Source organism: Pelomonas caseinilytica, assembly GCF_021353235.1.
Lineage (GTDB): Bacteria > Pseudomonadota > Gammaproteobacteria > Burkholderiales > Burkholderiaceae_C > Pelomonas > Pelomonas caseinilytica.
This window is the reverse complement of the sequence record NZ_JAJTWT010000001.1, coordinates 723,229-778,901: the sequence shown is the minus strand read 5'-3', so window position 1 is coordinate 778,901 and position 55,673 is coordinate 723,229. Positions and strand designations below refer to the sequence as shown.

At 71.3% G+C, this 55,673-nt stretch carries 49 protein-coding genes (2 of these 49 only partly in view); 22 read left to right on the top strand and 27 right to left on the bottom strand.

Annotated features, from left to right (window positions below; genetic code table 11):
• From LXT12_RS03695 to LXT12_RS03680, 4 genes are all read right to left on the bottom strand, one after another.
• Positions 1-223, bottom strand: partial view of an ROK family transcriptional regulator gene (locus tag LXT12_RS03695; RefSeq protein WP_233389549.1) — the beginning only. Its footprint begins 914 nt before the window's first position; only the first 223 of its 1,137 coding nucleotides appear in the window; its start codon is at positions 221-223; its stop codon lies beyond the left edge, outside the window.
• 2 nt (positions 224-225) lie between these two features.
• Positions 226-936: a ribonuclease activity regulator RraA gene (locus LXT12_RS03690; protein WP_233389547.1), complete on the bottom strand. Its 711-nt coding sequence runs from the start codon at positions 934-936 to the stop codon at positions 226-228.
• A 126-nt stretch (positions 937-1,062) separates the two neighbouring features.
• Positions 1,063-2,808, bottom strand: coding sequence for an L-arabinonate dehydratase (gene araD, locus LXT12_RS03685; protein WP_233389545.1), 1,746 nt, complete (start codon positions 2,806-2,808; stop codon positions 1,063-1,065).
• A gap of 11 nt (positions 2,809-2,819) precedes the next feature.
• Positions 2,820-4,430 (bottom strand): glycoside hydrolase family 43 protein, encoded by a 1,611-nt coding sequence (locus LXT12_RS03680; protein WP_233389544.1) that lies wholly within the window; start codon positions 4,428-4,430, stop codon positions 2,820-2,822.
• A gap of 166 nt (positions 4,431-4,596) precedes the next feature.
• Here LXT12_RS03680 and LXT12_RS03675 point away from each other — a divergent pair, with 166 nt between their 5' ends.
• The 3 genes from LXT12_RS03675 (at position 4,597) to LXT12_RS03665 (ending at position 10,278) form a co-directional block, all read left to right on the top strand.
• Complete coding sequence (locus LXT12_RS03675) at positions 4,597-8,343, top strand: glycosyl hydrolase family 8 (RefSeq protein ID WP_233389543.1); 3,747 nt, start codon at positions 4,597-4,599, stop codon at positions 8,341-8,343.
• Between the two features lie 216 nt (positions 8,344-8,559).
• Positions 8,560-8,772: a hypothetical protein gene (locus tag LXT12_RS03670; protein ID WP_233389541.1), complete on the top strand. Its 213-nt coding sequence runs from the start codon at positions 8,560-8,562 to the stop codon at positions 8,770-8,772.
• Between the two features lie 96 nt (positions 8,773-8,868).
• On the top strand, positions 8,869-10,278 hold the full coding sequence (locus LXT12_RS03665; protein ID WP_233389539.1) for a TonB family protein: 1,410 nt from the start codon (positions 8,869-8,871) through the stop codon (positions 10,276-10,278).
• A gap of 25 nt (positions 10,279-10,303) precedes the next feature.
• Here LXT12_RS03665 and LXT12_RS03660 read toward each other — a convergent pair whose 3' ends face one another.
• From LXT12_RS03660 to LXT12_RS26685, 6 genes are all read right to left on the bottom strand, one after another.
• Positions 10,304-10,804: a DUF7482 domain-containing protein gene (locus tag LXT12_RS03660; RefSeq protein WP_233389537.1), complete on the bottom strand. Its 501-nt coding sequence runs from the start codon at positions 10,802-10,804 to the stop codon at positions 10,304-10,306.
• 83 nt (positions 10,805-10,887) lie between these two features.
• Positions 10,888-12,351 carry a xylulokinase gene (gene xylB, locus LXT12_RS03655; RefSeq protein ID WP_233389535.1) on the bottom strand — a complete coding sequence of 488 codons (1,464 nt, stop codon included), beginning with the start codon at positions 12,349-12,351 and terminating at the stop codon, positions 10,888-10,890.
• 165 nt (positions 12,352-12,516) lie between these two features.
• Positions 12,517-13,833, bottom strand: a complete 1,317-nt coding sequence (gene xylA / locus LXT12_RS03650; protein ID WP_233389533.1) for a xylose isomerase — start codon at positions 13,831-13,833, stop codon at positions 12,517-12,519.
• A gap of 46 nt (positions 13,834-13,879) precedes the next feature.
• Positions 13,880-15,430 carry an MFS transporter gene (locus LXT12_RS03645; protein WP_233389531.1) on the bottom strand — a complete coding sequence of 517 codons (1,551 nt, stop codon included), beginning with the start codon at positions 15,428-15,430 and terminating at the stop codon, positions 13,880-13,882.
• Positions 15,431-15,476: 46 nt separating this feature from the next.
• On the bottom strand, positions 15,477-17,141 hold the full coding sequence (locus LXT12_RS03640) for a glycoside hydrolase family 43 protein (RefSeq protein ID WP_233389703.1): 1,665 nt from the start codon (positions 17,139-17,141) through the stop codon (positions 15,477-15,479).
• Between the two features lie 12 nt (positions 17,142-17,153).
• The gene (locus LXT12_RS26685; protein WP_255763427.1) at positions 17,154-17,279 is read right to left on the bottom strand and encodes a hypothetical protein; all 126 of its coding nucleotides are present in this window, start codon (positions 17,277-17,279) and stop codon (positions 17,154-17,156) included.
• Positions 17,280-17,512: 233 nt separating this feature from the next.
• Between LXT12_RS26685 and LXT12_RS03635 the strand changes: the two genes are divergently transcribed.
• The 8 genes from LXT12_RS03635 (at position 17,513) to LXT12_RS03595 (ending at position 26,324) form a co-directional block, all read left to right on the top strand.
• The gene (locus tag LXT12_RS03635; RefSeq protein WP_233389530.1) at positions 17,513-19,657 is read left to right on the top strand and encodes an alpha-glucuronidase family glycosyl hydrolase; all 2,145 of its coding nucleotides are present in this window, start codon (positions 17,513-17,515) and stop codon (positions 19,655-19,657) included.
• 108 nt (positions 19,658-19,765) lie between these two features.
• Entirely contained in the window at positions 19,766-20,866 is a 1,101-nt protein-coding gene (locus tag LXT12_RS03630; protein WP_233389528.1) for a LacI family DNA-binding transcriptional regulator, read from the top strand.
• 68 nt (positions 20,867-20,934) lie between these two features.
• Positions 20,935-21,765 carry an NAD-dependent epimerase/dehydratase family protein gene (locus tag LXT12_RS03625; protein ID WP_233389526.1) on the top strand — a complete coding sequence of 277 codons (831 nt, stop codon included), beginning with the start codon at positions 20,935-20,937 and terminating at the stop codon, positions 21,763-21,765.
• A gap of 2 nt (positions 21,766-21,767) precedes the next feature.
• On the top strand, positions 21,768-22,751 hold the full coding sequence (locus tag LXT12_RS03620; protein ID WP_233389524.1) for an SMP-30/gluconolactonase/LRE family protein: 984 nt from the start codon (positions 21,768-21,770) through the stop codon (positions 22,749-22,751).
• On the top strand, positions 22,748-23,827 hold the full coding sequence (locus tag LXT12_RS03615; RefSeq protein ID WP_233389522.1) for an aldose epimerase family protein: 1,080 nt from the start codon (positions 22,748-22,750) through the stop codon (positions 23,825-23,827). The genes LXT12_RS03620 and LXT12_RS03615 overlap by 4 nt, the downstream gene beginning before the upstream one ends.
• A 165-nt stretch (positions 23,828-23,992) precedes the next feature.
• The gene (locus LXT12_RS03610; protein ID WP_233389520.1) at positions 23,993-24,223 is read left to right on the top strand and encodes an addiction module protein; all 231 of its coding nucleotides are present in this window, start codon (positions 23,993-23,995) and stop codon (positions 24,221-24,223) included.
• The gene (locus LXT12_RS03605; protein ID WP_233389518.1) at positions 24,223-24,516 is read left to right on the top strand and encodes a type II toxin-antitoxin system RelE/ParE family toxin; all 294 of its coding nucleotides are present in this window, start codon (positions 24,223-24,225) and stop codon (positions 24,514-24,516) included. Before LXT12_RS03610 ends, LXT12_RS03605 begins: the two co-directional genes overlap by 1 nt.
• 77 nt (positions 24,517-24,593) lie before the next feature.
• The gene (locus LXT12_RS03595; protein WP_304622748.1) at positions 24,594-26,324 is read left to right on the top strand and encodes an ATP-binding response regulator; all 1,731 of its coding nucleotides are present in this window, start codon (positions 24,594-24,596) and stop codon (positions 26,322-26,324) included.
• Here LXT12_RS03595 and LXT12_RS03590 read toward each other — a convergent pair.
• The 5 genes from LXT12_RS03590 to LXT12_RS03570 all read right to left on the bottom strand — a co-directional run bounded on the left by LXT12_RS03590 (position 26,310) and on the right by LXT12_RS03570 (position 31,461).
• Positions 26,310-26,948 carry a response regulator gene (locus LXT12_RS03590; protein ID WP_233389516.1) on the bottom strand — a complete coding sequence of 213 codons (639 nt, stop codon included), beginning with the start codon at positions 26,946-26,948 and terminating at the stop codon, positions 26,310-26,312. The two genes, LXT12_RS03595 and LXT12_RS03590, sit on opposite strands and share 15 nt — an antisense overlap.
• Positions 26,949-27,054: 106 nt before the next feature.
• On the bottom strand, positions 27,055-27,627 hold the full coding sequence (locus LXT12_RS03585) for a cohesin domain-containing protein (protein WP_233389515.1): 573 nt from the start codon (positions 27,625-27,627) through the stop codon (positions 27,055-27,057).
• Between the two features lie 34 nt (positions 27,628-27,661).
• On the bottom strand, positions 27,662-29,746 hold the full coding sequence (locus tag LXT12_RS03580) for a dockerin type I domain-containing protein (protein ID WP_233389513.1): 2,085 nt from the start codon (positions 29,744-29,746) through the stop codon (positions 27,662-27,664).
• A 407-nt stretch (positions 29,747-30,153) separates the two neighbouring features.
• Positions 30,154-30,639 (bottom strand): hypothetical protein, encoded by a 486-nt coding sequence (locus tag LXT12_RS03575; protein ID WP_233389511.1) that lies wholly within the window; start codon positions 30,637-30,639, stop codon positions 30,154-30,156.
• A gap of 144 nt (positions 30,640-30,783) precedes the next feature.
• Positions 30,784-31,461, bottom strand: a complete 678-nt coding sequence (locus LXT12_RS03570; RefSeq protein WP_233389509.1) for a GntR family transcriptional regulator — start codon at positions 31,459-31,461, stop codon at positions 30,784-30,786.
• Between the two features lie 580 nt (positions 31,462-32,041).
• On the opposite strand from LXT12_RS03570, the gene LXT12_RS03565 reads away from it, so the two are divergent.
• The gene (locus LXT12_RS03565) at positions 32,042-35,197 is read left to right on the top strand and encodes a TonB-dependent receptor (RefSeq protein ID WP_233389507.1); all 3,156 of its coding nucleotides are present in this window, start codon (positions 32,042-32,044) and stop codon (positions 35,195-35,197) included.
• 42 nt (positions 35,198-35,239) lie between these two features.
• Here the strand turns inward: LXT12_RS03565 and LXT12_RS03560 are convergent, their stop codons facing one another.
• From LXT12_RS03560 to LXT12_RS03550, 3 genes are all read right to left on the bottom strand, one after another.
• Positions 35,240-36,394, bottom strand: coding sequence for an SGNH/GDSL hydrolase family protein (locus LXT12_RS03560; RefSeq protein WP_233389505.1), 1,155 nt, complete (start codon positions 36,392-36,394; stop codon positions 35,240-35,242).
• Between the two features lie 399 nt (positions 36,395-36,793).
• Complete coding sequence (locus LXT12_RS03555; RefSeq protein WP_233389503.1) at positions 36,794-37,225, bottom strand: hypothetical protein; 432 nt, start codon at positions 37,223-37,225, stop codon at positions 36,794-36,796.
• 271 nt (positions 37,226-37,496) lie between these two features.
• Complete coding sequence (locus tag LXT12_RS03550; protein ID WP_233389501.1) at positions 37,497-38,918, bottom strand: phospholipase D-like domain-containing protein; 1,422 nt, start codon at positions 38,916-38,918, stop codon at positions 37,497-37,499.
• A gap of 143 nt (positions 38,919-39,061) precedes the next feature.
• On the opposite strand from LXT12_RS03550, the gene LXT12_RS03545 reads away from it, so the two are divergent.
• Entirely contained in the window at positions 39,062-39,292 is a 231-nt protein-coding gene (locus LXT12_RS03545; protein WP_233389499.1) for a hypothetical protein, read from the top strand.
• Positions 39,293-39,308: 16 nt separating this feature from the next.
• Here the strand turns inward: LXT12_RS03545 and LXT12_RS03540 are convergent, their stop codons facing one another.
• The gene (locus LXT12_RS03540; protein WP_233389497.1) at positions 39,309-39,500 is read right to left on the bottom strand and encodes a hypothetical protein; all 192 of its coding nucleotides are present in this window, start codon (positions 39,498-39,500) and stop codon (positions 39,309-39,311) included.
• On the bottom strand, positions 39,497-40,651 hold the full coding sequence (gene glf / locus LXT12_RS03535) for a UDP-galactopyranose mutase (protein ID WP_233389496.1): 1,155 nt from the start codon (positions 40,649-40,651) through the stop codon (positions 39,497-39,499). Before glf ends, LXT12_RS03540 begins: the two co-directional genes overlap by 4 nt.
• 535 nt (positions 40,652-41,186) lie before the next feature.
• Between glf and LXT12_RS03530 the strand changes: the two genes are divergently transcribed.
• Together LXT12_RS03530 and cqsA are read left to right on the top strand one after the other, a co-directional pair.
• Complete coding sequence (locus LXT12_RS03530; protein WP_233389494.1) at positions 41,187-42,683, top strand: sigma-54-dependent transcriptional regulator; 1,497 nt, start codon at positions 41,187-41,189, stop codon at positions 42,681-42,683.
• Positions 42,684-42,975: 292 nt separating this feature from the next.
• A complete protein-coding gene (gene cqsA, locus LXT12_RS03525; RefSeq protein WP_233389491.1) occupies positions 42,976-44,223 on the top strand; it encodes an alpha-hydroxyketone-type quorum-sensing autoinducer synthase in 1,248 nt (415 codons plus the stop codon).
• Here cqsA and LXT12_RS03520 read toward each other — a convergent pair.
• From LXT12_RS03520 to LXT12_RS03510, 3 genes are read right to left on the bottom strand one after another with little or no spacing between them, the layout of a single operon-like run.
• The gene (locus LXT12_RS03520) at positions 44,212-45,435 is read right to left on the bottom strand and encodes a sensor histidine kinase (RefSeq protein ID WP_233389489.1); all 1,224 of its coding nucleotides are present in this window, start codon (positions 45,433-45,435) and stop codon (positions 44,212-44,214) included. The two genes, cqsA and LXT12_RS03520, sit on opposite strands and share 12 nt — an antisense overlap.
• A complete protein-coding gene (locus LXT12_RS03515; protein WP_233389488.1) occupies positions 45,435-46,328 on the bottom strand; it encodes a response regulator in 894 nt (297 codons plus the stop codon). The genes LXT12_RS03520 and LXT12_RS03515 overlap by 1 nt, the downstream gene beginning before the upstream one ends.
• A gap of 23 nt (positions 46,329-46,351) precedes the next feature.
• Entirely contained in the window at positions 46,352-47,074 is a 723-nt protein-coding gene (locus LXT12_RS03510) for a helix-turn-helix transcriptional regulator (protein WP_233389486.1), read from the bottom strand.
• Between the two features lie 367 nt (positions 47,075-47,441).
• Between LXT12_RS03510 and LXT12_RS03505 the strand changes: the two genes are divergently transcribed.
• Entirely contained in the window at positions 47,442-47,786 is a 345-nt protein-coding gene (locus tag LXT12_RS03505; RefSeq protein ID WP_233389483.1) for a hypothetical protein, read from the top strand.
• 59 nt (positions 47,787-47,845) lie between these two features.
• Positions 47,846-48,100: a hypothetical protein gene (locus LXT12_RS03500; RefSeq protein WP_233389482.1), complete on the top strand. Its 255-nt coding sequence runs from the start codon at positions 47,846-47,848 to the stop codon at positions 48,098-48,100.
• Positions 48,101-48,213: 113 nt separating this feature from the next.
• Here LXT12_RS03500 and LXT12_RS03495 read toward each other — a convergent pair whose 3' ends face one another.
• Entirely contained in the window at positions 48,214-49,008 is a 795-nt protein-coding gene (locus LXT12_RS03495) for a DUF2334 domain-containing protein (protein WP_233389480.1), read from the bottom strand.
• Positions 49,005-50,255 carry a glycosyltransferase gene (locus LXT12_RS03490; RefSeq protein WP_233389478.1) on the bottom strand — a complete coding sequence of 417 codons (1,251 nt, stop codon included), beginning with the start codon at positions 50,253-50,255 and terminating at the stop codon, positions 49,005-49,007. The genes LXT12_RS03495 and LXT12_RS03490 overlap by 4 nt, the downstream gene beginning before the upstream one ends.
• 62 nt (positions 50,256-50,317) lie before the next feature.
• Between LXT12_RS03490 and LXT12_RS03485 the strand changes: the two genes are divergently transcribed.
• Positions 50,318-51,457 (top strand): DNA topoisomerase IB, encoded by a 1,140-nt coding sequence (locus LXT12_RS03485; RefSeq protein WP_233389476.1) that lies wholly within the window; start codon positions 50,318-50,320, stop codon positions 51,455-51,457.
• On the opposite strand, the gene LXT12_RS03480 is transcribed toward LXT12_RS03485, so the two are convergent.
• The gene (locus LXT12_RS03480) at positions 51,423-52,079 is read right to left on the bottom strand and encodes a D-glycero-alpha-D-manno-heptose-1,7-bisphosphate 7-phosphatase (protein ID WP_233389474.1); all 657 of its coding nucleotides are present in this window, start codon (positions 52,077-52,079) and stop codon (positions 51,423-51,425) included. The genes LXT12_RS03485 and LXT12_RS03480 overlap by 35 nt on opposite strands.
• Positions 52,080-52,245: 166 nt before the next feature.
• On the opposite strand from LXT12_RS03480, the gene LXT12_RS03475 reads away from it, so the two are divergent.
• Genes LXT12_RS03475 through LXT12_RS03465 form a run of 3 tightly spaced genes read left to right on the top strand, consistent with a single transcriptional unit; the run spans position 52,246 to position 55,077 of the window.
• Complete coding sequence (locus LXT12_RS03475) at positions 52,246-53,415, top strand: glycosyltransferase family 4 protein (protein WP_233389471.1); 1,170 nt, start codon at positions 52,246-52,248, stop codon at positions 53,413-53,415.
• Positions 53,399-53,932 carry a phosphatase PAP2 family protein gene (locus tag LXT12_RS03470; RefSeq protein ID WP_233389469.1) on the top strand — a complete coding sequence of 178 codons (534 nt, stop codon included), beginning with the start codon at positions 53,399-53,401 and terminating at the stop codon, positions 53,930-53,932. Before LXT12_RS03475 ends, LXT12_RS03470 begins: the two co-directional genes overlap by 17 nt.
• Positions 53,933-53,964: 32 nt before the next feature.
• Positions 53,965-55,077 carry a zinc-binding metallopeptidase family protein gene (locus LXT12_RS03465; protein WP_233389468.1) on the top strand — a complete coding sequence of 371 codons (1,113 nt, stop codon included), beginning with the start codon at positions 53,965-53,967 and terminating at the stop codon, positions 55,075-55,077.
• Between the two features lie 28 nt (positions 55,078-55,105).
• Here LXT12_RS03465 and LXT12_RS03460 read toward each other — a convergent pair whose 3' ends face one another.
• Complete coding sequence (locus tag LXT12_RS03460) at positions 55,106-55,561, bottom strand: response regulator (RefSeq protein WP_233389466.1); 456 nt, start codon at positions 55,559-55,561, stop codon at positions 55,106-55,108.
• 100 nt (positions 55,562-55,661) lie between these two features.
• Between LXT12_RS03460 and LXT12_RS03455 the strand changes: the two genes are divergently transcribed.
• A protein-coding gene (locus LXT12_RS03455) for a hypothetical protein (RefSeq protein ID WP_233389464.1) crosses the window boundary here: on the top strand, positions 55,662-55,673 show its start. The gene runs 492 nt beyond the window's last position; only the first 12 of its 504 coding nucleotides appear in the window; it begins with the start codon at positions 55,662-55,664; its stop codon lies off the right edge, out of view.

Genomic DNA, 55,673 nt, shown 5'->3' with positions numbered 1-55,673 from the left:
GGCGGCGGCCGAGGTCACCGGTGGCGATGACCTCGCGCTCGACCAGCCAGCCCTCGTCCAGGAGCTCGCGCGCCAGGGCGCTGACGGTGGACTTGGTCAACCCCAGCGCCTCGGCGAGGTCGACGCGCGACTGCCCTGGCTGCACGCGCAGCTGGCGCAGCAGCGCCATGCGGTTGCGGCGTTTGAGCTGCGCCTGGCTGCCGCCTCCCATGCTGGCCAGCATGCTCAGCGACCCTTGCCGGCGCGCCACGCGGCGAACAGCCCGGCGACGTCGGGATCGGTGGGCGGATACAGGCCCGGCACGCTGCGGCCGGCCAGCACCTGCTCCTGCACGAAGTCCTCGAAGACGGTCATCTCGACCGCCTCGCTGGCGATCTCGTCGGCCATGGCGGCGGGGAGGACGACCACGCCCTCGGCGTCGCCGACGACGACGTCGCCGGGGAAGACCGGCGCGTCACCGCAACCGATGGGTTCGCCGATGGCGATGGCCTGGTGCAGGGTCAGGTTGGTCGGGGCGCTGGGGCGCTGGTGGTAGGCGGGGATGGCCATGCGGGCGATGTCGGGGCTGTCGCGCAGGCCGCCGTCGGTCACCACGCCGGCGACGCCGCGCACCATCAGCCGCGAGACGAGGATGCCGCCGGCCGACGCCGCGCGCGCGTCCTTGCGGCTGTCGATGATGAGCACGGCGCCCGGCGGACATTCCTCCACCGCCCGGCGCTGGGGATGGGCCCGGTCCTTGAACACCGCGATGTCGTTCAGGTCCTCGCGTGCCGGGATGTAGCGCAGCGTGTAGGCCGGGCCCACCATGTTGGGCAGGCCCGGGTTGAGGGGGCGCACGTCCTGGATGAACTGGTGGCGCAGCCCGCGCTTGAAGAGGGCGGTGCACAGCGTGGCGGTGCTCACGCCCATGAGTTTGTTGCGGGTGTCCGGGTTCATGTCGTCTTCAATCGAAAGCGCCAATGAACAAAGCCACAGAGGCACAGAGACACGGAGGCGTCCGGTTCTCTCTGTGCCTCTGTGTCTCTGTGGCTTTGTTTCTTGGGCATGGGCGGTCGACAGTATTCAGTAGATCACGGGCTCGGGCACCGATGCGCCGAAGCCGGTCTCCAGGAAGTCGAAGTCGCAGCCCTCGTGGGCCTGCAGGATGTGGCGGCCGAAGATCCAGCCGTAGCCGCGCTCGTAGCGGGGCGGCGGCGGTGTCCACGCAGCGCGGCGTTCGGCCAGCTCGGCGTCGTCCACCTCCAGGTGGATGCGTCGGGCCGGCACGTCCACGGTGATGAGGTCGCCCGTCTTCACCAGGGCCAGCGGCCCGCCGATGAAGGCCTCGGGCGAGCAGTGCAGCAGGCAGCCGCCGTAGCTGGTGCCGCTCATGCGGGCGTCGGACAGGCGCAGCATGTCGGTCACGCCGGCCTTGAGCAGCTTGGTCGGGATGGGCAGCATGCCCCACTCCGGCATGCCGGCGCCCTTGGGGCCGGCGTTGCGCAGCACGAGGATGTCGTCGCCCGTCACGTCGAGGCCGGGGTCGTCCACCGCGGCCTTGAGGCAGGGATAGTCGTCGAACACCAGGGCCCGGCCGGTGTGGCGCAGCAGGTGCGGGGCGACGGCGCTGGGCTTGATGACCACGCCGTCGGGCGCGAGGTTGCCCCGCAGCACGGCCAGCGCCCCTTCGGCGTAGATGGCCCGGTCCAGCGGGCGGATGACGTCGTCGTCGAAGACCTCGGCCGTGGCGATGTTCTCGCCCAGGGTGCGGCCGTTGACGGTCAGCGCGCCGAGGTCGAGCTTGGCGGCCATCACCTTCATCAGTGCCGGCAGGCCGCCGGCGTAGAAGAAGTCCTCCATCAGGTAGCGCTCGCCGCTGGGCCGGATGTTGGCGATGACGCCCACGTGGCGGCTGGCCGCGTCGAAGTCGTCCAGCGTGACCGGCAGCCCGGCGCGGCGGCTGATGGCGACGAGGTGGATGATGGCGTTGGTGCTGCAGCCCATGGCCATGGCCACGGCGATGGCGTTGGCGAAGCTGCCCGCGCTCAGCAGTCTGGCGGGCGTGAGGTCGTCCCACACCATCTGCACGATGCGCCGGCCGCATTCGGCCGACATGCGCACGTGGTTGGCGTCGGGCGCCGGGATGCTGCTGGCCCCGGGCAGCGTGAAGCCCAGCGCCTCGGCGATGCCCATCATGGTGGCCGCCGTGCCCATGGTCATGCAGGTACCGTGGCTGCGGGCGATGCCGGCTTCCATCTCGGCCCAGGCCTGGGCCGACAGGCGCCCGGCGCGGCGCTCGTCCCAGTACTTGAAGGCGTCGCTGCCCGAGCCCAGCACCTGGCCACGCCAGTTGCCCCGCAGCATGGGGCCGGCGGGCAGGTAGATGCAGGGCAGGCCCATGCTCAGCGCGCCCATCAGCAGGCCCGGGGTGGTCTTGTCGCAGCCGCCCATCAGCACGGCGCCGTCCACCGGATGGCTGCGCAGCAGCTCCTCGGTTTCCATCGCCAGGAAGTTGCGGTAGAGCATGGAGGTCGGCTTGACCAGGCTCTCGCTCAGCGAGATGGCGGGCAGCTCCATCGGCCAGCCGCCGGCCTGCAGCACGCCGCGCTTGACGTCCTCCGACCGCTGCTTGAAGTGGGTGTGGCACTGGTTGGCGTCGCTCCAGGTGTTGACGATGGCGATCACCGGCTTGCCAATGAAGTCCTGCGGCGCATAGCCCATCTGCAGCACACGGCTGCGGTGGCCGAAGCTGCGGAAGTCGTCCTTGGCGAACCAGCGCGCGCTGCGCAGGTCCTGCGGCGCCTTGCCCGGCGATGCACCGTCGCGCATGGACATGCTCCTCAGCGGGAGGGCCCCGGCAGGTAGTCGAAGCGCTCGAAGTCGGCCGGGCAGGCCCCGCCGCTGGCGTCGAAGGCCAGCATGCCGATGAAGGCGCCGGTGAAGGAGGCATGCTCGCCCCGGCCGCCTTCGTCGGAGACGACGCTGGCGTCGAGCACCGGCCCCACGTCGCGCCAGCCCTCGCCCCAGTCGGCCTGGAACTGCAGCCGGGCGCCGTCGACGCGGGCCGCCAGCTGCACGGCCCCGTCGGCGGGCAGGCGCACCGGCTCGGCGAGGGGGAAGTGCAGCGGCGCGTCCGGCCAGTCGCCGGGGCAGGAGAGCAGGCTCAGCACGCGGCCCAGGGCGTCGTCCCAGGTGACCACGAGGGCGTGGAACTTGTGGCGGTTGTAGTAGAGCGTCAGGCCGGCGCCCTGCTGGTAGCTCGCGGGCGAGAAGCGCAGCGTGGTCTCGGCGTGGAAGGCATGGTCCTCCTGGCGCCGGGCGACGAGGCTCTGCTCGAACCAACTGCCCACCGACTCCCGGCCGAACAGTCGCAGGGCCTCGCCGGTCAACGCGAAAAGGCGTTCGGGCTCGGGCGTGCGCAGCCACTGGAACTCCGGCGGCAGGGCGCGGGCGCCGGCGAAGTTGCGCCGCACTGCTTCGCGGCGCAGCGGCTCGGCGGCCGAGGGCGCCGGCACGTCCACCGCGGGCACCTGGCCGCCGTGGGCGAGATAGAGCCAGCCGTCCTCGCGCCACTCGCAGCGCTGCAGGGCCGTCTCGCGGCCCAGGGGCGAGCGCCTCAGGCCGGGCAGGGGGCGGGTGCACAGGTGGGCGAGGTAGACGCTGCCGTCGGCCAGGGTCACGACCTGCCCGTGGCCGGCGCGCTGCAGCGGGGCCCCGGGCGCGCCCGCGCTGGTGAGGACGTGCTGGTTCGGGTGCGTCTCGTAGGGCCCCTGCAGCTGGCGCGAACGGGCCAGGGTCACGGCATGCTCGTAGCCCGTGCCCCCCTCGGCCGTGATGAGGTAGTACCAGCCCTCGCGCTTGAAGAGGTGCGGCCCTTCGACCAGGCCCAGCGAGGTGCCGCGGTAGATCTTGGTGACCGGGCCGACGAGGCGGCGGCGTTCGGGGTCCCACTCCTGCAGCAGGATGCCGTCGAAGGCCGTAGCGCCGGGGTGGGCGTGGCCCGACGCCGCGCGGTGGTCCCACAGCATGTTGAGGAACCACTTGCGGCCGTCGTCGTCGTGGAAGAGGGAGGGATCGAAGCCCGAGGAGTTGACGTAGGCCGGCTCGCTCCACGGGCCTTCGATGCTCGGCGCCGTGACGATGTAGTTGTGCGCATCCTTGAAGCTGCCCTCGAAGCGCTTCACGTCGGTGTAGACCAGCCAGAACAGGTCGTCCGACCACGACAGGCAGGGCGCCCAGACGCCGCAGGAGTCGGGGTTGCCGCGCAGGTCCAGCTGGCTGGCGCGGGCCAGCGGCCGGGCCACCAGCGTCCAGTTGACGAGGTCGCGGGAGTGATGAATCTGCACGCCCGGGTACCACTCGAAGGTGGAGGTGGCGATGTAGACGTCGTCGCCGACGCGGCAGATGGAGGGGTCCGGGTTGAATCCGGGCAGGACGGGGTTGCGGATCATGACGGGCGTGAGAGGGGGTAGGTAACGCTACCATAGTTGCCAGAAGTGCCGCGATCCGAGGTTTCCTCAGTGAAGGATGAGCCCTGTCGTAAACCATGAGGCTCGGCGAAGGCGGCATCGCTAGACTGGATTGATCGCGCAACCATGCGGCCGGCCGGCCTTGTCGATGAAATCCAAGCTGCTCGCCGTCCTGTCGTTCGCACTGGTCTCGGCCATCGCTTCTGCCGCCCCGACCGGCTGCGAAGCCCCCGCCTCGGTCTGCGCCCGCGACATGGGCGGCAGCTTCGGCCTCGTGCGCGGCGGCCAGCCGGCGGCGGTGCTGGTCGAGCCTGGCGCCGATGCGGCGCTGCGCCATGCCGCCGACGGCTTCGCGGCCGACCTCGAACGCGTCGGCGGCAGGCCGGCCCCGCGCCTTCAGGCCCTGGCCGGCGCGCCGCGCGAGCTGGTGGTCATCGGCGAGCTGGGGCGCAGCGCGGCCATCGACGGGCTGGTCGCCCGCGGCCTGCTGCAGGCGGCGGACCTGAAGGGCCGGTGGGAGGCCTACCGCCAGGCCGTGGTGGAGCACCCCTTCCCAGGCGTCGACCGGGCCCTGGTCATCGTCGGCGCCGACCGGCGCGGCGCGGTCTTCGGGGCTTACGACCTGTCCGAGCGCATCGGCGTCAGCCCCTGGCACTGGTGGGCCGACGTGCCGGTGCCGCGCCGCGCGGACGTCTTCGTCACCGCCGGCGCGCGCGCCGACCGGCCTGAGGTGAAGTACCGCGGCTTCTTCGTCAACGACGAGGACCCGGCCCTGGGCAGCTGGGCGCGCAAGACCTTCGGCGGCACCAATGCCGCCTTCTACCGGCACGTCTTCGAACTGCTGCTGCGCCTGCGCGGCAACTACCTCTGGCCGGCGATGTGGCAGCCCCGCGCCTTCGCCGCCGACGACCCGAGGGCCATGGTGCTGGCCGACGAGATGGGTGTCGTCATGGGCACCTCCCACCACGAGCCCATGATGCGGGCGCATGACGAGTGGCGGCGCTTCGGAGGCGGTGCCTGGGACTATGCGAAGAACGCCGGACAGCTGCGGGAGTTCTGGCGCGGCGGCATCCAGCGCATGAGGGGCCGGCCCGGCGGCGGGGCCTTCGACAGCCTCGTCACCCTCGGCATGCGCGGCGATGGCGACGAGCCCATGAGCGAGGGCACGGCCATCGGCATGCTCGAAGGCATCGTCCGCGACCAGCGCCGCATCATTGCCGACGTGACCGGCCGCCCCGCCGAGCGCACGCCGCAGATGTGGGCCCTCTACAAGGAGGTGCAGGACTACTTCGACAAGGGCATGCAGGTGCCCGACGACGTGTTGCTGCTCTTCTGCGACGACAACTGGGGCCAGGTGCGGCGCCTGCCCGCGCCCGGCGCGCGGCGGCCCGGCGGCTACGGCATCTACTACCACTTCGACTACGTCGGCGCGCCGCGCAACTACAAGTGGCTCAACACCAACCAGATCGAGAAGACCTGGCAGCAGATGGACCTGGCCCGTGCCCACGGGGCCGATGCGCTGTGGATCGCCAACGTCGGCGACATCAAGCCGATGGAGTTGCCGCTCAGCTTCTTCCTCGACATGGCCTGGGCCCCGTCGCGCATGACGCCTGCGGCGCTGGCGGCCTACCCGCGCGACTGGGCGGCGCGCCAGTTCGGCCCGGCGCTGGCCGCCGAGATCGGCGACATCCTCACGCGCTACGGCCAGTACGCGGCGCGCCGCAAGCCCGAACTCGTCGACCCCGACAGCTTCACCCTCGGCGCCGCCTCGGCCAGCGCGCTGGACGGCGGCGACTTCGGCCGCCGCGTGGCCGAATGGGCGGCCCTGGAGGCGCGCGTGGCCGCCGTCAAGGCGGCGCTGCCGGCCGAGCAACTCGACGCCTTCTTCCAGCTCGTCGAGCATCCGGTGCTCGCGCTGGCCAACCTCTACCGGCTGTACGAGGCCGTGGCCTGGAACCGCCGGCTGGCCGCGGCAGGGGACGTGCGCGCCAATGCCTTTGCCGACGCGGCCGAGGCCGCCTTCAGGCGCGACGCCGCCATCGCCGCCCAGTACCACGGCCTGCGCGGCGGCAAGTGGAACGGCATGATGCTGCAGACCCACATCGGCTACACGAGCTGGCAGCAGCCCGAGCGCGACCTCATGCCGGCGGTGCAGCGCCTGCCGGGAGCCGCCCCCGATGCAGCCTCGGTGCTCGCCCAGCTGCGGCGGTCGCCGGTGCCTGCGTCCGCCGGCCTGCGCATCGAGGCCACCCGCTTCGCCCGGGCCATCCCTGGCCGTGGCCTCGCGTGGACGGCCATTCCCCACCTCGGCCCCGGCGAAGGTGCGATGGTGGCCCTGCCGCAGCGCCGGTCCGCCACGACGGTGGCCGACGGCGTGCGGCTGGACTACGACGTCGAGCTGCCGGGCGGCGGCGATGTGGCGCTGCAGCTGCACCTCGCACCGACGCTGGACACCCGCAACGCCGGCGGCATCCGCGTGGCCGTGGCCCTGGACGAGCAGCCGCCACGGGAGCTGAAGCTGGACCTGAAGCCGACGCCGGGCCCCGAGCTCAGCCGCAGCGAGCGCGACTGGGCCCGCGCGGTCAAGGACAACGACGCCGTGCTGACGACCTCCTTCAGCGGCATCGCGCCGGGCCGCCACGTCGTGCGCGTCTGGCGGCTGGACGACAACCTGGTGCTGCAGGCCCTGGTGCTCGAGCCGGCCCCGGCATCCGCGCCGCGCGGCGCGGCCGAGACCGGCCGCCATCGCAACCTCGTGCGCGAGCTGCTCCCCGGAGTGACTGAGGCCGACGTCGACCGCAAGCTGGCCACCTACTGGCGCTCGCTCTTCGAGGGCGACGCCTCGCACCGGGTGGTCTACGCCGGCGCCCCGACGCCCGACGGCCCGAGCGCCTACGTCCTCGACGTGGGCAATGCCGACGTGCGCAGCGAAGGCATGTCCTACGGGATGATGATCGCCGTGCAGATGGACCGGCAGGCCGAGTTCGACGCGCTGTGGAACTGGGCCGCCACCCACATGCGCTACCGCTCGGGGCCGCGGGCCGGCTACTTCCGCTGGCAATGCCAGCCGGCCGGCTGCGACCAGGACGCCGTGCCGGCGTCCGACGGCGAAGAGTACTTCGCGACCGCCCTGCTGATGGCCGCCTCGCGTTGGGGCAGCCGCACCGGCCTTTACGACTACGAAGGCCAGGCCAACGCCATCCTCGACACGATGCTGCACAAGGAGGACATGAACGGCGGCGTCGTCGACGGCGTGCGCTCCATGTTCTCGCCCGAGCGCGGCCAGGTCGTCTTCGTGCCCATCGGCGACGCGGCCCGCTTCACCGACCCCTCCTACCACCTGCCGGCCTTCTACGAACTGTGGGCGCGGCGGGCTCGCGGCTGGCAGGGCCGCCAGGCCGAGGACCGCGCCCGCTGGGCCGACATCGCCGCGATCAGCCGCGGCTACTTCTCCGCCGCGGCCCACCCCGCCACCGGCCTCACGCCCGACTACGCCGGCTTCGACGGCCGCCCGCGCGCGCACGAGGGCCACGAGGACTTCCGCTACGACGCCTTCCGCACGGCGGTGAACTGGAGCATCGACCAGGCCTGGTGGGGCCGCAACCCCGACGCCGCGGCCCTGAGCCGCAGGCTGCTGGGCTTCTTCGCCGCCCAGCCCGTCCAGCCCTACCCGCATCTCTACACGGTGGCCGGCCGGCCGCTGAACACCGAGCGATCGACCGGCCTGATGGCCAGCAATGCCGTCGCGGCCCTGCTCGTCGAGCCGCCGCTGGCCCGCCGCTTCGTCGACGACCTCTGGGCGCTGGAGCCGCCTGCCGGCCAGTGGCGCTACTACGACGGCCTGCTGCAGTTCATGGCGCTGCTGCACGTGACGGGGCGGTTCAGGGCCTGGTGAGGGGCGGCCGGCGCTTGCTCATGGAGGCGCCGCGCCGTGTGTGATCGTGCGTCGTTCCGCACCATTGCAGCCACGCTCTCCGCGGTGGACAGATTCCTTGATGCGGCAGGCGACGCCAGCGGCAACCACCTCGGCGCCGAGCGCGACGCGCTGCTGCGCGGTATCGTGGCCCGTTACGGCAACTGGTGAGGTTGCCGGGCCAACCAGGGAGGCCGCATGAGCAAGACCGTGAAATCCAAGGACAGCAACGGCATCGTCAACACGTTGGTGCTGGAAGACGCCGACATGGCGGCGCTGCTGCTGCTGAAGTCGCGCAGCAAGGGCGGCTTCAAGCTCAGCATCACGGCCGCGTCCGCCGACGGCGACGTCATCTTCATCACCCAGAAGGGCCGCATCTACGAGATGCAGCGCAAGGATCTCTTCAAGTAGGGCCGCCGGCGCGGCCGGCGGGCTGGAGACAATAGGCCGCATGGGCAGCGGCAGGCGCGAGTGCGGGCGAGCGGGGCAACAGGCGATGGTGCGGGCTTGAGGCTCGCTGCCGCCATCGCCGGCCGCATGCCCGGCCGCCGCCTGAACGCGGCGCTGCTGTGTTCGCTGCTTGTCCATGCGCTGCTGCTGAGCCTGAGCTTCGGGGCCGGCCTCGGCCTGCCGGGGCTGGAACTGCCCTGGCAGACGCGTCGGGCCGAGGCGCCCGAACTGCGTGTTCGCCTGCAGGCCCTGGAAGCACCTGCGCCCCCGCCTGCGTTGACCGGGCCGCCCGCCGCTGCGGCCGAGCCGCAGGCAGCCGCCACCGCATCGCCGCCCGAGCAAGCGACCACGGTGCGGATGCTGGCCCCGGCCGAGCTGCCCTCAGAGCCGGCGCCGCTGCCGGATGCCGGCCGCGCCCTGCTCGCCACGCCGCGCCCCGACGTGCCCTGGGCGGTGGACCCGGCGTCGGCCGTGCCGAGGGCGGCCGTCGCCACCCTGTCCGGCGCCGCCAGCCCCGCGGTCGAAACCCTCCGTGGTGCCGGTGAGGCCCTGCGCTTGCGTGATCAGGCCGCGCCGCCGGCCGTCGACGCCCGCCTGCCGACGGCCGCGGTCGCCGCGCTGTCGGCGGCCTCCGGCCCCACGGTCGAGCCCTTGCGGCGGGCCGCCGATTCGCTGCGCATCCGTGACGAGCGACGCCCTGCCGTCGACGGTGCCCTCGACGACGCGCGGACCCTGCCCACCAGCACGGTGGCCGCCTTGTCCGCGGCGTCCAGTCCCGGCGTGGAACCGCTGCGCCGCGCGGCCGAAGGCCTGCGTCCCAGCGCCGAGCGGCCGGGTGCCGAACTGGCCCGCCTCGACCAGGCGCGGCTGGAGGCGATACAGGGGGCTCGGCAGCTCGAGGCGGCACGCCAGGCCGGCGAGCGCCAGGAGGCCGCGCGGCAGGCTGCGGTGCGCCAGGAGGCGGCCCGGCAGGAGGCCGCCCGTCAGGAGGCGAAGAGGGCGGCGGCCCAGGCCGAGGAGGATGCCCGCGAGGCCCGGCTGCGCGCCATCGGCCGCCAGCTCGACGAGGAAGCCGCGCGCCGCGACGCCGAGCGCCGCCGGCCCGACTGGGCGCCGGCGCGGCGCGGCCGTCTCTTCGGCCGCAGCGACCCCAACGAGGAACTGGTGCTCTACGGCGAGGCATGGGCCCGCAAGATCCAGCTCAACGCGGCGTTCGAGACGGTGCAGGAGGCGGCCCGGCAGGCCCAGACCGATGCCATCGTCACGGTGGCCGTGCGCAGCGACGGCTCGGTGGAATCCATCGTCTTCGTGCGCTCCAGCGGCGTGCCGGCCGTGGACGACGCCATCCGCCGCCTCGTGCAGGCCCAGGAGCGCTACCCGGCCTTCCCGCCGGCCCTGCTGCGGGACTTCGACGTGGTCGAGATCCGCCGCAGCTGGCACTTCGACACGGCCGTGCGCCTCTACTGAGCGGGAACGCGGATTGGACGACGGCTCAGCGCGCGCCCTGCAGCGTCGCGCCGGCGGCCCGCACGACCGGCCAGTTCGCGACGATCTTCGTGCGCGTGAGTTCCACCTCGCCCTTTTCCTCGGCCGCCAGCACGGCCTCTTCGGAGGTGAGGGTGTGGGGCGCGACGCCGGGCTTCCAGCGCACCATCACCAGCACCCACAGCGGGCTGTAGGTCGGGTCGGCGTTGCTGCCGCCGACGGGCCGGGGAATGGAGGGCAGCACGGTCGCCTGCTCCTCGTTCGGGAACTTGTAGGCGCGTTCGACCGGCGCGCCGGGGCGCAGGGTCTCGGCCAGGGCCGGCACGTAGTTGATGCCCTGCTTGCGCGCGATGGCGGCGTCAGAGATGTCGGTGCTGACGTAGTGGACGACCTGGCCCTCGAACCAGGCTTCCTTCACGGGCAGGGTGATCTCCGCGGCGTCGGCCGTGGCGGCTGCGGCCAGCAGCAGGAGGGCGGTGGTCAGGCGGTGGGGGTTCGACCTCGGCATCGCGGCTTCCTCGGCGGTGAAAGCCGCGATTCTTGCGGCATGCCGCGCCGAGGCAAGGGCATATTGCTCAACCGCCGGGCCGCTCAGCCGAACTCGCTGCGCAGGGCGGCGTAAAGGCGCTGGAAACGGGCGTGGCGGGGTTGCAGCGCCGCGGCCAGGGCGGGGTCGGGTTCGGCGACGCGGGCGACCTCGGGCGTGCGGCAGACCTCGTCGAGAGCGCCGCCGCAGGCCAGCCAGGCCAGCCGCGCCGCGCCGAGGGCGCCGCCGGCCTCCGCCCCGACGCCGTTGACCAGGGGCGTGCCGAGCATCGAGGCCAGCAGCCGGGCCCACCAGGCGCTGCGCGCGCCGCCGCCCACCAGCCAGAGCGAGTCGGCGCCGCCGCCGCCGGCTTGCAGGGCCTGCCAGCCGTCGAGCAGCCCGAAGCCCACGCCTTCGAGCACGGCATAACCCAGAGCCGCAGCGTCATGCTCGTGCGTGAGGCCGAAGAACACGCCCTGGGCGTTGGCGTTGTTGTGGGGCGTGCGCTCGCCGCTGAGGTAGGGCAGGAAGAGCGGGGCGCGCTCGCGCTGGGCAGGCGTCAGCGCGGCCACCTTGTCGATCAGGGCCGCCTCGCCCGGCTCGCCCAGGGTCTGGGTGACCCAGCGCAGCGCGCTGGCGGCGCTGAGCATGACGCTCATCTGGTGCCAGGTGCCGGGCAGGGCGTGGCAGAAGGCGTGCACGGCGCGCCCGGGGTTGGGGCTGAAGGCCTCGTTGCACAGGAAGATGACGCCCGAGGTGCCCAGGGACAGGAAGCCCTGGCCGGGCTTGACGACGCCCATGCCCACGGCGCTGGCCGCGTTGTCCCCGCCGCCTCCGGCGATGACGGTGCCCGGGTGCAGGCCCCAGCGCACCGCGAGGTCATGCCGCAGGCCGGCGCTTGGCTCGCTGCCCTCGACGAGGCGGGGCATGTGGCTTTCGTCCAGGCCGGTCAGGGCCAGGGCCTCGGGCGACCAGCGGCGGCGCGCCACGTCCAGCCACAGCGTGCCGGCGGCGTCGCTCATCTCGCCGACGTGCGAACCGCTCAACTGCAGGCGCAGCCAGTCCTTGGGCAGCAGCACCTTCGCCACGCGACCGAACAGCTCGGGCTCGTGGCGGCGCATCCACGCCAGCTTGGGCGCGGTGAAGCCCGGCATGGCGAGGTTGCCGGTGATGGCCGGCAGCTCGGGGCAGGCGGCCATCATCTCGGCGCACTCCGCGCCGCTGCGGCCGTCGTTCCACAGGATGGCCGGGCGCAGCACGCGGTCGGCCGCGTCCAGCGTGACGGCGCCGTGCATCTGGCCCGACAGGCCGATGCCGCGCACGGCGGCCAGCTCGGCGGCATGCGCCGTCTTGAGCTGGGACATGCCCTGGTCGAGCGCGGCCCACCAGGCGGCGGGGTCCTGCTCGCTCCACAAGGGCTGCGGGCGCTGCACGGTGAGGGCGACACCGGTGGTGGCGACGATGCGGTGCTGCTCGTCGAGCAGCAGCAGCTTCAGCTCGGAGGTGCCGAGGTCGATGCCTAGGAACATCTCAAATCTCCGGGGGGCTTGTCGGGGCAGTGCGGGTTGCCCACGTTCCTTTCAACACAGCCACAGAGACACGGAGGCACAGAGACGCTCGGACAGGGGCGACGACGTGGCGCCTCTGTGTCTCTGTGCCTCTGTGGCTTTGTTTCCTGGGCCGTGCGAGAAGGATCAGACGAAGGCGTTGACGATGTTCTCCAGACGCTCCTGCCGGCCAGAGCGCGGGCTGGGCGAGATGCCCTGGCCGTGCACGACGGCGGCCAGGTCGTCCAGGCTCGCGCCACCGTGGATCTTCCTGCCCAGTTCGCCCTCCCAGCCGGCATAGCGCTCGCTGACGGCCTTCTCCAGCTGACCGCTCTGGTAGAGCTCCGCCGCGCACAGGAAGGCGCGGGCCATGGTGTCCATGCCGCCGATGTGGCCTTCGAGCTGGTCGGTCGGGTCGATGGACTGGCGGCGCACCTTGGCGTCGAAATTGGTGCCGCCGGTGGTGAAGCCGCCGGCGCGGATGATCTCCAGCATGGCCGGCACCAGGGCCGCGTGGTTGTTGGGGAACTGGTCGGTGTCCCAGCCGAGCTGCTCGTCGCCGCGGTTGGCGTCGATGGAGCCGAAGATGCCCAGGGCGCAGGCCGTGGCCACCTCGTGCTCGAAGCTGTGGCCGGCCAGCGTCGCGTGGTTGACCTCGAGGTTGACCTTGACCTCGTTCTCCAGGCCGTAGGTCTTGAGGAAGCCGTAGACGGTCGCGCTGTCGTAGTCGTACTGGTGCTTGGTGGGCTCCTGCGGCTTGGGCTCGATGAGGATGGTGCCCTTGAAGCCGATCTTGTGCTTGTGCTCGACCACGGCCGACAGGAAGCGGCCGTACTGGGCCAGTTCGCGCTTGAGGTCGGTGTTGAGCAGGGTCTCGTAGCCTTCGCGGCCGCCCCAGAGCACATAGTTCTGGCCGCCGAGGCGGTGGGTCCACTCCAGCACGTGCTTGACCTGCGCGGCGGCGTAGGCGAAGACCTCGGGATCGGGGTTGGTGGCGGCACCGCTCATGTAGCGCGGGTTGGAGAACAGGTTGGCCGTGCCCCAGAGCAGGCCGACCTTGCCGTCCTGCATCTTCCTGGCGGCGGCTTCGAGCAGGCCGTCGAGGATGCGGTTGGACTCGGCCAGCGTGGCGCCCTCGGGAGCCACGTCGCGGTCGTGGAAGCACCAGTAGGGCAGGCCGAGCTTGCCGAAGAAGTCGAAGGCGGCGTCGAGCTTGAGGTACGCGGCCTTGACGGCGTCGCCCTCGGCGAACCAGTTGCGCTGGTGGGCCGTGGCGCCCAGGCCGAAGACGTCCTCGCCCTTCCAGCAGAAGTTGTGCCAGTAGCAGACGGCCGGGCGCAGGTGCTCGGCCAGGGTCTTGCCGAGGACGACGCGCTGGGCGTCGTACCAGCGGTAGGCCAGCGGGTTGGTGGACTTGGGGCCCTCGTAGCTGACGACGGGGAGATCGGAATAGGCGGTGCTCATGGCGGATGTCCTTGACTGGCGGGATCGAGGGGAGAGGCGGGATGGGTCAGGCGGCGGCCGGCACGCCGCGGGCGCCGGCGTCGTCGTCGGTGGCGGGCTGGGCCTTGGCGCGGCGCTCGGCCAGTTCGTCGGCCATGCGCAGCGTGGTGGGCTTGTCGAGCTTGTTGGCCAGCAGGCACAGGGTGCAGGCGGCAAACAGCGCGCCGACACCGAAGCTGGAGGCCACGCGGTAGCCCTCGATGGCGCTGGGCGCCGACGGGGCCTGGGTGTCGTAGCCGAAGAAGCCGGCCAGGAACCACAGCAGGCCGGCCGAGCCCAGCGCCAGGCCGGACTTCAGCGAGAAGCCGATGGTGGCGAACACCATGCCGGTGAAGCGGCGGCCGGTCTGCCATTCGGAGTAGTCGGCGGCGTCGGCGTACATGGCCCACATGACGGCGATGGTGGGCGCGTAGAACACGGCGCCGAGCATGTGCAGGGCCAGCATGCCCCAGACGGCGGGGGGCGGCAGGGCGTACAGCGCGCAGGCCGCCAGCGTCGACAGCCCGAAGCCGGCGGTGGCGACGGCGCGCCTGCCGAAGCGCGCCGACAGGCCCGAGGACGCCATGATGACGACGATGGTCGTCGCAAAGCCGGCCATGTTGATGAGGCTGTTGTAGACGTCGGCGACGTTGGAGCTGGCGAGCTGGTCGCGCGTGCCGTGCACGATGTAGCCGAGGGCGTCGGCCAGGCTGCAGGTGCCACCCGGGTCGGGCGTGGTCAGGCCGAGGGCGGCGACGAAGTCGAACATCGCCGCCTTGTCCACGTAGTGGTGGTAGTAGTTGAAGTGGGCGCCGCCGCGCAGGGACAGCATGCCGAAGTTGAAGACGGTGTAGGCCACCAGGGCGATCCAGGGGCCGTTCCTGAGCAGGTCGGCGAAGTCCTGCCTGGGCGTGGCGCGGGTCTCCTGGATGGGCTTGATGCGCTCGCGCGTCGTGAAGAAGGTGACGAGGAAGAGCACCAGGCAGGCCACGGCCCAGATCGTCATCGTCACCTGCCAGCCGTGCGCGCGGTCGTGCCCCTGTGCGAACTTGGCCACCAGGGGCAGGGTGAAGCCGCCGACGATGAACTGGGCGACGTTGACCGACACGAAGCGGAAGGAGTTGAGCTTGGTGCGTTCGTTCAGGTCGGCCGTCATGACGCCGCCGAGGGCCGAGTACGGCATGTTGTTCATCGAGTACAGCGTCATCAGCAGGGTGTTGGTGATGCCGGCGTAGGCGACCACCATGCCCGTGCTCCAGCCCCAGGCCGGGTCCGGCGCCGTGTAGGCCAGCACCATGACGACGGCCCAGGGCACCGCCGTCCACAGCACCCAGGGGCGGAACTTGCCCCAGCGGGTGTCGGTGCGGTCGGCCAGCACGCCCATGACGGGGTCGAAGACGGCGTCCCACAGCCGCGGCCACAGCAGGATGGCGGCGGCCGTGTTGGCCGACAGGCCGAACACGTCCGTGTAGAAGTTCAGCTGGAACAGCACCATGGACATGAAGACCAGGTTGGCGGCGGCGTCGCCCGCGCTGTAGCCGGCTTTCTCGAGGAAGGACAGGGGCTGGTGGGTGGCCATGGGCTTGTCTCGTGTCGTTGTCGTGGGGGCCGCGGTCTGGTGCCGCTTACTTCGCAAGGTAGGTGAAGTGGTCGAAATCGGCATGCCGGCGCGTGCCGGACAGGTCCTGGCAGGCCAGCCCGATGAAGTTGCCGGTGAAGCCGAAGCTGTTGGCGAAGCCGTTGATGAAGCGGGTGGCGAACTCGTCGCTCAGCATGGCGGTGTCCAGCGGCTCGCCCAGCGGCTGCCAGGCCTGGCCGCCCTGGCGGTGGAAGAAGCGGTAGCTGTCGTGGCTGAACTCCACCGCCAGGTCCACCGGGCCCGCGGCCAGGGCGACGGCGGCGCCGTTGGCGCTGTAGGCGCCATCGCGGTTGACGTGCAGGGCCACGACGCGCTCGCCGCTGTCGGGGTCGCGCGTGACGTGCAGGTAGGCGTGGTTGCGGGTGTTGTAGTAGGCGACGAGGCCGGCCATCTGCTGGTAGTGCTCGGGCTCGAAGTCGACCCGCGTCTCGGCGCGGCAGTGGAAGTGCTGCTGGCGGCGGGCGACCAGGCTCTGGTCGAAGCTGCTCATCAGCGACTCGCGGCCCTTCAGCCGCAGGTGGCCCGGGCGTTCGGTGAGCGACACCCAGCTCTCGTCGAAGGGCCGGCGCAGCGCGTTGAGGTGGCCGCTGAAGCTGGTGGCGTCGAAGTCGTCGCGTGCCGGCTCGGCGGGGAAGGGGTGGGGCGGCAGCCGCGGGGCCTCTACCTGCAGGCTGGGCTGCTGGCCGTGGCCGCCGACGACCTCGGGCCAGTCGTCCTCGCGCCAGCGGATGCGCTGCAGAGCCGTCTCGCGGCCGAGCGGGCAGTGCAGGCCGGCATAGCCGGCGGCGGGGTCGTTGGCCGCTGCGTTGGGGCCGGTCCATTCCAGCGGCCGGCCGCAGAGGTGGGCCATGAACCATTCGCCGCCGGCCGTCTCGACGAGGCTGGCGTGGCCGGCTCGCTGCAGGCCGTCGGTACGCTTGCCCCAGGAGGTCAGCAGCGGGTTGCCGGGCAGGGTCTCGTAGGGGCCGTCGATGGCGCGCGAGCGGGCCAGCGTGACGGCGTGCTCGTAGAAGGTGCCGCCCTCGGCCGTGAGCAGGTAGTACCAGCCGTTGCGGCGGTAGAGGTGGGGGCCCTCGACGACGCCCAGCGGCGTGCCGGCGTAGATGTTCTTCACCGGCCCCGTGAGGCGGCGGGCCTCGGCGTCGTACTGCTGCAGCAGGATGCCGTTGAAGTGGTGCTTGCCCGGTGCGTGCGTCCACTGCTGGTTGACCAGCCACGTTTTTCCAGTCCCGCGGCCGTCATCGTCGTGGAACAGGCTGGGGTCGAAGCCCGAGCTGTTGAGGTAGATGGGCTCGCTCCAGGGGCCGTCGATGCTGGGGGCGGTGACGAGGTAGTTGTGGACGTCCTTGAAGGCGCCAAGGATGCTGCGCACGTCGCTGTAGATCAGCCAGAACCGGCCGGCCGCGTAGCTGAGGCAGGGGGCCCAGACGCCGGCGGAGTCGGGGTGGCCGGTGAGGTCGAGCTGGCTGGTGCGCGTGACGGCATAGCTGTGGTGACGCCAGTTCACGAGGTCGCGCGAGTGGTGGATGCGCACGCCGGGCCACCACTCGAAGGTGGAGGTGGCGATGTAGTAGTCGTCGCCATCGGCACCGGGCACGCGGCAGATGGAGGGGTCCGGATGGAAGCCGGGCAGGATGGGGTTGGCGATCATCGTCACGGGCGGTCAGGCGCCGGGCTGGGCGCGGGAGGCGGGTTGGGTGGTCAGGGACGGCGGGCGGCACGGCCAGCCGGCGTGGATGAGCCGGGCGCCGATGAGCTGGCGGCCCGCGACGGCCGGCGTCGATGCCATCAGGCGGCCCGCGGAAGGCGACTGTTAGCGCTAGCGGCGATGCTGCGGGTTAACCCCTGGCAAGGCGGCTGCGGGAGGGGCGCTCGGAGCGCGCTGGGATTCAAGATTTCGTCTCCGTGGCGAGGCACTCGGCGGTGCTTCTTCATGGCATGCTGTGGAGCGCAAATGTAGCGCTACCATTTGGCCTTGCGCAAGCGTGGTTTACGCTCGGCCGGCGCGTTGGAGGAGACGTGATGAGGATGTGCAGGCTTTGGCTCTGGCTGACGGCCCTGGCCCTGGCGATGCCGCTGGGGGCGCGGGCCGAGGACGGCCATGAGCTGTGGCTGCGCTATCGCCCCTTGTCCGCCGCGGGCCAGGCCGGCCTGCGCGCCGTCGCCCGGGCCGTGGTGCACGGCGGGCCGGCGTCGCCGACGCTGCGGGCCGCGGTGGCCGAACTGCGGCGCGGGGTGGCCGCCCTGGCGGGCCGGGAGCCGCCCGAGGGCCGGCGCCTGGTGCCGGGAGCGCTGGTGCTCGCCACGCCCGAATTCGCACCAGCGGGTCTGCAGCTGCGCTGGCGCGATCTCGGGCGCGAAGGCTATGCGCTGCGCCGCACGAGGCTGCAGGGGCGCGAGGTGACGGTCATCGCCGCCAACACCGACCTCGGCCTGCTGTACGGCAGCTTCGCCTGGCTGCGCGCAGCCCAGGCCGGCGCCGAACTGCGGCGCCTGGACGCGACCTCGGTGCCCAAGGTGGGACTGCGCCTGCTCAACCACTGGGACAACCTCGACCGCAGCGTCGAGCGCGGCTATGCGGGCGCGTCGATCTGGGACTGGTGGAAGCTGCCCGACATCACCGGCCCGCGCTACGCCGAGTACGCGCGGGCCAACGCCTCCATCGGCATCAACGGCACGGTGCTGAACAACGTCAACGCCAAGGCGGAGTCCCTGACGGCACCCTTCCTCGCCAAGGCCGCGGCCCTGGCGGACGTGTTCCGGCCCTACGGCCTCAAGGTCTTCCTGTCGGCGCGCTTCTCGGCGCCGGTGGAACTCGGCGGGCTGAAGACGGCCGACCCGCTGGACCCGGCCGTGCGCGCCTGGTGGCGGGCCAAGGCGGACGAGGTCTACCGCGCCATGCCTGACTTTGGCGGCTTCCTCGTCAAGGCCAATTCCGAAGGCCAGCCGGGGCCGCAGGACTACGGCCGCACCCACGCCGACGGCGCCAACATGCTGGCCGAGGCGCTGGCGCCGCATGGCGGCGTGGTGCTGTGGCGGGCCTTCGTGTATGCGCACGAGAACGCCGGCGACCGCGCCGGCCAGGCCTATGCCGAGTTCCAGCCGCTGGACGGCCGCTTCGCGCCCAACGTCGTCGTGCAGGTCAAGAACGGCCCCATCGACTTCCAGCCCCGCGAGCCCTTCCACCCGCTCTTCGGCGCCATGCCCCGCACGCCGCTGGGGCTGGAGCTGCAGATCACCAAGGAGTACCTCGGCTTCTCGACCCACCTGGCCTACCTCGGCACGCTCTTCGAGGAGGTGCTGCGCGCCGACACCGGCCATGGCGGCACGGTGGCCCGGGTCGTCGACGGGCGGCTGCAGGGCCAGCGCCTCACGGCCATGGCCGGCGTGGCCAACATCGGCACCGACCGCAACTGGTGCGGCTCGCAGTTCGACCAGGCCAACTGGTACGCCTTCGGCCGCATGGCCTGGGACCCGGACCTGTCGGCAAGGGCCGTGGCCGAGGAATGGGCGGCCCAGACCTTCTCCGCCCGCCGCGCCGCCCGTGACGCCATCGTCGAGCTGATGATGGGCTCGCGCGAGGCGGTGGCCGACACCATGACGCCGCTCGGCCTGCACCACCTGATGGGTAGCGGCCACCACTACGGCCCCGCGCCCTGGGTTGACGACCTGGAGCGGCCGGACTGGAACCCCGTCTACTACCACCGCGCCGGCCGCGACGGCATCGGCTTCGACCGCTCGCCCACCGGCAGCAACACCGTGGCGCAGTACGCCGCGCCGGTGGCGCGGCTGTGGGCCGACCCACGCACCACGCCGCCGGCCCTGCTGTTGTGGTTCCACCACTTGCCCTGGGACTACCGCATGCCCTCGGGCCGCACGCTGTGGGCCGAGCTGGTGGCGCGTTATGACGCCGGCGTCGCGGCGGTGGACGACATGGGCCGCCGCTGGGCCGCGCTGCGCGGCGAGGTGGACGGCGAGCGCCACGCCGAGGTGGCGGCCTACCTGGCCGTCCAGGCGAAGGAGGCGCGCTGGTGGCGCGGCGCCTGCCTGGGCTATTTCCAGTCCGCGTCGAGCCTGCCGCTGCCGCCGGGCGTGCGCCCGCCCGAGCACGACCTGGCCTTCTACAAGGCCCTGCGCTTCCCCTTCGCCCCGGGGCGGGGCGGCTGACAGGTCGGGCCGCCGTCCCATGCCATTGAGACAAAATCGCAGCTTCCGCCGCGCCGCGGCCCGGCCCCAAAGAACAATGAACTCTCGAGGTGCAGATTGAAGCCAAACGTGCGCCAGGGGCGTAGCACCAAGGTGGCCACCATCGCCGACGTGGCCAGCCTGGCGGGGGTGTCGCCGATGACGGTCTCGCGCGTCGTCAACGGCGAGCAGAACGTGAGGCCGGGCACGCGCGAGAAGGTGCAGGCCGCCATCGCGCAGCTCAACTACATGCCCAACCAGGCGGCACGCCGCCTGGCCGGCTCCGAGCCCATCCGCATCGGCATGCTCTACATCGACCCGACGGCCGGCTACCTCAACGAATTCCTCATCGGCCTGCTCAACAAGGCCAGCCTGCGCCACGTGCAGCTCATCGTGCAGCGTGGCGAGGCGGCCCGCGAGGGCGAGGAAAAGCCCGTGGCCGAAATGATCGCCAACGGCATCGACGGCCTCATCCTGCCGCCGCCCTTCTGCGATTCCCAGCCCCTGCTCAAGCTCGTGGCCGAGACCGACACGCCGGTCGTCGTCGTCTCCGCGGGCCAGCCGCCCGAGGACGTCTGCGCCGTCGGCATCGACGACTACCAGGCCGCCTACGACATGACGCGCCACCTGCTCAACCTCGGCCACCACCGCCTGGGCTTCATCATCGGCGACCCCTACCAGAGCAGCAGCGCGCGGCGCCTGGCGGGCTTCCATGCGGCCATGAGCGATGCCGGCCTCAACATCGAGGAGGAAGAGGTCGTCGCCCAGGGCATGTTCACCTACCGTTCGGGCCTGGACGCCGCCGAGTTGCTGCTGTCGCAGGAGCGCCGGCCCACCGCCATCTTCGCGAGCAACGACGACATGGCCGCGGCCACCGTCGCCATCGCCCACCGCATGGGCCTGGACGTGCCCAGCGACCTCACCGTCGTGGGCTTCGACGACGCGCCCCTGGCCACCACCATCTGGCCCGAGCTGACCACGGTGCGCCAGCCCATCATGGAGATGGCCGGCGCGGCCGTCGACCTGCTGGTGCGCCACATCCGCGCCCGCCGCAGCGGCGAGCCGCTGGCGCCGGAGCACGAGCTGATGGACTTCGAGCTCGTCCGCCGCCAGTCCGACGCCGCGCCGCGCCTGCGCCCGCCGCTCAAGCGCAGCCCCGCGGCCAAGGACGACCTGAGCCGCCCGTCCTAGCCGCCGCGAGCCCTGCACCCGAGGCGGCCGGCCCGGCGCGCCTGCCCGCAACCTCTGCACCGTCCGCCATGAACCCACCCACCGCCCCGCGCATCAAGCGCCTGCTGCTGACCGGCGCCGCCGGCAACCTCGGCCGCGTGCTGCGCCCGCGCATGAAGCGCCATTGCGAGACCCTGCGCCTGTCCGACCTCGCGCCCATGGACCCGGCCGGCGAGGGCGAGGAAGTGGTGCCCGCGGCGCTCGAAGACGCCGCCGCCATGCTGGCCCTGCTCGACGGCGTCGACGCCGTGCTGCACTTCGGCGGCGTGTCCATCGAGAAGCCCTTCGAGACCGTGCTGCCGGCCAACATCGTGGGCGCCTACAACGTCTACGAGGCGGCGCGGCGCCAGGGCGTGAAGCGCATCGTCTTCGCCAGCTCCAACCACGTGACGGGCTTCTACAGCCAGGGCGAGACCCTGACGCCGCGCGCCGCGCCGCGGCCCGACGGCTTCTACGGCCTGTCGAAGGCCTTCGGCGAAGACCTGGCGCAGTTCTACTTCGATCGCCATGGCCTGGAGACGGTGTCGCTGCGCATCGGCTCCTGCTGGCCCGTGCCCACCGACCGGCGCATGCTGTCGAGCTGGCTGAGCTACGACGACCTCGAGCGCCTCATCGTCGCGGCGTTGAGCGCGCCGGTCGTCGGCCACAGCATCGTCTACGGCATGAGCGCCAACCGCTCCACCTGGTGGGACAACACGCCGTCCAGCCACGTCGGCTACCGGCCTGAGGACAGCTCCGAGCCCTGGCGGGCCGAGGTCGAGGCGGCCCAGCCCCACGTCGACCCGAGCCGGCCGGAGGTGCGCTGCCAGGGCGGCGGCTTCGTCGTGCTCGGCCCCTTCCCCTTCGCCGGCCAGGAGTGACGATGAACGGCTTCGAGCGCGGTCCGCGCATCCCCTTCCAGCCCGCCTCGCGCCTGCCCGACGCGGCCTTCGAGATCCTCGCACCCGAGGGCCGCGAACTGCGGCTGTTCTCGGCCTGCGTCGAGCAGCTCGCCACCGGCCTGCAATGGGCCGAAGGGCCGGTGTGGTTCGGCGACGGGCGCTACCTGCTGCTGTCCGACATCCCCAACGACCGCATCCTGCGCTGGGACGACTGCAACGGCGCGGTCAGCGAGTTCCGCCAGCCCAGCGGCAATGCCAACGGCCTGGCCCGCGACGCCCAGGGCCGTCTGCTCGCCTGCGAGCACCTGGGCCGGCGCATCACGCGCACCGAGCACGACGGCCGCATTACCGTGCTGGCCGATCGTTTCGACGGCAGGCCGCTGAACTCGCCCAACGACATCACCTGTGCGCCCGACGGTTCCGTCTGGTTCACCGACCCCGACTTCGGCATCGCCGGCCCGTGGGAAGGCGCCTTCGCGCCGGTGGAGCAGCCCCACGGCGTCTACCGCATCGACGCGCAGACCGGCGAGCTGCAGCGCGTGCTGGACGACCTGGCCGGCCCCAACGGCCTGGCCTTCACGCCCGACGGCCGGCGCCTGCTCGTCGTCGAGAGCCGGGCCCAGCCGCACCGGCTGATCTGGTCCTACGCGGTCGACGGCGCGCGCCTGGGCGACAAGCGGCTGCTCATCGACGCCGAAGGCCCGGGTGCCTTCGACGGCATCGCGCTGGACACCGCCGGCCGCGTCTGGTGCGGTTTCGGCAGCAACGGCCAGCCGGGCGCGCTGGCCGAACAACTCGACGGCGTGCGCGTCTACGCCGCCGACGGCCGGCCGCTCGCCCACATCCACCTGCCCGAGCGCTGCGCCAACCTCTGCTTCGGCGGCGCCAAGGGCAACCGGCTCTTCATGGCCAGCAGCCATTCGCTGTACGCCCTCTACGTCAACGCCTGCGGAGCCGTCCGTTGAGCGCGCCGGCCGCCATCGCCTCGCGCGACTACGGCCGCCTGCCCGACGGGCGGCCCGTCACCGAATACCGCCTGGACAACGGCCGCGGCCTCGTGCTGACGGCGCTGGATTGGGGCGGCATCGTCAACGGGCTGTGGCTGCCGGGCACGTCCGCGCCCGGTGACAGCGTTGTCCTGGGGTTGGCCGACCTGGCGGCCTATCTGCGCGGCGCCGGCTCCCACCTGGGCGTCATCGCCGGCCGCTATGCCAACCGCATCGCCGGCGCCAGTTTCGAGCTCGACGGCCAGCGCCACCGGCTCGTGGCCAACGACGGCCCCAACTGCCTGCATGGCGGGCCGCAAGGCTTCGGCGCCAGCCTTTGGCGCGCGACGCCCGAGCCGGTGGCGCTCGATGGCAGCGTCAGCCTGCGGCTGGAGCGCGAGAGCCCGGACGGCGAGATGGGCTTCCCCGGCACGCTGCGCATCGCCGTGCGCTACACCCTCGGCCCCGACATGAGCTGGCGCGTGGACTACGAGGCCAGCACCGACCGGCCCACCGTCGTCAACCTGACCTCCCACGCCTACTTCAACCTCGGCGGCCTGGCCTCCGGCCCGGCGCTCGGCCACCGACTGACGCTGACCGCCAGCCGCTACACGGTGCCCGATGCGACCGGCATTCCCTTGCGGCATGAGCCGGTCGACGGCACGCCGTTCGACTTCCGCGGGGCCCGCGGGATCGGCCGCGAGATCGGCCGCGAGGTGGGCTACGACCACAACTGGCTGCTCGACGCCCCGCTGGACGGTGGCCTTCACCTTGCCGCCCGCCTGCACGACCCGGCCACGGGCCGGTGGATGGAGATGCTGACGACCGAACCGGCCCTGCAGTTCTATGCCGGCACCTGGCTCGACGGCTCACTCACCGGCCCCGACGGCACGGCCTACACCCGCGGCGCCGGCATCTGCGTGGAGACCCAGCACAACCCCGATTCACCGAACCGCCCCGTGGGGCCCGACTGGCCGAGCACGGTGCTGCGGCCGGGCGAGGTGTTCAGGTCGGCGACGGTGCATCGGTTCGGGGGATGGGACGCAGGGCATTGAAATTCCACACGACCAGGGCTGCGGCGCTGGCGTGTCCGTGCATCGCCATTGACGCGGGTTGCGGGGTGGCGTTTCGAGTCGTCGACGGACGCCGAACCGCCCCAGCACGCCCTTGAGAAGCAGGCGCGGGGAGTAGACTTCCTCGCGACTATCGGAGTAGTTCTCATGCCCGACACCGCCGCCGAGCTTGCCCTCCGAGGCAAGCAACTTCCCCGCGAGGAGCGCGAACGGCTCGTCGACGAGTTGCTCGAATCGCTGAATGAGCCGGCCACCACCGAGCTGGACGGCGCGTGGGCAGCCGAGATCGAACGCCGCCTGGCGGCATACGACCGTGGCGAAGTGCTGGCTCTGTCGGCAGAAGAAGTCTTCGCCAAGGCCCGCGCCATCGCGAAGTGATGCGGCTTCGGTTCTTGCCGCAGGCAGAAGTCGAGTTGCTTCACGAAGTCGGGTACTACTCAAACGCTCGGGCGGGAACTGGCGTTCGCTTCCAGGCTGCTGTCGAGGCCGCGCTTGAGCGCGCCGCGCGTCGCCCCATGGGTGGCGCTCCGTCGCCCATGGGAACACGCAGCGTTCTGGTGAAGGGCTTTCCCTTCAGCGTCGTGTATCGCGCGAGCGAAGCGGAGCTTCTGGTGGTCGCGATCGCACCGCATCGTCGGCGCCCTGGCTACTGGCTGCCACGCATCGGGTGATGGCGCGGTCCTTTCCCGTCCCGCCCTATCCGTTCGTATGGCCCCCAAACCCCACCAGCGTGGGCATGATGCAGGCCATGCTGCCCCACCCCGAGGACGAACGCACGCGGCGTGCGATGCTGGTGCTGTTCTACGCCCAGAGCGGGGTGAGCCTGGTGGCGGCGGGCTTGCTGGTGCCCTTGCATGTGGGCACGCAGATGGACCGGGTGGCCTGGCCGGTACTGCTGGCCTGGGCGGCGGCTTTCGCGGCGCTGATTGCGCTGCGCGCGCGGTGGAAGCACCAGGTCGCGCGGCTGCCGGAGGATGCGGACCCCGCCCCATGGGAGCGGCGCGCCGAGCTGGGGGCGCTGGCGACCGGGGTGCTGTGGGCGCTGGCGGTGGTGATGGCCTTCGACACCCGGCTCGTGGCCACGCAGATGTACGCGGCCATGCTGGCCTGCATCACCTCCGTGGCCAGCATCAACGTGATGGCGCCGCAGCCGCGTGCCTTCGCGACGCTGCTCGCGCCGGTGAGCGTCGCGCTGGTCACGTCCTTCCTGCGGCTGGGGAGCTGGGCCGGCGCCTATGACGCGCTGCTGGCCCTGGCCGCGGCGGGCCTGGCGATGGCGCTGACCTTGCGGCATACGCGGCTGTTGCGCGAGAGCCATGCGCTGCGCTTCGAGCGCGAGGCCTTGCTGGCGCAGACGCAGGCGGCGCGGGAGGCGCAGACGCGCTTCCTGGCCGCCGCCAGCCACGACCTGCGCCAGCCCGTGCATGCGCTGGGCCTGCTGGCCGCGCAGGCGGCGCACGAGCTGCGGGGCCGGCGCGCAGCGCAGACGGCGGAACAGCTTCAGGCCATGGCCCAGGCACTGGACGGGCTGGTGGAGAGCCTGCTGGACGTCTCGCGCCTGGACAGCGGCGCGCTGCAGCCGCAATGGCGTTCGCTGCCGCTGCAGCCCCTGTTCGAGCGCCTGTCCACCGAGTACGCGGTGCTGGCCGAGGCCAAGGGCCTGCAGTGGCGGTTGCGGCCGACGGCGCTGTGGGTGCGCAGCGACGCGCAGCAGCTGGAGCGGCTGCTGCGCAACCTGTTGTCCAACGCGCTCACGCACACCGCGCAGGGCGGCGTGCTGCTGGCGGCGCGCCGGCGCGGCGGCCGGGTGCAGGTGGTGGTGTGGGACACGGGCCCGGGCATCGCGCCGGAGCACCATGAGCGCATCTTCCAGGAGTTCGTGCAGCTGGCAAACCCCGGGCGCGACCGGCGTCGCGGCCACGGCCTGGGGCTGGCCATCGTCGCGCGCCTGGCGCGGCTGCTGGACCATCCGGTGGCCCTGCGCAGCCGGCTGGGCCGCGGCAGCTGCTTCGCCGTGAGCCTGCCGGAGGACGCGCCGCGCCTGCTGACCGAGCCGCACACCGTGCCGCAGGGCCAGCCGCTGCAGGGACGCTGCGTGGCGCTGGTGGAGGATGACGAGGCCGTGCGCGAGGCGACCGTGACACTGCTGCGCACCTGGGGCTGCGAAGTGTGGGCCGAGGCCGAGGTGGCGCCGCTGCTGGCGCGGCTGCGCGAGGCTGGGGCAAGGCCGCAGCGGCTCATCAGCGACTGGCGCCTGGGCGAGGGTGACGGCCTGACGGCGATCGCCGCCTTGCGTGAGGCCTTCGGCGCCACGCTGCCGGCCCTGCTCATCAGCGGTGAGACCCTGCCCCTCAGCACCAAGACCCTGCGGGCGCTGCGCGTGCAGCCGGCGCGCAAGCCGCTGCCGCCGGCCGCGCTGCGTGCCTGGCTGAGCGCGCCGTCAGAACCGCATGCCGAGCCGCAGTCAGAACCGCATTGAGGCCAGGCGTGCCTGCCCGGCCAGCGCGGCCTCGGCGCGGTTGCGCACGCGCAGCACGCGGAAGATGGTCACCAGATGGCCTTTGACCGTCGGTTCGCTCATGCCCAGCTCGCGCGCGATTTCCTTGTTGCTGCGGCCCTTCACCAGCTCGGCCAGCACTTCGGCCTGGCGCTGGGTGAGGGCTTCGTCCGGCGGCGTCTCGGCGCCGCGCTGCAGCAGGAAGGGTGGCAGGTAGCAGCCGCCGGCCAGCACCAGCTCCAGCGCCCCCAGCAGCACGCCCACGTCGGCGCTCTTGGGCAGCCAGCCGGAGGCCCCTTCGTCGAGGGCTCGCAGGGCCAGCGCCGGGTCGGTGTCGGCCGACATCAGCAGCACCGGCAGCAGCGGCCAGTCCGCGCGCAGCTGCCGCAGGGCCTGCAGCGGGGCCAGGCCGGGCAGGTGCACGTCCAGCACCACCAGGGCCACGTCGGGCCGCAGTGCCAGCAGCGCCAGTGCGGCGGGCAGGCTGTCGGCCTCGCTGACCTCGCAGCCCTCGCGCTGCGCCCGCAGCAGCTGCGCCATGCCCAGGCGCACGACGGGGTGGTCGTCCACGATGAGGAGGTGCAGTGCCGGCAACGGTGCAGTCATGGCCGCGAATCATGCCGCCAAATGACCCGTTCCGGCCGCTCCCCGGTCCGGCGGGAAGCCGTGTGTCGCCGTATGCCTCGTATGCCCCCGGCAGGGCCGATGCGGGTCAACAGCCGAATCGCGGCCGCCGGCGCAGGCCTGCGGCGAGCCCGGCCAGGCCCAGCGACAGCAGCGCCGCCGACGCCGGCTCCGGCACGGCGGCAACGGTGAGGCTGCCGGCGAGGGTGCTGGTAGGAATCTCGCCCAGCGCCGAATCCAGCAGCACGACGTTGCCGAACGACAGGGCCCCTTGCCCCGGCGCCAGGGCCTGGAACGACAGGTGCGCCACCACGCCGTTGCCCGTGGCGCCGGGCCCGGGGCCGGTGAGGGTGCCGGCGGTGAACGACACGGTGCCGACGAGGTTGTCGATGCTGCCGGGCAGGAAGGAGGTGGCGCCGCCCGCGGACAGGAAGCCGCCTTCCTGCACCCCGGTGGCCTGCACGAGGGTGGGGTCGAAGGCGATGTCGAACTGGAAGGCGTACAGGTCCGCCGCGTCCGTGACGAGCACGTCCAGCGTGAAGGCCTGGCCCACCGGCACGGCGGTGGCTGGCGTGGCGAAGGACAGGGTGGTGGCCGCCGCGGGCTCGGCCAGCAGCGCGAGCACCGCGCTGCACAGGCAGGCAAGTCGGGTCATCTTCATGGGTCTCTCCTTGATTTCCTTGGACGGGGGTGGCTCAGGGGCAGGTGGTGCCGGCCGGCAGCTTCTGCGCGATGAAGGCCAGGTCGCGGATGTCGACCACACCGTCGCCGTTGATGTCGGCCCGCGCGTCGAAGCCGGCCATGCCGGCGCGCTTGCCGAAGGAGGCTTTCACGATGACCTGGTCGCGGCAGTCGATGGCGCCGTCGAAGTTCACGTCGCCCGGCAGCGCCACGACGGTGAAGGTGGTGGTGCCCGTGCCGGTATTGCCGGCCACGTCGGTGGCCGTGGCGCTGTAGCGGTGGCTGCCGGGGCCGAAGGTCGACGCCAGGCCGTGGATGTTCGCGCAAGTGGTGGACGCGACGCCGGACTCCTTGTCCATGGCTTCGCAGCTGATGTCCACGGTCTGGCCCGGCGAGTAGGCGCCGAGGTTGCCCTTGTAGACGACGGCGGGCGGCGTCTTGTCGATCTTGACGTTGACGGTGTTGGCGGCGTTGCTCTTGTTGCCGGCCACGTCCACGGCGTACTGCAGGCCGGAGTTCTGCGCGCCTTCCTTGCTCAGCACCAGGTCGCCGGGGCAGGACGCGATGCCGGAGCCGCCCGTGTCCGCGCAGTTGAAGTGCACGGTCACGTTGCCGGTGTACCAGCCCTGCGGGCCGGGCGGCGTCGTCGCGGCCGCGGTGATGGTGGGCGGCTTCATGTCCACGCGCACGGGGCTGGCGGTGAAGCTGACGCTGTGGCCGCCGCCGGACATCGTGTAGGGGAAGCCGTTCGGGAAGTCATCGGACACGGTCGCGCGGTTGCCGACGCAGGCGACGTCGCACAGCGGCGTGATGACGACCTGGCGGTTGGTCCAGGTGCCGGGGACGTAGGCGCGGCCATCGGACGTCGCCAGGGTGTAGGCGAAGCTCGGGCGGCCGAAGCTGACGCCCGCATTCACGCTGGCCACGGCCATGATGAAGCGCCAGCCGGGGAAGTCCGCCGTCACCAGCCCGATGCGGCTGTTGGCCATGTGGAACTCCGGGCGCATCACGTAGTCGGCCACGAGTGTGTTCATGCCCTCGAAGGAGATGGTGCACAGGCCCAGGGCGCAGTTGGTGCGCGGAAAGTCGGGGTAGGTCGACGCATCGGCGGTCACGCCGTCCACCAGGCCGGTGGACAGTCGCGGGGCGCCCGTCGCGGAGTTGGAGTGGCCGCTCGCGAAGAAGTACGGGAAGCCGCCCACCGAGCCGCTGATGCCGTTGATGTAGAAATCCGTCGTGCCGGTGTTGTGGGCCGCGTCTGCGAGCTGCTTCTTGATCGGAAGCCACAGCCGGTCATAGAGGTCGAAGTTGGTGCGCAGCGTCTCGAACGTCGGCGCCGTGTAGTTCACCATGCCGTTATGGCGGTAGTAGTGGTTGGCGGACAGCTTGAAGTTCAGGTACTGGTCCAGCACCAGCAGCTTGCCGCGCGCGTCGCAGGATTGCGGGTCGGGCTTGGCGTTGGCAGGGCGCACGGGGCCCAGCGTCAGGGCCTCGGGCCCGGGGCAGCTGCTGCGCAGCAGGTAGTCCGCGTACTTCTGCCCGGTGCCCACGCCGTTGATCACCGCCTCCTTCTCCAGCAGCGCGTCCAGCACCTCGCCGGGGTTGCAGTCGCAGTCCGCGGGCTCGCGGGCGACGCGCATGAGGACCAGCTCCGACGGGTTGTCCCTTAGGAAGGAGATCACCGGCTTGAGCACGCCGCTCTCGAAGGGCAGGAACATGTCCACGCCGCCGTGGAACACCAGCATCTCGCAGTTCGCCGACTTGTAGCCGTCGTTGCAGTTGCGCAGCGCGACGCGGTCGTAGTACTTGAGCCGGATGTCGAGGTAGCGGATGCCCGAGTCCAACTGCTCGCGGATGGTCATGGTCTGAGTGCGCGCGATGTCGCCGCCGGTGCCCGGGAAGGTGCCGCTGTCGTGCGTGCCCGGCAGCGACAGCTCAGTGAGCTTCTTCGCCGCGCCCAGGGTCAGCATCCACTGCGGGTTTTTCGCGGTGGCGCCGGTGTCGTGCCAGTAGGCGCCGTCGTCATGGGCCAGCGCGGGGAGCTGGCAGCACAGCACCGCCAGCAGCGCCGCCAGGCGCCGGATCTTCGAAGTCAGCATGGGAATCTCCCTCTCCAACCGGGGAACCGGGCCGGCCGCCCATCCGCCGCGTCAGCGGCTTAGGCCAGCTCGCAGTCCGCCCGTTTCAGGGCAGTCTAGGAAGCGCGCCCCGCGCTGCCCAGCCGACAGACGGATGGGGTGGGGGCATCCGTTTGGATGAGGGGGCAGCAGGCTGCCGCTGGGGTGTGCGGACGCGGGTCTCGGTCACCCGAGGAGCCCTCCAACGGGACATCGTCATCCGCCAGCCGAAGGCTCTCGGTGTACGGCTCAGGCAACCGTGGTGGGAGGGATGTGGTTCGCAAGAGGTCTGGTCTTGCAGGCGCTTGTCGACCCATCTGGGACATTCGCCTCCACCAAGTTCGACGCTGGAAACACCCGACGTTGGCGCAGGTCGTGCGCTGCGGGCTCTATGCCACCCGAAGCGGACTTTCCGTCGGGATGGGCGCGGGCAGCGGGGCGGGCCTGATGCTCCATGTCCCCCGGTCCGCTACGCGGCCCTCCTCCTTTACTTGCGCATCAGGCCCACCCCACTGCCCGCTTGCGCAACGCCCGGCCTGTTCGTCGAGGAAACCCAACAGTGCCGCAGTGGGATGCGGGGGAGCGCAATTGCGAAGGTAAAGGAGGAGGGACGCGTAGCGGCCCGGGGGACACGTAGCAATTGCGTCGCCCCGCGTCCAATCGCGCGCGATCTGGATGGCGTACTCCTCGTTGGTGACCGGATAGAAGATCGGCTGATCTGGCAGGCGCGGCGGCCAGCGTTTGAAGCCGCTCGCTTGAACGAGCGCGAGTTCTTCCGGGCCGGTCGGCCGGTACATGACGACGGTGGCTTCCATCTGCATTGCGAGAAGATCGTTTCGTCCCGCCAGCCTACCCGACAGGCGTTGGACGGACATGCACTCACAAGATTCGTCAGGCGGATTCACGGAGACGCCGCCGTCGCGATCCGCTTGAACCTGCCGGCGCTGGCCGAGGGCCGTCCCCGGGCCGCGGTTCCGCCTCGCGCCGCCGCAGGCGCGCAACGCGACCGCACGCCATCGCTACACGATGAGGTACTCCGGATACCGCTGCTGGATCTCCTCCACCGACGCCAGCGTGCCGGAGAGGTGGTCGCGCACCGCCTGCTGGGCCGCCTCGGCGTCGCTCGACTCGATGGCCTGCAGGATGGCCCGGTGGGCGCCGAGGATGGATTCGGTCTTGCCGGCGGTGGGGATGTGCAGCAGGCGCAGGCGGTCCACGTGGCCCGACATGCGCACGACCACGGACCACAGGCGCGGCAGGCCGGCGGCCACGTACATCAGGCGGTGGAACTCCTTGTCGGCGGCGATGAAACCGAGGAAGTCCTTTTTTGCGGCGAGCTCGGCCTGACGCGCCAACTGAGTGTGCAGTTCGGCGATCACGGCTTCGTCGTGGGCCATGGCGAGCTGCCGGGCGATCTCGATCTCGATGGAGCGCCGCAGGAAATGGGCTTCGCGGGCCGCCGGCACGTCGATGCGGCTGACCTGGGTCGTGTATTGGGCCCGCACGACGACCAGCCCTTCCTCGCTGAGGCGGATGAGGGCGTCTCGCACCGGCGTCTGGCTGACGCCGAAGCGCTGGGCCAGGTCGGCACGATCCAGCGCGATGCCCGGGGCCAGCTCCAGGGAGATGATGGCCGCGCGCAGCGCTTCGAGGACTTGGGGCGCCGCATGGCGCGTGGGGTCTAGCGTGACATTCATCGTCGGGTCCGGCTGCGAAATTCTGCCACTGGCGCCCTAATGCATCAGTGCGTAGCCACCAGGGGGAATCCGCCTGGCGGGCGGTCTCAGGTGGCGGTCAAAAAAAACGGCGGCTCCGCAAGGCGGGCCGCCGCAAGAGACAGGACGCCCACCAGCCTGGGCGTCCGACCAGAGACTCAGGTCGGCGCGGGCATGCCGCGCCGGGGAAGTGACGACGCTCCGTCACGGCAAGGGCGGGCTGCACCCGGGGCGCCCCTTCTGCCTCTAGGGCCGTCTTGACGGCGGCCCGCGCACGCCCAGCCTTCCGGGCAAGGGCTGAGCGCGGACGTCGCAAGGGCTTGGCGGCTGTGCATGGAAAGTCCTCGGCCGGCGCTTGATTGTGAGCGCTACCCATGCTTTGCCAAGCGTGACTTCAATCATGCTTTCCTGGCTGACAACCCCCACTAATACATTAGTGCACACCCTCGTTGACGGTGCAACTGGTGGCTCATAAATTGCAAATGTGCGCGCTACCAATTTCTGGTGGTCGGTGAATGGAACCGGTCGCGGCGCCAGACCAAAGAACACACGGAGACTCTCGATGAACAGGAATTCCGGGCTGCCGATGGGCCGCCTCCGTCCTCGGCTGACCCTGGGCATGACTTTGCTGGCCGGCCTGATCGCCCAGGCCTACGCCCAGACCGCGCCCGTGCCGGCCGCCGCCGCCAGCCAGCCGGCGCAGGACAACAAGCTCGAAACCGTGGTGGTGACCGGCATCCGGGCGTCACTGCAGAGCTCGGTCAATGCCAAGCGCGAGTCGGTCGGCTTCATCGATGCCATCAGCGCCGAGGACATGGGCAAGTTCCCCGACAGCAACATCGCCGAGTCCATCTCCCGCGTGCCGGGTGTGACGCTGACCCGCGAGATCACGGGCGAGGGCCTGCAGATCCAGATCCGCGGCCTAGGCACCAACTTCACCCGCATCCTGCTGAATGGCGCGCCGGTGGCGTCGGCCTCCACTGGCCGCGTGGACTCGGGCAGCGCCAACCGGGAGGTCGACATGGACTTCCTGCCGGGTGAGCTGTTCAGCAACGTCAGGATCATCAAGAGCCCCACGGCGTCGATGATCGAAGGCGGGGCGGCCGGCATCGTCGACATGCGCAGCGCACGGCCCTTCGACCGCAAGGGCCTGCGCACGGCGCTGACCTTCACCGGCACCAAGAACCAGCAGGCGGACAAGTGGGGCAACCGCGGCTCGGCCCTGATCAGCAACACCTGGGACAACGTCTTCGGCGTGCTGGGCGGCGTGGCCTGGTCGACGAACAAGGTCAAGACGACGGGCTTCGAGTCCATCGGCTGGACCAACGCCAACCTGCTGGCCTCGCAGAGCAGCAGCACGACGCGCAACAGCACGGGCGGCGGCAACTGGACCATCCCGGCCACCGTGCCCGCCAACGCCGGCAACGGGCTGACGGCCGGCGCGACCATCGACGAGGCCTTCCTGCTGGCACACAACCCTGGCCTCACCATCACGCAGATCGACAACGCCATCATCCCGCGGCTGGGCCGCAGCATGGTGGCCGAGGGCAACCGCGACCGCCTGAACGGCATCCTCTCCTTCGAGGTGCGGCCCAACAGCTCGGTGCAGATCTTCCTGGACACCATCTACGGCCACAAGAAGAACGAGTTCGAACGCAGCGACATGAACTGGGTGGGCCGCAACGGCTCGGCCATCCCCGTCAACATGCAGGTGGACCGCAGCGACTGCAGCAATGGCTGCGTCGTCACCAAGGGCACCTTCGCCAACTCGCAGTATTTCCTCGAGTACCGGCCCTACACCGAGGACACCAAGTTCCACAGCTTCAACCCGGGGGTGAAGCTCAAGATCACCGATGCCATCAGCGTCGACGTGCAGGCCAACGCGACGCGCAGCGACTTCCACCGCCAGTCGCCCACCGTGCTGGTGCAGACGGTGCTGGGCTCGGGCATCACGACCGAGTACGACAACACCAGCGGCACGCCCGTGCTCAAGGCCACCAACACGCTGACCGGCGCCAGCGACATCCTCAACACGCCGAGCGCCTTCGGCTGGAACGGCGGGCGCGTCAACGTGCAGGAGGAGAAGCGCCAGGTGCGCACCTCAGGCCTGCGCGGCGCCATCGACATCGATGCGGACGTCGTCGACATCAAGTTCGGCGGTGCCTACGACAGCGTCTCGCGCCGCATCCAGTCGCTGAACAACGACAACTACTGGTCCAACATCGTCTGCGGGCGCAACCTCAACGTCTTCCTGCCCGCGCCCAACACGACCAACAAGAACGGCTGCAACGGCAACGGCGCCGCGGGCTCGGCCGCCGCCGACTATCCCGGTTATGGCACAGGCTACACGGCCGGTGCCACGGCGCCGCTGCTCTACCTCGGCTCGGCCATCCCGAACTCGGCGGTGCCGAGCTACCTGTCGCCCGACCCGCGCGGCTTCGTGGCGCTGGACTGGGCGCGCTTCGCCAAGGACGCCAACTACGCCGCCGCCCACGAGACCGCGGTGCCCGGCATCGGCAGCACCAACACCGGCGTGAACCCCGGCTTCTTCCAGGAGAGGGTCACGTCCATCTTCACGGAGGTGAACGGCGAGGCCGCTGTCTTCGGCAACAAGCTGCGCTACAACGCCGGCGCCCGCTACGCGACGACGGAGCAGACCTTCGCCTCGTTGAGCACGCCGGCCGACCCGCGCAACACCACGCTGCTGGACGGCGGCCGCTACCCGACGCCCGTGGTGGAGAGCTACACGACCACGAACTACAGCAACTTCCTGCCCTCGGGCAGCCTGGCCTACAACCTGCGCCGCGACGTGGTGGCCCGGGCGTCGATGTCCAAGACCATCACGCGCGCCGACCCGACCTCGCTGCGGGCGCTGACGGCCAGCTTCAGCGACCCTTCGGCGCAGAACGGCACGCTGACCAACCCCGACCTCAAGCCCTACCAGTCCAAGAACACGGACCTGGGCCTGGAGTGGTACACGGGGCGTGAAGGCTATGTGGCCCTGGCCTGGTTCAAGAAGAGCATCACCGGCTTCACGGCGACGCGCACCTTCAACGTACCCTTCAGCTACCTCAACCAGTTCAACATCAACTGGACCAATGGCCTGACCCGCGACCAGCGCACCAACCTCTACAAGTCCGCCGGCCTGCCCGTGCCGGCCGACCTGGACGCCCTGCCGCCGGCCGACCAGCTGGCCCTCATCAACAACCTGCCCATCGTGCTGTCCCAGGTGCAGAACACGTCGGACGCGCTGAAGATCAAGGGGCTGGAGTTGACGGTGCAGCAGCCGCTCGACGTGCTGACCTCGTATCTGGCCGGATTCGGCATCAGCGCCAACTACACCAAGGTCAAGCAGTCGGGCGCCAACGTCGCCATCGGCGTGCCGCCCCACACCTACAACCTGGCGGCGTATTACGAGGGCAAGTACGGCGGCTTCCGCGTGACCAGGAACTTCACCAAGGGTTCGCAGTCCTCGGGCACCGGTCAGAACGGCATCACCGCGGCCGCCTTCTACGGCATGGACTACGCCCAGGTGGATTTCACCTCCCGCCTGAACATCGGCGAGATCCTGGGCTGGAGCCGGGACCTGCAGGCCACGTTCGACGTCTTCAACGTCACGCGTGCCAGCCAGCGCACCAACTTCCAGTTCGCCAATGCGCCCTATGCCATCTACGAGCCGGGGCGCACCTACCAGGTCGGGCTGCGCGCCAGCTTCTGAGCGGGCGCCGGCAAGGGCAGGGGCTCCTCGCGGAGCCTCTCTTCATTGGGGTCCCGGCCGCGGCGGGCAGCGGCGATCCAGCCACTCGACCGGGAAGGCGTCGGCCATGGCCTGGTAGCCGGCGAGCGAGGGGTGCAGGCCGTCGTTGTCCAGCTCGTGGCGCAGGTAGGACGGCCGGGCCGGGTCGCGCGCGAGGGCGTCGAAGTCCAGCACGGCGTCGAAGCCGGCCGAGCGGCGGATCCAGTCGTTGAGGGCCTGGCGGTCGGCCTCGTTCTCGGGACCGGGCTGGTAGTAGCCGCTGCCGGCATAGGGCATGACGGTCGAGACGAAGAGGCAGACGCCGCGCCGGCGGGCCTGGGCCGCGAGATCGCCCAGGCCCCGCTCGAGGGCTGCGACGAGGGCGGCGCGCGATTCGGCCGTCGTGGGCCGCTGGCGGTGGCTGATGCCGAGGTCGTTGACGCCGGCCAGCAGCACGACGTGCGTGACGCCGCTGCGCGACAGCGCGTCGCGGTCGAAGCGCGCCAGCAGCCGAGGGCCGAGGCCGTCCTGCAGGAGGCGGTTGCCACCGATGCCGGTGTTGACGATGGCGGCCGCCCGCCCCTGGTCGGCAAGGCGGCGGGCGAGGGCATCGGTCCAGCGCTGGTAGCTGCCCGACGGCACGCCATAGCCGTCGGTGATGGAGTCGCCGATGGCGACGAGCACGGGCTGGGGTCGGCGGGGCGCGACGTCCACGGCCGCGAGCTGCCACCAACCCTCGCGGGCGACGGCTTCCGGCCATGCTGCATCGTCCGCCCGATTGCCCGGCACCGCCCAACTCGCGATGCGCGAGCCGGGATGAACGGTGGCCACAGCAGGCGCGCTCACCACGTGCATCTGCACGGCCAGGTCGGCCAGCCGCGGCAGGTCAAGGGCGACGGGGTCGCTCCAGGCCTCGTCGCCGGGCGCCAGGTCCAGGGCGCGTCGGCCGCCGAAGGTCAAGGGCCTGAGGCTCGCGGCCTGCAATTGCGGGCGGGCGTCTTCGGTCCCGGGCTCGACCATGGCCAGGCTGGCGGCATCCAGCCGCAAGACTTCCTTGCCGAAGAGATTGCTGAACCGAACTCGCACCGGGCCGCCCTCGACGGTGGTGCGTACCACCTGGCGCAAGCTCACGTCCCGCAGCGGCTGCCGCCAGGCCGCCGGCTGCTCGGAGTCCGGCATGGGCGGTTGCTCGAGCTGAGCGCTGCCCCAGGCGGCCACCCAGGCAGCGTCATGACCGGCACGCGATGAGAGGCCGCAGGCGGCCAGCAACGCGGCGGCAAGAAGCGGCAGGAGGCGAGCGGGAGGGCGGCCGGCAAGCAGGGGGCGTCGAGCAGCGTTCATCCAAAAATGATATCGCTACCAAATTGCTCGCCACCCCGGGAAGACGCTTGGCAGCGGCCTCACGAAGCTGTATAAATCGACAGCTGTCATTTTTGCCAGGTTTCGCCATGCCCAGCCAATACCGCCAGAACTACGTCCCCAGCCGCCCGCTGCCGCGCTGGCTGAAGCGCATCATCAACTGGCTCTGAGCGCCGGCCAGCCGCGGGCTTGCGGCCGGCGCCCGAGCTGTCGCCGGTCTCAGTTCACGCGGGCGGCAGGCGGCGCGAAGGTCGCGCCCACCGGCACGCCGCCCGGCGGGACGTGCGGAGCGGTGGCGAATTCCTGCTGCAGGCGCTTCAGCAGATCGTCTCGGTCCGGCATGGGCGCGCCGCAGGAGATGCGGCAGGCGATGGCGCGGTCCAGAGCGCCTTCGAGGCCGTTGCACTGCACCGAGAACGACGTATGGCGCGGCTGGCCTTGCCAGTCCGTCCACGTCGCCACGACGCGCAGCACCGGGCCGGTGGTGCGGGACACCCACTCGAAGCGGATGCCCGCCGTGCGGGTGCGGCTGCGCCACATCAGCCGGCCCATCTTGCTGCCGCCGGGCCGGCGGGGGCGCTCCAGGCGGCGGTTGGTGGCCGGCATCTCGGCCATCGCCGGCGAGGCCAGAGTGGAAGCGGGAGCGTTCATCGTCGTGTCCATGGCTTTCAGGCTGGGATGGGACCGTCGCCGGAGCCCGGCGACAGCAGGTCGTCGCTGCGGCCCGCCGCGGGCGGCGGGGACGGTAGGACAGGGAGGAGGGCCCATCGGGAGCGTCGAGGCCGTGCACGCGCCAGCGCCCGGGCCAGCAGGCCGGCGGCGGCGAGGAGGAGGAAACCCTTGATGGCCATCGCGATGACTCCCGAACGCGGGTGCATGGCTGCCGACGGGGCAAGCGGCGCTCCCGACACGGCCAGGCGCGTCACAACAGCGGTTCCACCAGCCGCGCAAAGCCTTCGAGCAGGCGCTCGCCCAGGCCGCGCTGCGACCATTGCGCCGCGTCGATGCGACGGGACACCTGGAGGTCCCGCGCGAACAGGGCCTGCATCTCCTGGCCGAAGTCGTCGCCCAGCACGATGACGTCGACCTCGTTGTTGCCGACGATGCTGCGCCAGTCGAGGTTGCTGGAGCCGACGCTGGAATAGACACCGTCTATCACCGCCGTCTTGGCATGCATGACCGATCCCGACATCTCGTGGATCTGCACGCCGGCCTCCAGCAGCTGGGCATAACGAGCCCGTGCGGCGTGCAGCACCATCTTCACGTCGCTGCGCCCGGGCAGTACCAGGGCCACGGAGACGCCGCGGCGCGCGGCATCGCACAGGGCCTGGATGAACTCGCGGCCGGGCGCGAAGTAGGCCATGGTCAGCTGCACGCTGCGCTGGGAGGCGTCGATGGCGTGGAGCAGGGCGGTATAGCTGGGGTTGACGCCGTTGGCCGGATCGCCCGCCACCAGCTTGATGACGCGTTGCCCCGGCGTTGCCACGCGCGGTGGCGGGGCCGGCGGCAGTTCGCCCTCGCAGCCCTGTCGCTCCCAGGACTCGCGGAAGAGGGCGGCGAGGGCGCCCACCACCGGGCCGCGCACTTCGACCTGGGTGTCGCGCCAGCCCCGGCGCTCGGCATCGGCCGGCGCGCGCTGGCGCCGCGCGCTGCCGAAGGAGCCCTCCGCATAGACGTTGCTGAGATTGATGCCACCGGTGAAGGCGACGTCGCTGTCGGCCGCCAGCATCTTGCGGTGGTTGCGCTGCACGAGGCCCCAGTGGCCGGGCCGCTCCAACGGGTTCAAGGGGTTGAAGGCGCACACGGCGATGCCGCCCTGGCGCAGGCGGTCGAAGAAGGCGCGCTCCGTCCCCAGCGAGCCGAGGCTGTCGTACATCAGCGCCACGTGCACGCCTTCGGCGGCCTTGCGCAGCAGCAGCTCGCCCACTTCCGCCGCCACGCCCTCGTCCTCGACGATGTAGAACTCGACGAAGAGACGGTGCCGGGCCGCGACGATGGCTGCCTTCATGGCCGCGAACGTGGCGGGGCCGTCCACCAGCAGCCGCGCCGTGTTGCCGCGCAGCAGCTGAGCCTCGCCGGCGGCGGCCAGGACGCCCAGGTGCCGCTCGAACAGGGCGCCATTGCCTTCGTCGCGCACGCGGGCGAGTTCACGCGCCTCGGCCGCCGCAGGCACGGGGCCATCGCGGTCCTGCAGCGTGACGCGTTGGGCGACGAGGCCGGGTGACAGCGGCCGGACCGGCCGGTCGCGCTCCAGCAGGCTGCCGCAGGCCGCTGTGCCGGCCAGGAGTAGAAGGGTCGTCAGGGCCCACACCCAACCCTGACGCCAGGCGCGTGTTCGCTTCATGGGCTGTTCTCGCCTATGTTTTTGCGCCAATGCCGGGCACCGCAAGGCAAGCGGTGTGCCCGGCGGGTGCCCGAACCCTGGAATGGGGTTTGCCGCAAGGCCGGCCATTCCTGCAGACCGTCATCAACCGAAGGAAGACCACCATGCAGACCCACCCGAGCGCCGTACGCGGTATCGCCGCTGCGCTGATCGCCGTGTTCGCCCTGGGCGGCCTGGCCGGCTGCCAGCGCAACAACAACGGCACCCCCGCCAGCGACACCGGCCCCTCGCCCACGACCACGCCGGTGAACCCGTCGCCGACGACGCCGATGGACAGCGCCAGCACGCCGGCCAGCGCCGTTCCCGACATGCCGGCCTCGGCGGCCAGCCAGTGAAGCCCGGGAGGCGGGCTCAGTCCTTGCGAGGCTGAGGCCCGCCGCCTTCCGGCTTGGACGGGTCCGCAGCATCCGTGGCCGAGGGCGGCGGGCGAGGCGTCAGCACTTCGAGGCTGGCGCCCGGGTCCTCCTCGCCGGCGACGGAATCGTCATCGGGGCGGCGCCCCGGCAGGGGCGGCATCGGCGCGTGGGGCTGTGGCGCGTTCATGGGTGTACCAATCGCTTGAAGGTGGAGAGGGCCTGGGCGACGACCTGGTCCATGTTGTAGTACTCGTAGCTCGCCAGGCGGCCGATGAAGGTCACGTCGGAAAGTTCTTCGGCATCCGATTCGTAACGCCGGTATAGCGCGGAGTTCTCGGGGCGCGGAACGGGGTAGTAGGGGTCGCCCTGGGAGTGCGGGTACTCGTACACCAGCGAGGTAGCCTCGTGGCGCTGCCCGGTAAGGTGCTTGAATTCGGTCGCGCGGGTGTAGAGGTGGTCGTTGGGGTGGTTGACCGTGCCGACCGGCTGGACGGTGGACTGTCCGGCGGGTGGCTGCACGGTGACGTGCTCGAAGTGCAGGCTGCGATAGGGCAGTCGCCCGTGCCGGGGGTCGAAGAAGCTGTCGATGGCCCCGGTGTAGACCATGTGCTTCCAGGGCAGCACATGCACGATGTCGCGGTAGTCGGTGCCGAGCATCACGTGGATGTTCGGGTGCGCCAGCATGCGCTCGAACATGCGGGTATAGCCGTGCAGGGGCATGGCCTGGTAGGTATCGGTGAAATAGCGGTCGTCCCGACTGGTCCGCGTCGGTACGCGGGCCGTCACGCTGGCGTCCAGCTCGGACGGGTCCAGCCCCCATTGCTTGCGCGTGTAGCCGCGGAAGAACTTCTCGTACAGGTCGCGGCCCACCCGGGAGACGACGACGTCTTCCGACGTGCGCACGCTGTCCACCTTCTCGGCGGCGCGGGCAAAGAAGTCATTGACCTCGAAGCTGGTGAGCTGCAGGCCGTACAGGCGGTTGACGGTGTCCAGGTTGATGGGCATGGGCAGCAGCTGGCCGTCCACGCTGGCGAGCACGCGATGCTGGTAGGGCCGCCACTCGGTGAAGCGGGAGAGGTAGTTGAAGACCTCCGCCGAGTTGGTGTGGAAGATGCGCGGGCCGTAGGGGTGGATGAGCAGCCCCTGTTCGTCGTAGCGGTCATGGGCGTTGCCGCCGACGTGCCGCCGCTTGTCGACCACCAGCACCCGCTGCCCGGCCTCGCTGGCGAGGCGCTCGGCGATGACGCTGCCGGCGAAGCCGGCGCCGACGACGAGGGTGTCATAACCGCCGGCCCCTCCGGCCGCGGCGGTGGGGAAGAGGCTTTTGAAACTGTGCATGCGGCGCCGCAAGCAAGCCGGGTGCCCGCCCCGGGTGCGACGCTGCGATTTCAGCGCCTCGCCCGCAGACAAACTTGCAGCAAATCCTGCCGGGACGCCTCGGTCAGGACGGTCGTGCCGCCACGCCGCTGGCGGCATGCTCGGCTGGCAGCGGGCGGCCGCCTTCGCCCTCCCACCTGTGTACGGCCTCCGGTGCGCGCGCGGAGCTGCCCCTGCGGCGATGCCTGTGCCTGGCGTGGCAGGCGCGCCAGGCCAGTGCCAGAACGCCGCCCAGGAGGAGCGCGTCCAGCAGCCACGGCGCTTCGCCGCCTGACTGCACGTCTTCACGGATGTGGGTTGAAGGGAAGTGCGGGAACATCATTTGCATAACCCCACGTTTAGGCTGCTTGGACCCGGCAATCCGGATGCCCGGCGGCCTTACATGCCGATACACCCGAGGCGCGGCGCCTTTGTGCCATGCTGGCGCCCAATGTGTTGAAAATGTCGGCCCCGGCCGCCGCAACTTCTGTAACAGCGCAGGAAGGAAAACAGTCTCATGCCCCACGCCCTGGTGGTGGACGACGACCACGATTCGGCGGCATCGCTGCGCGAATTGATCGCGGGCGAGCAGTTCACCGTTGCGGTCGCGCACAACCTGCGCGACGCGCGTCGCCAGATCGCCCTGCAGCAACCCGACATCCTGCTGCTCGACCTGCGCCTGCCCGACGGCAACGGCATGGACCTGCTCGCCGATCCCAAGCTCGTGGCCAACTCCGAAGTCGTGCTTTGCACGGGGCATGCCAACCTCGAAACCTCTATCCAGGCCTTGCGGCTGGGTGCGGCGGACTATCTCGTCAAGCCGGTCAACCTGAAGCAGCTCCAGGGCGTGCTGTCGCGCATCATGAAGCCCGCGGCACTGCAGGCCGAGGTCGAGGACCTCACCGCCAACCTGGCCCAGTCGGGCCACTTCGGCCACCTCTGGGGCCGCAGCCCGCCGATGCAGCGCATCTACGAGCAGATCTCGCGCGTGGCCGGCACCAGCGTGTCCGTCTTCATCACGGGCGAGTCGGGCACCGGCAAGGAACTCGTCGCCCAGACCGTGCACGACCTGAGCCGGCGCCGCAAGCGGCCCTTCCTGGCCGTCAACTGCGGCGCCATCAGCCCCAACCTCATCGAGAGCGAAATCTTCGGCCACGAGAAGGGCAGCTTCACCGGCGCCGAGCGCCAGCACCAGGGATTCTTCGAACGAGCCAGCGGCGGCACGCTCTTCCTGGACGAAATCACCGAGATGCCGCTCGAACTGCAGGTCAAGCTGCTGCGCGTGCTCGAGACGGGGCGCTTCATGCGCGTCGGCAGCACGACGAGCCAGGAGACCGACGTCCGCATCGTCGCGGCCACCAACCGGTCGCCCTACCAGGCCGTGGCTTCGGGCAAGCTCCGCGAGGACCTGCTCTACCGCCTCAACATCTTCCCCATCGAGCTGCCGGCGCTGCGTGAACGGGCCTCCGACATCCCGCTGCTGGCCAACCACTTCCTGGCCCGCATCAGCGAGCAGGAAGGGGCCGTGCGCCGGTTCACGCCGGCGGCGCTGGCCGCCCTCGTCGAATACCCCTGGCCCGGCAACGTGCGCGAATTGCGCAACGCCGTGCAGCGGGCCTACGTGATGGCCCAGGGTGACCTCATCGACGAAACCTGGCTGCCCAGCGCCGACCAGGCCGGCATGGCTTCGGGCTGGGCGCCACTGGGCGCAGCGGCCGGCCCGGGCAGCGTTCCTCACGAGCCGCCGGCTCCCGCCAGCGCCGAGCATCGCCGCGCCCCCAGCGAGGGGCAGGGGGCCGATCCTTCCGTGCCCTTCATCACCCTGCCCATCGGCTCCAGCGTGGCCGAGGCCGAGCGCGCCTTGATGCTGGCGACGCTGCGTCACTTCAACCACCACAAGGAACGCACGGCCGCCGCCCTCGGCATCAGCCTGAAGACGCTCTACAACCGGTTGAAGGAATACGCCGCCGAGGGCGCCGCCACGACGGCGGACCGGCCACCGCATCGGGATTGAGGAGCGAGGCGCGCCGGCTGCCTGACGGCTGCGGCGGACAAGAAAGTCTGAGCCGACGCGGCGGTGGCATTGCCTGCACCTCGGGCGAAAGCCACTCGTTCCTTCCAGGGCCTCATTCGTTCCCGGCCAGTGCCGCTTCATCGCAGCCTGGCCCGGCGAGCCATTTCCGCTCCCCATGATCGAAAGAACGCCCCGGCAGAGGGCACTGCTGGCGCGTCGACGGGCTGACGCAGGCGCTCACTGGCGCCGGTTCCGCCGTTCATGCCGCCGGACTCTGACCCCTGATCGCGACATGACCGCCTCCCTTCCTCCCTTCCTGTCCATGCAGGTGGAGCGCTTTTATCGAAGGCGCGGCTTCAAGCATCCGAACCGGCCGGCGCATCCGTTCTGGTACAGCCTCCATGACATGGGCCCGGATTCGGTGAAGCTGCAGAGCAACGACTATCTCGGCTTGGCTGGCCATCCGTATGTCCGCGATGCGGCGGTAACCGCGTTGATGGCCTCCGAAGGCGGCGGCGTCATGTCGCAGGTTTTTTTTGTCGGGCGGCATGAAGGATGCGAGCAACGCCGCTTCGAGACGCGCCTCGGTGAATTCGTCGGCCCGGGCTCCGGAATCCTCTGCCAGTCAGGCTATGACGCCAATGTTGGGCTGCTGCAGGCGGTCGCCACGCGAGGGATGCCCGTCTACATCGACCAGTATGCCCACGCCTCGTTGTACCAGGGCATCCATGCTGCCGAGGCCGCGCCGGTGCGGGTTCGACACAACGACATGGAGGATCTCCGCGACAAGCTTATTGCGGGCGGTGCGGGCGTCATCGTCGTCGACTCGGTCTATTCGGTGAGCGGCAGTCGCAGTCCCTTGCGGAAAGTAGCCGAGCTCGCCGGGGAGTTCGGCTGCCTGCTGGTGGTAGATGAATCGCATTCGCTTGGCACGCATGGTCCTCAGGGGCGCGGCTTGGTGCATGAACTGGGCCTGGTGGAACGCGTGCACGTCGTGACCGCCAGCCTGGCCAAGGCCTTTGCGGCGCGCGCCGGCTTCATCGCCTGTGACGAAAGCCTTACCGAGTACCTGCGTTTCACGGCCTTCCCGACGATCTTCAGCACTGCCTTGCTGCCTCACGAATTGGCGCCCCTTCATGCCACGCTGGACGTGGTCATGCGCGATGAGGAGCGCCGGCAGATGTTGTGGCACAACGTGCGAGAAGTGCGAGGCGCCATCGAGGCGGCGGGCTACGACATCAGCAATGGCAGCGAGCAGATCGTTGGCCTGCGCTGCGGTCCCGTGCGTTCCGCGGTCCGATTCCGCGACGCCCTGGAGTCGCGAGGCGTTTTCGGCAGCCTGTTCTGGTATCCGGCGACCGAGTGGCAGCAGTCGGTCCTGAGGCTCTCGGTGAATTCCCGGTTGCAGCAGGCTGACATCATGAAGCTGGCTGACGTCATGAAAGCCGTTCGTGAAGAGTTGGACGGTGACATGCCCTTGCTTGCGGCCAAGCGACGACGCCCGGCGCGTCCACAGGCCCTGGCGACTTCAATAGGCTGAGGCTGAGGGCAAGTTCAGCTTCACGCTGCAGCCTCCAGAGGGTGAGGCAAGCACTCTCAGATTGCCGCCAATGCTCCGCGCGACGCTATGGCAGAACATCAGTCCCAGGCCCGCCTGTTCCCAGCCGGCCGCAGCAAACCCGCGACCGTTGTCTTCGATGGAGAGTTCACAGTCCTGCGCACGCCTACGGGCGGTGATGCCGAGGACGACCACGCCACCGGCGCTGCAGTGCTCGAAGGCGTTGCGCACGAGGTTCATCACCACGTGCTGCAGCAGCAGCGGTGAGCCGCGCACAGGGCAATCCTCCAGCACCCGCACCTGCACCCGCTCGCGTTCCGCGGCGTCCCGGAAGGGATAGCGTAAGAGCGCCTCGGCGATCACGTCGCTGATCAGAGCCCAGTCCTGTCGTGCCTGTGTGTCTTCTGTCCCTCGTCCTGAGGTGTGGCGCATCGGATCGACGTTGGTGAGCAGGATGTCGATCAAGGCAAAGGTTCTCTGCACCTCGCGGGACAGCTCGGCCAGATGCTGCTCGCGATCCTCACTGGCCGCGGTAGTTCCTTCCCGCGTCATGGAGGCGCGGGCCGCAATACTGGCCAGTGGCGTACGCATCTCGTGGGCGATGTAGCCCGCATACGACATCAAGGCCGCCGTCTTGCGCCGGCTGTGCTGGAGCCTCGAGCGGCTCAGTACGGCGGCGGCCACCAGACCGAAAAGCAGCACGGGCCAGGCCTGCATAACCAGGCAGTTCTGCCACTCGATGCCGAAGGGTTCCGCGCAAAGCGCGCCCAGCGTCACGCCGAGTGCCGTGAGCACGATCGTCAATGTGCCGGAGGTCAGCAGGTGCATCAGCAACAGCGCGGCTTCCAGTCCCATGACCCACTGCCAGCTGTCGTTGCGCAGTGCCATGTAGGTGAAGAAGAAGGGCAGATTGAGCATGAAGGTGAGATGCCAGCAGACCGACCATGCGGACCCCATGCGGAGAAGCCAGCGGGTAGGCAGCAGGAACACAACGAACATCGCCGCGAGCGCCGAGCGCAGTTCGACCGACTCATAGGGCTGCGGATAGACCGCCGTCCACAGGAAGTGGTAGAGCCCATGCCCCGCCAACCCCAGCAACGCCACCGACCGGCGCTTGCGGATCATTTCCTCGACGCTGTCCAGCGCCCCGTCGAGAAGACTGGCCAGGCGGGCCTGGCGGCTACGTGTATGCATCAGCAGTCCTCCATGGCGATCAGGTACATGCCCTGCGGCGACGCGACGGCCATCAGGGGGCGCAGCGTGCGGGCCTGGGGCGGCGAGTCGGCAGGCGCGTCGGCGTAGACCATGGCGCCCTCGAAGCCGGCTTCGTGGCCGCTGGCGCCGAGGATCTCCAGCGCCGAGCGCCGCTCGGGCTCGGACTGCACCAGCACGCGCCGGCGCCTGCCGGCGCGGTCGCAGGTCAGCAGCCCATTGGGCTCGGTGGCGAGGTAGTACTCCACGATGTCGTACTGCGCGACCAGCGTCAGCAGGGCGTCGCAGACGGCCGGCACGTGCTCGAAGGCGCCGAGGCGGTCGCGCAGGCCCTCCGACAGCGTCTGGCTGACCGCGCGGAAGTACTGCAGCTGCTCGCGCCGCATCAGGGCGCCGAGCCGGTCCAGCGTGTCGTGGTCCTTGCGGACGTACTGGTGGATGAGGCCGCTGTTGAAGGCCTGCACCGCCACGCGCTCGTCCGCCACGCCGGTGAGCAGGATGCGCCGGCAGGGCTCGTGGCGGAGCCATTCGCAGAGCTCCACGCCGTTGAGGCCGGGCATCTTGTAGTCCACCACCAGCAGGCCGATCTCGGCGTGCCGCTCCTCCTGGTCCATCAGGGAGGCGATGCCGGTCACGTCGACCACCACGCGGTGTTCCGTCAGGCCGGTCTGGTCGCGGCTGCGGCGCAGGAAGGAATGGCGGGGCGTCGCGGCGCGGCGGTAGCGGTCGAGCGCGCGTTCGCCGGAGGCCTCGGCGAAGACCCTGCGCTCGCGCGACAGTCCGGCGGACAGGCCGCTGAGCAGGCCCGGGTCGTCGTCGACGAGCAGCGCGGCCACCGGGTATTGGTAGGGAAGCAGGGCGGGTGTGGTGAACATGGCTTGCAGGACCTTCCTGGCGGCTAGAGGTAACCCAGGCTCATGGCGCGTTGCACGGCGGCGGCCCGCGCGTTGACGCCGAGCTTTCGCATCGCGTTGTTGGCATGGAAGATGACCGTGTGCTCGGTCACCTCGAGGATCTGGGCGACCTCCCAGCTGGTCTTGCCCTGGGCGATCCATTGAAGGCATTCGATCTCCCGGGCCGTGAGGCGCTCGCCCGGCGCGCCGGCCTCCTTCAGCATCAGCAGGCGCACCGACTGGTGCAGGTGCAGGGCCGTCCACGACAGTTCGGGCAGTTGCTCCCGCGCCTGGGCTTCGCCCATGGGCGGGTCGTGGGCCCAGCAGCCCTGCAGCAGGGCGAAGTCGCCCGAGCGGCTGGCCAGCGGGATGGCGACGTTCAGCATGCCGGCCGCCCCGCCGGCCAGGTCGGCATCGGGCCACAGCAGCGGGCAGATGGACTGGCGGCAATGCTCGCGCACACGGTCCAGCGCCTCGTCCATGGCTTCGGCAAAGCGCCATTCGTCGGCCGGTGCGCCGGCCACCAGCAGCATCTCCCGCGAGCGCCCCTGCCCCGGAAAGCGCGCCTCGTAACGGCAGTAGGACAGGCCGAAGGCATCGCGCAGGCGGCGCAGCGCGGCGTCCAGTTCGCCGAGGGTGCGGGCGGCCAGCATGGAGTCGGCCAGGTTGCCGAGCCGGCTGGGCGGCGGCCCGTGATGGTAGAAGCGGCGCGTGTCCTGGACATCCATGTGCATAGCCTCGTCATCGGTCTCGCCTGGACTCGCGTGCGAAGCCTTCTTTGCCGGTGACGGCAGTCACCCGTGGGCTGATCGTCCTGCATGCATCGCTTCCCGAGACCGCCGGCGCGAAATGGCCAGCCACCGGCAACCGCCTCCATGAGCCGGTTGCCCCCATGCCCCTCCGCAGCAGGACGGGCCGCTCGCCTGGCCGGCCCTCCATCGGGGCTGCGCCCCTCGCGTCCTGCTGTGCCGGCAAGCGTAACGAGATGTGCATCGCGCCAGAAGCTCCCAGAACGGGGAGTGTCTGGACGCCGGCGAGGCGCCCTACATTGGCCGCCACCCCCGACCGTGGCCATTCGGCCGCCATGGAGTGACCTTGTACCGACCCGGCCCCTTTCCCGCGCCCCCGCCGCCCATCTCGGCGCCGCCCCTGCCGTCTCAGGACGATGGCCGGCCGGCCGCGACCCGCGAGGGCTCGCACCACGGTCTCGTGCCTGCGGTCATCGCCCGGCTGCTGTGGGATCGCGAGCTGCTCCGGGCGCTGCGCGCGCCCGAGGGACGCCACTGCTGCCTGCCGCTGCTGCCCGAGCGCGCCGGCAGGTCGTCGCCACCTCTCACGGCGGCCTTGCCGCCCCTTGTCCTCGACACGCCGGGCTGGCACGCCGAGACCGGCGGGCTCATGCGGGTGGACACGCGGGCACCCCACGCCGGCCGCCGCTGAATCCACGGGTCTGTCGATTGCCCTCTGCGGGCATCCAGGACTTCGACGAAGGATTCGCCATGGGCCACTCAGACCTCTACTCCCAAGCCTCCGACGCCACCAAGGCCAGCCTCGAGAAGGTGGAAGCCGCCGCGCGGCGCCGCATCGACCGGCTGGCCGACAGCGTCGACGACATGCGCCACCAGGTCTCCCGCATGTCGGACCGCACGATGGGCTATGTCCACGACCAGCCGGTGCGCTCGGCGCTGATGGTGGTCGCCGCCGGTGCGCTGATCTACGGCCTCGTGCGCATGATCAGTAGCCGTTCACATTGAACTGAAACTTCAAAGGCAACCACAGAGGCACGGAGACACAGAGGAAACACAGAGCTTTTGTCTCTGTGGCTCTGTGCCTTTGTGGCTGCATTTCGGCATTCGCTGCGAGGCCCTCAGGCCGGCTGCCGCGCGAGCAGGGCGGCCTCGCCCAGCCGCAGCGGCGTGCGCGCCTGCAGTGCCTGCGCCAGCAGCCGCGTCCAGCAGCGCAGGATGGGCAGGTGCACGGCGTCGCCAGGGTGCAGCTCCAGGCGCAGCAGCGGTGCGGCGGCGGCGCGCCGCGCCAGCAGCGTGTTCCACACCAGCGAGCTGGCGCGGCGCCACGCCGCCCTCGTGCTGAAGACCAGGGCCGGCGCGGCGAGCGCCCGCCGCTGTGGCAGCGAGATGAGCTGCCACAGCGTGCAGGTGTGGCGAAAGCCCGCGTCCGCCACGGCCTGCAGCCCGGGCGTGCTCAGCAGCCAGGCCGGCGGCACGAAGCCCGGCATCGTCAGGTCGTGCCGACGTGCCCAGTCCTGACCCTCCTGCAGCCTCTCCAGGGCCTCGGCATGCGACAGCGCCGCGAACTCGCCCTCGCTGGCCGTGTAGTGCCGGCGCAGCAGGTAGTCGCGCAGGCCCCGCGGCGGCGGACCTTCGTCACGGTGCGTCAGGCCGTGCAAGGCCAGCTCGTGCCCGGCCTCGGCCATGCCGTGCAGCCAGCGCAGGTAGCGCGGTGGTGCCGCCGGGTCGCCATGCATGCGCGGCACCACCAGCAGCGTCAGCGGCAGCACGACACCCGCGTCCGCCGCGCAGCGTCGCAGCTCGCCCAGCAGTCGCACGCACTCGGGCCAGGTGGCCGGTGCCACGTCGTGCAGCACCACGCTCAGCGCGCCGGCGAGCGTCGACTCGTGCGCGCCGGCCAGACGGGCGTTCAACGGTGGCGGGCCAGCGGGCTGGCCAGCGAAGGCAGGGCCAGGCCCGCGCGTGCGGGCGGGGCCTCCGCCGGGGCCGCGGCACGGCCGAGCAGGGCGGTGTAGCGCTGCGTCATCTGCGCCATGACGCGCGGCCAGTCCTGGGCCTGGGCACGGGCCAGCGCGTTGCGGCGCTGTGCCGCGTGGTTGGAGCTCAGGCTGGCCTCCATCGCCTCGGCCCAGGCGTCCACCTTCGGCCGGCTCACCAGCAGGCCGGCGCCGTAGGCCAGCTCCGCCAGGCCGGCCGCCCGGGCCGCCACCACCGGCGTGCCGCAGGCCATGGCCTCCAGAACGCCGAGGCCGAAGGTCTCCTGGTCGCCGGCGTGCACGTAGACGTCCGCGCTGGCCACCATGCGGGCCAGCCGGTGGCCGTCGTTCTCGGGCGGCAGCCTCAGCACCTGCGGCCCTGCCGGCGGCGCCGGCCCGTTGCCCACGGCCACCAGCACATGGCCCTTGCCGAGGCGCCGCACGGCGTCGGCCAGCAGCTGCAGGTTCTTCTCGGGCGCGTAGCGGCCGGTGTAGATGAAGATCCGCGTCGAGGCGTCCAGCCCGTGCTCGCGGCAGAGCTCGCGGCGCCAGGCTTCGTCCTGGGCGCAGGGCGTGAAGACGGAGCAGTCCACCCCCAGCGGCTGCACGGTGACGCGCGGCACGCCCCAGGCCTGCAGGCTCTGGGCCAGGCCGATGCTGGGGGCCATGACGAGGTCGAAGTGCCGGTACAGGTTGACGAGGTAGCGCCGCGCCCAGCGCTCGGCCGTGCGGCCGCGCCAGGTCGCCGCCGCGCCCGCACCGCTGGCCAGCCGCGCCATCACGGCCGGCAGGTTGCTGTGGCAGAAGGCCACGGCCGGCACGCGCAGCCGCTCAGCGGCGGCCAGCGACGCCCAGGCCAGCGTGTAGGGGTCGGCGGACTCGATCAGGTCGGGTGCCACGAACGCCATCTGCCGCATCGCCCGGCCGCGGCCCAGCACCATGCGGTAGCCGCCGCTGTGGGGCAGGGGCAGGCCGCCGCAGTCGATCAGGCCGCTGCCCCGGGCGCCGGGGGCGATGACCGTGTGCCGCCAGCCCAGCTCGCGCAGCCGCTCGTGCTTGGCCGTCAGCACGCGGCGCACGCCGCCGGTGGCGCCCCAGAACATCGACACGTCCAGCAGATGGGGGCCCGCCGCAGGCGGCGTGTGGGCCGGCTCGGCCTGCGGCCTGGGCAGGTGGTATTTCATGTGCATTGGCGCGCCGGGGCAAACGGTGTGCCTGCGGGCACACCGCCTGCCTGCGGCGGGGCATGCCGACTTCGTCCTCGACCTCGTCCCCACCCCCCGCCGGCGTCGCCGGCCTGCGCTGGCTCAGCGACGGCGGCCCCGGCCTGACGCGCCGTCCGCGCACCGGCGGCGGCTTCGACTACTTGGACGCCCAGGGGCGCCGCGTCCACGACGAGGCGACGCTGGCGCGCATCAGCAGCCTCGTCATCCCCCCGGCCTGGACCTCGGTGTGGATCAGCCCGCGTGCCGACAGCCACCTGCAGGCCACCGGCCGCGACGCCCGCGGGCGCAAGCAATACCGCTACCACCCTGACTGGATGGCAGGCCGCGGCCAGACCAAGTTCGACGGCCTGCTTCGCTTTGGTGCCGTGCTCCCCAGGTTGCGGCGGCGCGTGCAGCGTGCGCTGGCCGGCCCCGGCGAGCCCACCCGCGAACGCGTGTTGGCGGCCCTGGTGCGGCTGCTCGACACCACGTGGCTGCGCATCGGCAACGCCGCCTACGCCCGCGAGAACGGCTCCTTCGGCCTGTCCACCCTGCGCAACCGCCATGCCGGCGTGCAGGGCGACGCCATCGAGCTGTCCTTCGTCGGCAAGAGCGGCGTGCGCCACCAGGTGAAGCTGGCCGACCGGCGCGTCGCCCGCATCGTCAGGCGCTGCCGCGAGCTGCCTGGCCAGGAGCTGTTCCGTTATGTCGACGACGACGGCGAGAGCCGGCCACTCGACTCGGCCGACGTCAACGCCTGGCTGGCCGAGGCGGCCGGCCAGCGCGTGACGGCCAAGGACTTCCGCACCTGGCATGGCAGCGTGCTGGCCCTGGAGCTGACCCTGCAGGCCGGCGCCGAGGGCGCCGAACCCTGCCGGCCGGCCCAGCTCGTGGCGGCGGTGGCCCAGCGCCTGGGCAACACCCCCGCCGTTTGCCGCAAGGCTTACATCCACCCGCGGGTCCTGGCCCTCGCCGACAGCCTGCACGACGAAGCGGCGCGCGCGGCGCTGCGCAGCCAGCCTTGGGTGCTGGCGCCGGCACCCAAGGACGGCCTCAGCGCCGCCGAGCGCCGCCTGATGGCGCTGCTGCGGACGAGGCGCCCGGCGCCCGCGCCGCCGCCGGCCCGGCGCGCCACGGGCTCCGCCGTCAGGTCGCAGGCGGCTCGGCCGGCATCGGCGTGATGCGCTGGGCCACTGCGTCCCAGCCGTCGCACCGGGCGTCGGGATGGCGCAGTGGCGTCAGGCGCGGGGACTCGGCAGCATCGCCTCCCAGCAGCAACGTCCGGCAGCCGGCGCGGTGGCCTGCTTCGATGTCGTCCAAGGTGTGGCCCACCATCCACGACCGCACCAGGTCGATGCCGTGGCGGCGCGCGGCGCGCACCAGCAGGCCGGGTGCCGGCTTGCGGCACAGGCACGAGGGTCTGCCGTCCGGCGCCGGCGCATGCGGGCAGACGAGGGAGTCGAGCAGCACGACGCCGGCCTCGCGCAGGCGCGCCTCCAGCGCCCCCTGCAGCCGCGCGAACTGGCTGCGCGTGACGTAGCCCCGCGCGAGCCCGCTCTGGTGCGTCACCACCAGCAGGGCGAAGCCCTCGGCCGAGAGCGCCTTCAGGGCGTCGACGGCGTCGGGCTTGAAGCGCAGCAGTGCGGGGTCGGTGTTGTAGGGCAGGTCGTCGACCAGGGTGCCGTCCTGGCCGATGAATACGGCCGGCCGGTCCGGGGCTGGGGTGCGCACGGGCAGGGGGCCCACGTCCTGCACCGGCGTGCTGCGCCAGCGCAGGGGCCCGGAGGTGAACAGCATCAGCATGACGGCCGGCGGGTTGGCGCGGTTTCTCCGGAAGCGCGGGCGCGCCGAGGCAGTGTCGTCATGGTGTGAGCAGCTGGGGTGGAAGGACCCGAGGGCAAGCGGCATGCCCGCCTCCCCGGGCATTGCGCTTGCCGGCACATCCGAATTCCACTCCGGAGTGACGCCCGTGCGCATCGCCTATGTCACCGAGACCTTTCCGCCCGAGATCAACGGCGTGTCGCTCACGGCCGAACGCACCGTGCGTCACCTGTGTGGCAGCGGGCATGCGGTCCAGCTGATCCGCCCGCGCCGGCCCGACGAAGGCCCGCGCCGCGACGCCGACGAATGGCGTTGCGGTGGCGGGCCCATTCCCATGTATCCCGAGCTGCGCTTCGGCTGGGCGACGCCCGCCGGCCTGCGCGCCCTGTGGCGCCGCGAGGGTCTGCCCGACCTCGTGCACGCCACCACGCCCGGCCCGCTCGGCTGGGCGGCGCTGAAGGCGGCGCGCGCCGAGGGCATTCCCACCAGCGCCGACTTCCGCACCAACTTCCACGCCTATTGCGGGCATTACGGCCTGGGCTGGTTCGAACCGGTGGTGCTGGGGTATCTGCGCCGCCTGCACGCCATGGCCAGCGGCAACTTCGTCCCCACGCCGGAACTCGCCCGCCAGCTCTCGGCCCGCGGCTTCGAGCGGCTGCATGTGCTGGGCCGCGGCGTCGACGCCCGGCGCTTCGCGCCCGAGCGGCGCGACCCCTGGCTGCGGCGCGAATGGCGGGTCGGCGAAGAGCACCGCGTCATGCTCTACGTCGGCCGGCTGGCCGCCGAGAAGAACGCCGGCCTCGCGCTGCAGACCTTCGAGCGCTTGAGCGCGCGCCGCCCCGGCCTGCGCATGGTGGTCGTCGGTGACGGCCCCATGCGGGCTCGGCTCGAGCGGGCCCATCCGAGCGCGCGCTTCGTCGGCATGCAGACCGGCCTGGAGCTGGCACGCCACTACGCCAGCGCCGACGTCTTCCTCTTCCCCAGCCTGACCGACACCTTCGGCAACGTGACGCTGGAGGCCCTGGCCAGCGGCCTGGCGGTGGCCGCCTTCGACACCGGCGCGGCGGGCCTGCATGTGCGCGACGGCGTCAACGGCTGCCTGGCGCCGCCCTGCGACGGGCTGGACGCGGCCGACGCCTTCCTCGACGCGGCCACCCGCGCCCTCGACGCGTCGGCGCCCGACGGCCTGCTGCGCCTGGAGGCCCGCCGCACGGCGCGCGAGGCCGACTGGGACGGCGTGCTGCGCCGCTTCGAGCAACAGCTGCAGCGCCTGGCCACGGCCGGCCGCAGCGTGCCGCGCTATGCCGCCGTGGCTTGACGCCCACCGGCTGCGCAGCGCCGAACTCGACCTGCGCGGTGCCCAGGCCCTGCACCGGGTCGCGGCCCGCCCGCGACTGCCGCGCCTGCTGGCGCTGTGCAGCCGCCTGGCCGACGGGCCGCTGTGGGTGGCGCTGGTGCTGCTGCTGCCCTGGGTGGAGCGCGACGGTGCCCGCCATGCGCTGCTGATGCTGCAGCTCGGCGCCCTCAACCTCGTCATCTACTACGCCCTCAAGCGCAGCACGCGCCGCCGCCGCCCCTTCGAGCACTGCGATGACATCCGTGCCTGCATCAAGGTGCCCGACGCCTTCAGCTTCCCGAGCGGCCACGCCCTGCACGCCTTCGCCTTCGCGCTGCTGCTGTCGTCCTTCCATCCGGGCCTCGGGCCGCTGCTGTGGAGCTTCGCCGGCCTCGTCGCGCTGGCTCGCGTCGTGCTGGGCCTGCACTTCCCGAGCGACGTGGTCGTCGGCGCCCTGCTGGGCATCGCCACGGCCAGCCTGGTGCTGTGGATGGGCTGAGGTGGTGTCGCCCCCCCGTCACGACCCGTGTCGTGCCGCCCCCGCGCACGCCGCGGGCCTACAGCTGCGCCTGCGGCCGGCCCATCTTCTTCCGCAACAGCGAATGCCTGGCCTGCCACCGGCCGCTGGGTTATGCGGCGACGCGCGGCACGCTGCTGGCGCTGGAGCCGGCGCCGCCGCGCGCCGGCCAGGGCGGCTGGCGCGAGGCCGGCGTGCCGGCGCGCCGGGCGCCACGCCATGTCCGTTGCGCCAACCTCGACAGCGCCGCGGCCTGCAACTGGCTGCTGGAGGCCGACGAGGTGGCCGCAGGCTTCACGCTGTGCCGCTGTTGCCGGCTCACCCGCACGGTGCCCGACCTGAGCCAGCCCGGCGCAGCGCTGTGGTGGTGCCGCGTGGAGCAGGCCAAGCGCCGGCTGGTGTCGTCCCTCATCGGCCTGAAGCTGCCCGTGGCATCCAAGGCGGAGGACCCGGCGCACGGCCTCGCCTTCGACCTGCTGATGCCGCCGGCCGAAGGGCCGGGCGTCGTCACCGGCCATGCGGATGGCGTGATCACGCTGGACGTGTCGGAGGCCGACGACGCCCGGCGCGAGCAGCGGCGCGACCAGCTCGGCGAGCCTTACCGCACCCTGCTCGGCCACCTGCGCCACGAATGCGGCCACTACTACTGGCAGCGCCTCGTCGAAGCCTCGGCGTGGTTGGAGCCCTTTCGCGCGCTGTTCGGCGACGAACGCGAGGACTACGCGGCAGCGCTGCAGCGCCACTATGCCAACGGCGCGCCTACGGACTGGGGCCAGCGCTTCGTCAGTGCCTATGCCAGCGCCCATCCCTGGGAAGACTGGGCTGAGACCTGGGCCCATTACCTGCACCTCGTCGACACGCTGGACACGGCACGCAGCTTCGGGCTGGACGGCGAGCGCGTGGAGCTCAGCTACGAGCGCTTCACGGTCGACGTCGTCGCCGAGGCCTCCGACCCCGACGCTGCCGGCTTCGTACAGCTCATCAACAGCTGGATGGAGCTGACCGGCGTGCTGAACGAACTCTCACGCGCCATGGGCGTGGCGGACTTCTATCCCTTCGTGCTGTCGGCGCCGGCCGTGCGCAAGCTGCATTTCGTGCACCGCGTCATCCACCGAGCTCCGGAGTGAACACCCTCCACCCCGCGCCGCCTACGTCTCAGGGCCAGGCCGGCTCGAACGAGGCCAGGGCCAGCCGGGCCGGGGGCGGCGCGAAGCTGCGCTGCGATGGCGGGGCAGCCGCGGTGCTGCCGGTCAGCGTGTCGATGCGCTGCAGCACCTGGTCGATCACGAGGGGCTTGGGCCACAGCTCGCAGAAGCTCGTGCCCTCGATCTCGAAGTCAGCGTCGGCCGTGACCGCCACCGCCGGGGCCGAGGCGCAGCCGGGCAGGGCGCGCAGGCGCGGCAGCAGCTCGCTGCCATGGCAGTCGGGCAAGCCGAGGTCGAGCAGCAGCAGCACGGGGCTCAGGCCCTCGGCCAGCCGCAGCGCCTCGGCTCCCGTGTTGGCGACGACGAGGTCGAGATCGGGCCGGCGCTCCAGGACGGCGGCCATGAGCAGGACGTTGACCGGATGGTCCTCCACGTAAAGCACGGTTTGGCGGGCAGGCTTGGGCATCGGAATCTCCGGCGGTGGTCCGGAGTTCATGGCAATCGGCATGCCCGCCTTTCGGGCACGCACCTTGCCGCGCGGCCGGGCCACTCAACAAGGAGTTCCCATGACGACCACC

What these genes read in the sequence shown, in the direction of transcription:
- LXT12_RS03500 (WP_233389482.1), top strand. Translation starts at nt 47,846, where the DNA reads ATGGGCCACTCAGACCTCTACTCCCAAGCCTCCGACGCCACCAAGGCC.
- LXT12_RS03605 (WP_233389518.1), top strand. Translation starts at nt 24,223, where the DNA reads ATGCGGCTTCGGTTCTTGCCGCAGGCAGAAGTCGAGTTGCTTCACGAA.
- LXT12_RS03670 (WP_233389541.1), top strand. Translation starts at nt 8,560, where the DNA reads ATGAGCAAGACCGTGAAATCCAAGGACAGCAACGGCATCGTCAACACG.
- LXT12_RS03575 (WP_233389511.1), bottom strand. Translation starts at nt 30,639, where the DNA reads ATGTCCGTCCAACGCCTGTCGGGTAGGCTGGCGGGACGAAACGATCTT.
- LXT12_RS03570 (WP_233389509.1), bottom strand. Translation starts at nt 31,461, where the DNA reads ATGAATGTCACGCTAGACCCCACGCGCCATGCGGCGCCCCAAGTCCTC.
- LXT12_RS03585 (WP_233389515.1), bottom strand. Translation starts at nt 27,627, where the DNA reads ATGAAGATGACCCGACTTGCCTGCCTGTGCAGCGCGGTGCTCGCGCTG.
- LXT12_RS03660 (WP_233389537.1), bottom strand. Translation starts at nt 10,804, where the DNA reads ATGCCGAGGTCGAACCCCCACCGCCTGACCACCGCCCTCCTGCTGCTG.
- LXT12_RS03480 (WP_233389474.1), bottom strand. Translation starts at nt 52,079, where the DNA reads ATGCTGATGCTGTTCACCTCCGGGCCCCTGCGCTGGCGCAGCACGCCG.
- LXT12_RS03565 (WP_233389507.1), top strand. Translation starts at nt 32,042, where the DNA reads ATGAACAGGAATTCCGGGCTGCCGATGGGCCGCCTCCGTCCTCGGCTG.
- LXT12_RS03675 (WP_233389543.1), top strand. Translation starts at nt 4,597, where the DNA reads ATGAAATCCAAGCTGCTCGCCGTCCTGTCGTTCGCACTGGTCTCGGCC.
- LXT12_RS03595 (WP_304622748.1), top strand. Translation starts at nt 24,594, where the DNA reads ATGCTGCCCCACCCCGAGGACGAACGCACGCGGCGTGCGATGCTGGTG.
- LXT12_RS03550 (WP_233389501.1), bottom strand. Translation starts at nt 38,918, where the DNA reads ATGAAGCGAACACGCGCCTGGCGTCAGGGTTGGGTGTGGGCCCTGACG.
- LXT12_RS03560 (WP_233389505.1), bottom strand. Translation starts at nt 36,394, where the DNA reads ATGCCGGACTCCGAGCAGCCGGCGGCCTGGCGGCAGCCGCTGCGGGAC.
- LXT12_RS03515 (WP_233389488.1), bottom strand. Translation starts at nt 46,328, where the DNA reads ATGTTCACCACACCCGCCCTGCTTCCCTACCAATACCCGGTGGCCGCG.
- LXT12_RS03490 (WP_233389478.1), bottom strand. Translation starts at nt 50,255, where the DNA reads ATGAAATACCACCTGCCCAGGCCGCAGGCCGAGCCGGCCCACACGCCG.
- LXT12_RS03470 (WP_233389469.1), top strand. Translation starts at nt 53,399, where the DNA reads ATGCCGCCGTGGCTTGACGCCCACCGGCTGCGCAGCGCCGAACTCGAC.
- LXT12_RS03485 (WP_233389476.1), top strand. Translation starts at nt 50,318, where the DNA reads ATGCCGACTTCGTCCTCGACCTCGTCCCCACCCCCCGCCGGCGTCGCC.
- cqsA (WP_233389491.1), top strand. Translation starts at nt 42,976, where the DNA reads ATGACCGCCTCCCTTCCTCCCTTCCTGTCCATGCAGGTGGAGCGCTTT.
- LXT12_RS03645 (WP_233389531.1), bottom strand. Translation starts at nt 15,430, where the DNA reads ATGGCCACCCACCAGCCCCTGTCCTTCCTCGAGAAAGCCGGCTACAGC.
- LXT12_RS03580 (WP_233389513.1), bottom strand. Translation starts at nt 29,746, where the DNA reads ATGCTGACTTCGAAGATCCGGCGCCTGGCGGCGCTGCTGGCGGTGCTG.
- xylA (WP_233389533.1), bottom strand. Translation starts at nt 13,833, where the DNA reads ATGAGCACCGCCTATTCCGATCTCCCCGTCGTCAGCTACGAGGGCCCC.
- LXT12_RS03590 (WP_233389516.1), bottom strand. Translation starts at nt 26,948, where the DNA reads ATGACTGCACCGTTGCCGGCACTGCACCTCCTCATCGTGGACGACCAC.
- LXT12_RS03640 (WP_233389703.1), bottom strand. Translation starts at nt 17,141, where the DNA reads ATGATCGCCAACCCCATCCTGCCCGGCTTCCATCCGGACCCCTCCATC.
- LXT12_RS03545 (WP_233389499.1), top strand. Translation starts at nt 39,062, where the DNA reads ATGCAGACCCACCCGAGCGCCGTACGCGGTATCGCCGCTGCGCTGATC.
- LXT12_RS03620 (WP_233389524.1), top strand. Translation starts at nt 21,768, where the DNA reads ATGAACGGCTTCGAGCGCGGTCCGCGCATCCCCTTCCAGCCCGCCTCG.
- LXT12_RS03540 (WP_233389497.1), bottom strand. Translation starts at nt 39,500, where the DNA reads ATGAACGCGCCACAGCCCCACGCGCCGATGCCGCCCCTGCCGGGGCGC.
- glf (WP_233389496.1), bottom strand. Translation starts at nt 40,651, where the DNA reads ATGCACAGTTTCAAAAGCCTCTTCCCCACCGCCGCGGCCGGAGGGGCC.
- LXT12_RS03625 (WP_233389526.1), top strand. Translation starts at nt 20,935, where the DNA reads ATGAACCCACCCACCGCCCCGCGCATCAAGCGCCTGCTGCTGACCGGC.
- LXT12_RS03690 (WP_233389547.1), bottom strand. Translation starts at nt 936, where the DNA reads ATGAACCCGGACACCCGCAACAAACTCATGGGCGTGAGCACCGCCACG.
- LXT12_RS26685 (WP_255763427.1), bottom strand. Translation starts at nt 17,279, where the DNA reads ATGGCATCGACGCCGGCCGTCGCGGGCCGCCAGCTCATCGGCGCCCGG.
- LXT12_RS03635 (WP_233389530.1), top strand. Translation starts at nt 17,513, where the DNA reads ATGAGGATGTGCAGGCTTTGGCTCTGGCTGACGGCCCTGGCCCTGGCG.
- xylB (WP_233389535.1), bottom strand. Translation starts at nt 12,351, where the DNA reads ATGTTCCTAGGCATCGACCTCGGCACCTCCGAGCTGAAGCTGCTGCTG.
- LXT12_RS03530 (WP_233389494.1), top strand. Translation starts at nt 41,187, where the DNA reads ATGCCCCACGCCCTGGTGGTGGACGACGACCACGATTCGGCGGCATCG.
- LXT12_RS03680 (WP_233389544.1), bottom strand. Translation starts at nt 4,430, where the DNA reads ATGATCCGCAACCCCGTCCTGCCCGGATTCAACCCGGACCCCTCCATC.
- LXT12_RS03510 (WP_233389486.1), bottom strand. Translation starts at nt 47,074, where the DNA reads ATGGATGTCCAGGACACGCGCCGCTTCTACCATCACGGGCCGCCGCCC.
- LXT12_RS03610 (WP_233389520.1), top strand. Translation starts at nt 23,993, where the DNA reads ATGCCCGACACCGCCGCCGAGCTTGCCCTCCGAGGCAAGCAACTTCCC.
- LXT12_RS03460 (WP_233389466.1), bottom strand. Translation starts at nt 55,561, where the DNA reads ATGCCCAAGCCTGCCCGCCAAACCGTGCTTTACGTGGAGGACCATCCG.
- LXT12_RS03555 (WP_233389503.1), bottom strand. Translation starts at nt 37,225, where the DNA reads ATGAACGCTCCCGCTTCCACTCTGGCCTCGCCGGCGATGGCCGAGATG.
- LXT12_RS03520 (WP_233389489.1), bottom strand. Translation starts at nt 45,435, where the DNA reads ATGCATACACGTAGCCGCCAGGCCCGCCTGGCCAGTCTTCTCGACGGG.
- araD (WP_233389545.1), bottom strand. Translation starts at nt 2,808, where the DNA reads ATGCGCGACGGTGCATCGCCGGGCAAGGCGCCGCAGGACCTGCGCAGC.